This is a genomic window from Chryseobacterium luquanense (assembly GCF_026460945.1).
GTDB classification, from domain to species: domain Bacteria; phylum Bacteroidota; class Bacteroidia; order Flavobacteriales; family Weeksellaceae; genus Chryseobacterium; species Chryseobacterium luquanense.
This window is the reverse complement of sequence record NZ_JAOVZV010000005.1, coordinates 1-57,671: the sequence shown is the minus strand read 5'-3', so window position 1 is coordinate 57,671 and position 57,671 is coordinate 1. Positions and strand designations below refer to the sequence as shown.

The 57,671-nt window shown below is 34.2% G+C and carries 50 protein-coding genes, 1 pseudogene and 1 riboswitch (1 of these 52 running past the window's edge); of the genes and pseudogenes, 41 read left to right on the top strand and 10 right to left on the bottom strand.

The features are described 5' to 3' along the window. The 7 genes and pseudogenes from OEA66_RS20500 to OEA66_RS06855 form a co-directional block, all read left to right on the top strand. Nucleotides 1–192 (top strand): annotated as a pseudogene (locus tag OEA66_RS20500) (RHS repeat-associated core domain-containing protein); its annotated part reaches 6 nt to the left of the window's first position; the annotation flags it as partial. A 664-nt stretch (nt 193–856) separates the two neighbouring features. Then, nucleotides 857–1,264, top strand: coding sequence for a hypothetical protein (locus OEA66_RS06880; RefSeq protein WP_267280691.1), 408 nt, complete (start codon nt 857–859; stop codon nt 1,262–1,264). Between the two features lie 51 nt (nt 1,265–1,315). Then, nucleotides 1,316–2,281 carry an RHS repeat-associated core domain-containing protein gene (locus OEA66_RS06875; protein ID WP_267280690.1) on the top strand — a complete coding sequence of 322 codons (966 nt, stop codon included), beginning with the start codon at nt 1,316–1,318 and terminating at the stop codon, nt 2,279–2,281. After that, nucleotides 2,278–2,772: a hypothetical protein gene (locus OEA66_RS06870; RefSeq protein WP_267280689.1), complete on the top strand. Its 495-nt coding sequence runs from the start codon at nt 2,278–2,280 to the stop codon at nt 2,770–2,772. Before OEA66_RS06875 ends, OEA66_RS06870 begins: the two co-directional genes overlap by 4 nt. A 174-nt stretch (nt 2,773–2,946) precedes the next feature. After that, nucleotides 2,947–4,875 (top strand): RHS repeat-associated core domain-containing protein, encoded by a 1,929-nt coding sequence (locus OEA66_RS06865; protein ID WP_267280688.1) that lies wholly within the window; start codon nt 2,947–2,949, stop codon nt 4,873–4,875. 3 nt (nt 4,876–4,878) lie between these two features. After that, complete coding sequence (locus OEA66_RS06860; protein WP_267280687.1) at nt 4,879–5,409, top strand: hypothetical protein; 531 nt, start codon at nt 4,879–4,881, stop codon at nt 5,407–5,409. A gap of 201 nt (nt 5,410–5,610) precedes the next feature. Continuing rightward, entirely contained in the window at nt 5,611–7,368 is a 1,758-nt protein-coding gene (locus OEA66_RS06855) for a discoidin domain-containing protein (RefSeq protein WP_267280686.1), read from the top strand. A 218-nt stretch (nt 7,369–7,586) separates the two neighbouring features. Here OEA66_RS06855 and OEA66_RS06850 read toward each other — a convergent pair whose 3' ends face one another. Beyond that, a complete protein-coding gene (locus tag OEA66_RS06850; protein ID WP_267280685.1) occupies nt 7,587–9,887 on the bottom strand; it encodes a TonB-dependent receptor domain-containing protein in 2,301 nt (766 codons plus the stop codon). A gap of 464 nt (nt 9,888–10,351) precedes the next feature. Here OEA66_RS06850 and OEA66_RS06845 point away from each other — a divergent pair, with 464 nt between their 5' ends. Next, the gene (locus tag OEA66_RS06845; protein ID WP_267280684.1) at nt 10,352–10,624 is read left to right on the top strand and encodes a hypothetical protein; all 273 of its coding nucleotides are present in this window, start codon (nt 10,352–10,354) and stop codon (nt 10,622–10,624) included. Nucleotides 10,625–10,680: 56 nt separating this feature from the next. Here the strand turns inward: OEA66_RS06845 and OEA66_RS06840 are convergent, their stop codons facing one another. The 3 genes from OEA66_RS06840 to recJ all read right to left on the bottom strand — a co-directional run bounded on the left by OEA66_RS06840 (nt 10,681) and on the right by recJ (nt 13,449). Further along, entirely contained in the window at nt 10,681–11,019 is a 339-nt protein-coding gene (locus OEA66_RS06840; protein ID WP_267280683.1) for a DUF3817 domain-containing protein, read from the bottom strand. A gap of 36 nt (nt 11,020–11,055) precedes the next feature. After that, on the bottom strand, nt 11,056–11,640 hold the full coding sequence (gene nadD, locus OEA66_RS06835; RefSeq protein WP_267280682.1) for a nicotinate (nicotinamide) nucleotide adenylyltransferase: 585 nt from the start codon (nt 11,638–11,640) through the stop codon (nt 11,056–11,058). A gap of 90 nt (nt 11,641–11,730) precedes the next feature. Continuing rightward, nucleotides 11,731–13,449, bottom strand: a complete 1,719-nt coding sequence (gene recJ, locus OEA66_RS06830; RefSeq protein WP_267280681.1) for a single-stranded-DNA-specific exonuclease RecJ — start codon at nt 13,447–13,449, stop codon at nt 11,731–11,733. 214 nt (nt 13,450–13,663) lie between these two features. Between recJ and OEA66_RS06825 the strand changes: the two genes are divergently transcribed. The 3 genes from OEA66_RS06825 (at nt 13,664) to OEA66_RS06815 (ending at nt 16,131) form a co-directional block, all read left to right on the top strand. After that, a complete protein-coding gene (locus OEA66_RS06825) occupies nt 13,664–14,374 on the top strand; it encodes a ferritin-like domain-containing protein (RefSeq protein ID WP_267280680.1) in 711 nt (236 codons plus the stop codon). 23 nt (nt 14,375–14,397) lie between these two features. Continuing rightward, nucleotides 14,398–15,213 (top strand): ferritin-like domain-containing protein, encoded by an 816-nt coding sequence (locus tag OEA66_RS06820; RefSeq protein WP_267280679.1) that lies wholly within the window; start codon nt 14,398–14,400, stop codon nt 15,211–15,213. Nucleotides 15,214–15,315: 102 nt separating this feature from the next. Then, nucleotides 15,316–16,131 carry a M48 family metalloprotease gene (locus OEA66_RS06815; protein WP_267280678.1) on the top strand — a complete coding sequence of 272 codons (816 nt, stop codon included), beginning with the start codon at nt 15,316–15,318 and terminating at the stop codon, nt 16,129–16,131. An 82-nt stretch (nt 16,132–16,213) separates the two neighbouring features. On the opposite strand, the gene OEA66_RS06810 is transcribed toward OEA66_RS06815, so the two are convergent. Then, on the bottom strand, nt 16,214–17,836 hold the full coding sequence (locus OEA66_RS06810) for an ABC-F family ATP-binding cassette domain-containing protein (RefSeq protein WP_267266440.1): 1,623 nt from the start codon (nt 17,834–17,836) through the stop codon (nt 16,214–16,216). 118 nt (nt 17,837–17,954) lie between these two features. On the opposite strand from OEA66_RS06810, the gene smpB reads away from it, so the two are divergent. The 5 genes from smpB (at nt 17,955) to OEA66_RS06785 (ending at nt 22,752) form a co-directional block, all read left to right on the top strand. Next, a complete protein-coding gene (gene smpB / locus OEA66_RS06805) occupies nt 17,955–18,413 on the top strand; it encodes an SsrA-binding protein SmpB (protein ID WP_267266439.1) in 459 nt (152 codons plus the stop codon). Between the two features lie 77 nt (nt 18,414–18,490). Further along, complete coding sequence (locus OEA66_RS06800) at nt 18,491–19,975, top strand: OmpA family protein (RefSeq protein ID WP_267280677.1); 1,485 nt, start codon at nt 18,491–18,493, stop codon at nt 19,973–19,975. A 93-nt stretch (nt 19,976–20,068) separates the two neighbouring features. Next, a complete protein-coding gene (locus tag OEA66_RS06795) occupies nt 20,069–20,809 on the top strand; it encodes a YebC/PmpR family DNA-binding transcriptional regulator (RefSeq protein ID WP_267266437.1) in 741 nt (246 codons plus the stop codon). 145 nt (nt 20,810–20,954) lie between these two features. After that, nucleotides 20,955–21,779 carry a UDP-2,3-diacylglucosamine diphosphatase gene (locus OEA66_RS06790; protein ID WP_267280676.1) on the top strand — a complete coding sequence of 275 codons (825 nt, stop codon included), beginning with the start codon at nt 20,955–20,957 and terminating at the stop codon, nt 21,777–21,779. 1 nt (nt 21,780) lies between these two features. Continuing rightward, the gene (locus tag OEA66_RS06785; RefSeq protein ID WP_267280675.1) at nt 21,781–22,752 is read left to right on the top strand and encodes a glycosyltransferase family protein; all 972 of its coding nucleotides are present in this window, start codon (nt 21,781–21,783) and stop codon (nt 22,750–22,752) included. On the opposite strand, the gene OEA66_RS06780 is transcribed toward OEA66_RS06785, so the two are convergent. Further along, a complete protein-coding gene (locus OEA66_RS06780; RefSeq protein ID WP_267280674.1) occupies nt 22,741–23,031 on the bottom strand; it encodes a GNAT family N-acetyltransferase in 291 nt (96 codons plus the stop codon). The genes OEA66_RS06785 and OEA66_RS06780 overlap by 12 nt on opposite strands. 175 nt (nt 23,032–23,206) lie before the next feature. Between OEA66_RS06780 and OEA66_RS06775 the strand changes: the two genes are divergently transcribed. Beyond that, nucleotides 23,207–23,680 (top strand): hypothetical protein, encoded by a 474-nt coding sequence (locus OEA66_RS06775; RefSeq protein ID WP_267280673.1) that lies wholly within the window; start codon nt 23,207–23,209, stop codon nt 23,678–23,680. Nucleotides 23,681–23,747: 67 nt separating this feature from the next. On the opposite strand, the gene OEA66_RS06770 is transcribed toward OEA66_RS06775, so the two are convergent. Continuing rightward, nucleotides 23,748–24,497 (bottom strand): RDD family protein, encoded by a 750-nt coding sequence (locus OEA66_RS06770; RefSeq protein WP_267280672.1) that lies wholly within the window; start codon nt 24,495–24,497, stop codon nt 23,748–23,750. Nucleotides 24,498–24,524: 27 nt separating this feature from the next. Here OEA66_RS06770 and OEA66_RS06765 point away from each other — a divergent pair, with 27 nt between their 5' ends. From OEA66_RS06765 to OEA66_RS06730, 8 genes are all read left to right on the top strand, one after another. Beyond that, nucleotides 24,525–25,508, top strand: a complete 984-nt coding sequence (locus tag OEA66_RS06765; RefSeq protein ID WP_267280671.1) for a stage II sporulation protein M — start codon at nt 24,525–24,527, stop codon at nt 25,506–25,508. Further along, complete coding sequence (locus OEA66_RS06760; RefSeq protein ID WP_267280670.1) at nt 25,492–26,454, top strand: DUF4013 domain-containing protein; 963 nt, start codon at nt 25,492–25,494, stop codon at nt 26,452–26,454. The genes OEA66_RS06765 and OEA66_RS06760 overlap by 17 nt, the downstream gene beginning before the upstream one ends. Next, nucleotides 26,447–27,253, top strand: coding sequence for a DUF4129 domain-containing protein (locus OEA66_RS06755; RefSeq protein ID WP_267280669.1), 807 nt, complete (start codon nt 26,447–26,449; stop codon nt 27,251–27,253). The genes OEA66_RS06760 and OEA66_RS06755 overlap by 8 nt, the downstream gene beginning before the upstream one ends. A 15-nt stretch (nt 27,254–27,268) precedes the next feature. After that, a complete protein-coding gene (locus OEA66_RS06750; protein WP_267280668.1) occupies nt 27,269–28,426 on the top strand; it encodes a DUF4350 family protein in 1,158 nt (385 codons plus the stop codon). Between the two features lie 62 nt (nt 28,427–28,488). Further along, entirely contained in the window at nt 28,489–29,529 is a 1,041-nt protein-coding gene (locus OEA66_RS06745) for an AAA family ATPase (protein WP_267280667.1), read from the top strand. A gap of 41 nt (nt 29,530–29,570) precedes the next feature. Next, on the top strand, nt 29,571–30,893 hold the full coding sequence (locus OEA66_RS06740) for a DUF58 domain-containing protein (RefSeq protein WP_267280666.1): 1,323 nt from the start codon (nt 29,571–29,573) through the stop codon (nt 30,891–30,893). 9 nt (nt 30,894–30,902) lie between these two features. Beyond that, nucleotides 30,903–31,406 carry a YegJ family protein gene (locus OEA66_RS06735; protein WP_267280665.1) on the top strand — a complete coding sequence of 168 codons (504 nt, stop codon included), beginning with the start codon at nt 30,903–30,905 and terminating at the stop codon, nt 31,404–31,406. Nucleotides 31,407–31,424: 18 nt separating this feature from the next. Then, nucleotides 31,425–31,847, top strand: a complete 423-nt coding sequence (locus OEA66_RS06730; RefSeq protein ID WP_267280664.1) for an OsmC family protein — start codon at nt 31,425–31,427, stop codon at nt 31,845–31,847. A 91-nt stretch (nt 31,848–31,938) separates the two neighbouring features. Here OEA66_RS06730 and OEA66_RS06725 read toward each other — a convergent pair whose 3' ends face one another. Then, nucleotides 31,939–34,551 (bottom strand): MGH1-like glycoside hydrolase domain-containing protein, encoded by a 2,613-nt coding sequence (locus OEA66_RS06725; RefSeq protein ID WP_267280663.1) that lies wholly within the window; start codon nt 34,549–34,551, stop codon nt 31,939–31,941. Nucleotides 34,552–34,737: 186 nt separating this feature from the next. Next, nucleotides 34,738–34,850, top strand: a riboswitch (SAM riboswitch). Nucleotides 34,851–34,916: 66 nt separating this feature from the next. Here OEA66_RS06725 and OEA66_RS06720 point away from each other — a divergent pair. The 8 genes from OEA66_RS06720 (at nt 34,917) to metF (ending at nt 45,558) form a co-directional block, all read left to right on the top strand. After that, on the top strand, nt 34,917–35,855 hold the full coding sequence (locus tag OEA66_RS06720) for an alpha/beta fold hydrolase (RefSeq protein ID WP_267280662.1): 939 nt from the start codon (nt 34,917–34,919) through the stop codon (nt 35,853–35,855). Then, entirely contained in the window at nt 35,856–37,397 is a 1,542-nt protein-coding gene (locus OEA66_RS06715; RefSeq protein WP_267280661.1) for an ACT domain-containing protein, read from the top strand. Nucleotides 37,398–37,493: 96 nt separating this feature from the next. Further along, nucleotides 37,494–38,660, top strand: a complete 1,167-nt coding sequence (locus OEA66_RS06710) for an O-succinylhomoserine sulfhydrylase (protein ID WP_267280660.1) — start codon at nt 37,494–37,496, stop codon at nt 38,658–38,660. 157 nt (nt 38,661–38,817) lie between these two features. Continuing rightward, entirely contained in the window at nt 38,818–39,393 is a 576-nt protein-coding gene (gene tnpA, locus OEA66_RS06705; RefSeq protein WP_267280659.1) for an IS200/IS605 family transposase, read from the top strand. A 109-nt stretch (nt 39,394–39,502) separates the two neighbouring features. Beyond that, a complete protein-coding gene (locus OEA66_RS06700) occupies nt 39,503–40,513 on the top strand; it encodes a homocysteine S-methyltransferase family protein (protein WP_267280658.1) in 1,011 nt (336 codons plus the stop codon). Nucleotides 40,514–40,577: 64 nt separating this feature from the next. Continuing rightward, complete coding sequence (locus OEA66_RS06695; protein WP_267280657.1) at nt 40,578–41,669, top strand: fatty acid desaturase family protein; 1,092 nt, start codon at nt 40,578–40,580, stop codon at nt 41,667–41,669. Between the two features lie 220 nt (nt 41,670–41,889). After that, complete coding sequence (gene metH / locus OEA66_RS06690) at nt 41,890–44,556, top strand: methionine synthase (protein ID WP_267280656.1); 2,667 nt, start codon at nt 41,890–41,892, stop codon at nt 44,554–44,556. 45 nt (nt 44,557–44,601) lie between these two features. Further along, nucleotides 44,602–45,558, top strand: coding sequence for a methylenetetrahydrofolate reductase [NAD(P)H] (gene metF / locus OEA66_RS06685; protein WP_056076163.1), 957 nt, complete (start codon nt 44,602–44,604; stop codon nt 45,556–45,558). A gap of 49 nt (nt 45,559–45,607) precedes the next feature. On the opposite strand, the gene OEA66_RS06680 is transcribed toward metF, so the two are convergent. Together OEA66_RS06680 and OEA66_RS06675 are read right to left on the bottom strand one after the other, a co-directional pair. Further along, a complete protein-coding gene (locus OEA66_RS06680; protein WP_267280655.1) occupies nt 45,608–46,099 on the bottom strand; it encodes a hypothetical protein in 492 nt (163 codons plus the stop codon). A gap of 19 nt (nt 46,100–46,118) precedes the next feature. Then, nucleotides 46,119–47,270, bottom strand: a complete 1,152-nt coding sequence (locus tag OEA66_RS06675; protein WP_267280654.1) for a hypothetical protein — start codon at nt 47,268–47,270, stop codon at nt 46,119–46,121. Between the two features lie 100 nt (nt 47,271–47,370). Between OEA66_RS06675 and folE the strand changes: the two genes are divergently transcribed. From folE to OEA66_RS06635, 8 genes are all read left to right on the top strand, one after another. Continuing rightward, nucleotides 47,371–48,039, top strand: a complete 669-nt coding sequence (folE, locus tag OEA66_RS06670; RefSeq protein ID WP_047447041.1) for a GTP cyclohydrolase I FolE — start codon at nt 47,371–47,373, stop codon at nt 48,037–48,039. 123 nt (nt 48,040–48,162) lie between these two features. Beyond that, complete coding sequence (gene cysS / locus OEA66_RS06665) at nt 48,163–49,629, top strand: cysteine--tRNA ligase (RefSeq protein ID WP_267280653.1); 1,467 nt, start codon at nt 48,163–48,165, stop codon at nt 49,627–49,629. 174 nt (nt 49,630–49,803) lie between these two features. Then, nucleotides 49,804–51,129 carry a T9SS type A sorting domain-containing protein gene (locus OEA66_RS06660; protein WP_267280652.1) on the top strand — a complete coding sequence of 442 codons (1,326 nt, stop codon included), beginning with the start codon at nt 49,804–49,806 and terminating at the stop codon, nt 51,127–51,129. 129 nt (nt 51,130–51,258) lie between these two features. Then, complete coding sequence (locus OEA66_RS06655) at nt 51,259–52,422, top strand: T9SS type A sorting domain-containing protein (protein WP_267280651.1); 1,164 nt, start codon at nt 51,259–51,261, stop codon at nt 52,420–52,422. A gap of 126 nt (nt 52,423–52,548) precedes the next feature. After that, complete coding sequence (locus OEA66_RS06650; RefSeq protein WP_267280650.1) at nt 52,549–55,197, top strand: 4-alpha-glucanotransferase; 2,649 nt, start codon at nt 52,549–52,551, stop codon at nt 55,195–55,197. A gap of 140 nt (nt 55,198–55,337) precedes the next feature. Further along, nucleotides 55,338–56,348 (top strand): hypothetical protein, encoded by a 1,011-nt coding sequence (locus OEA66_RS06645; protein WP_267280649.1) that lies wholly within the window; start codon nt 55,338–55,340, stop codon nt 56,346–56,348. Nucleotides 56,349–56,527: 179 nt separating this feature from the next. After that, entirely contained in the window at nt 56,528–56,983 is a 456-nt protein-coding gene (locus tag OEA66_RS06640) for a DUF4890 domain-containing protein (protein WP_267280648.1), read from the top strand. A gap of 146 nt (nt 56,984–57,129) precedes the next feature. Further along, entirely contained in the window at nt 57,130–57,639 is a 510-nt protein-coding gene (locus tag OEA66_RS06635; protein WP_267280647.1) for a ferritin, read from the top strand. Nucleotides 57,640–57,671 lie beyond the last annotated feature (32 nt).

Here is a 57,671-nt window from a genome sequence, read left to right as displayed (position 1 = left end):
CAATACAAGTACAACGGCAAAGAACTTCAGGAGACGGGAATGTATGATTACGGTGCAAGATTCTATATGCCGGATATTGGGAGATGGGGTGTTGTAGATCCGCTGGCGGAGAAGATGACCCGTCATAGTCCTTTCAACTATGCGTTTAATAATCCAATAAGATTTATTGATCCGGATGGAAGACAGGGAAAAGATGTGACTATTACAGGAGGAGCTGCCACGATTGCATTAATGGAATTACAGAAATCGGTTTCTTCTGAACTAACTTTAAGCAAAGATAGTAACGGAAAAGTTTCTTATACCCAAAATAATCCAAAGTCAAGATTATCTTCTGATGCACAACAATTAGTTGATGCTATTGATAATCATTCTGTAAACGTAAATGTTAAGGCTGAAAATACAAATAGAACAGAAAAAAGGAATTTATATATTGGAGGCGCTTTTTCAGGAAATAAAACTAGATATCAATTTAGTAAAAATGGTTCTTTCGATGCGATTACAGAAACATTACAAGAAGTTAATCCTAGTGTTTTAGGCTTAATTAGTAATTATTTTAATAAGCCAGGAGCAGATATATTACATGAAGTTACCGAATCTTATAAGGGAGCTTTAATAAGTAGAATTTTAGGGAAAGACGTTGGAATACCAACACAGGAAGAAAGTGAAGATCCTTTTAGTATATATAATTTATCTCATTATGGCGCTACTCCACAATCTTCGCCTATAGAAAATTTCCAAATTAATTATTATGATAAAGATGGAAACCAGACAAACACTCTTGAAAGATCAGGAAGAGGAGAAGCTATATTCAGAAATGGCAATAAAATCCCTTTAATAATTCCAATTCAACCTTAATATGAAAAAAATATTAATTATAACCATCTTAATGTCAATTATATCTTGTAAACCAACTTCAAAAATGGTATCAGGAGTTGATTATAAAATAATAAAGATAGATTCTCTTGAAACTATTTATATAATTTATGCTGAAAAATCCGATGTATCTATTAGAAATTCAAAAATTATAAAAATTGCATCATCAAAGAAAAATAATAAGTGCAAAAGAAAAAACTTAATAAATATTGGTCAAATTTATAAATTAAATCTTGTCTCCTTATATCCTGAAAACTTTGTCTCACATCACAACTTAGGAGGTATTACTTATAATAGTATCTATGTCCCGTTTGATAAAGATTATAATGTTAAAAAAGATTTATTTATTACTGAAAATTTAGAGGGATTATGCTATAAAATCTCAAAATGAAAGTATTAAAATAAACAAGCCGTAAAGACAGATCATTTGGGAAATATGAGAATGAGCAACAAGAAAGAGGGGAATGAAATTGCAGTAACTGATAGCAACGATTACTATCCTTTCGGAATGAGCTTTATAAGAAATGCAGAGGAAGAGGCGTATTTTGGAACGGGAAGTTATAAGAATTACAAGTACAACGGAAAGGAACTCCAAGAGACGGGAATGTATGACTACGGCGCAAGATTCTATATGCCCGATATTGGAAGATGGGGTGTGGTGGATCCTCTTGCTGAAAAAATGACGAGACATAGTCCTTTCAACTATGCGTTTAATAATCCAATAAGATTTATTGATCCGGATGGAAGAGAAGCAACAGATATTTACAAAATGGATAAATTAGGTAATCTTACTTGGATGGCGGAATCTAAAACAGATGTAATTTATGCCGAGAAGAATTTTGATAATAACGGAAATCTCAAAGAAAATAATGACGGCGGTGTAGAAGTTGGAGAAAAAGGATATGTTGCAAAAAATTCGGGATCGAAAGACGTAAATATTAGAGAGGGTGACGAGATTATCACAAAAACTTATAATTATTTAAAATTTGGGAGTAAAAAAGAAAAAGCTCAAGAAGCATTTGATTATTTTGCCGAAAATACAAATGTAGAATTTAGTAGATCGTTATTTACAAATAATAAAAACCAGGGGTTTAATTTTGTTGGTACTATACATGAGAGCGATAAAGTTCCTGTGGTATCTTTAGGGGCTAATTTAGTAGAAAATGAGCACAATCACCTTGATCCTTCTACATTTAATCCAAGCGGATTTAATATAAACTATTCAGCAGAAACTGGGAAATTTAATTTTAGTAAAGGTTTACCAACTGGAGATATTAAGGCAGCACAAGCTTATCCAAATGCTAAATTTCTTTTATATGCTCCAAATTATAAAGGAGGTGCACTTAGAGTGCAATATGATGGACAAAGCATTATTTCAATAACTAACGAGGGTAAAAAAACAAAATGAAAAATACAATTTTAATTATTGCTCTGATTTTAATAAATTCTTGTAAAGCTCAACAAAAAACAATTAAATCATTAAGTGACAATAAGCTAACTGATAAAATTATCAATCAGTTTTCTAATAAAGCTAATGTAAAAATTGATAATTCTATTTTTGCTTTATACTTTCAAGAATATCCCAATATAACAGAGATACACAATGATAATGCGACAGATTATACTCATGATGGTATTACAATTACAATTTATAGGTTTGAAAGTGTAAATCAAATAAATGAATTTAGTAAGGATTATGAGGTGTATAAAAAATCAAATAAAATATTTTACATTTTTAATAAGAATAGTAATCCCAAAACATTAAGTTCTTTCAAAATAAATAAACAATCTCACTTTGATACGACAGTTATTGATGATGGTTATGATCCTAAATCATGGACTATTACTTTTAATCGTGACGGCGACTTAGAAAAATGCTCCCCTTATGATTGTAATTAAAACTGACGTTGATATTTTCCCCGCTCTGCGAAGTTTGTAACCTTCGTAGCAGATAAACATAAAACCTCGCAAAATGCGAGGTTTTATGTTTATAAAGCGGCTACATTTTTATTAAAGAAGTCTTTAAATTTAGATTTTGTGAGCATCCCATCAATAATACGGTAGATTGCGTTTTTGTCTTCCCCTGCTGATTTAGGAACTGATCTTTTTGGTTATAAAATAAATTACAACCAAGTAGAAGGCTTATCCATACCCCATTCAGACTTTCCATCACTTTTAGTTAAGCCAAAGTATAACGGAAATATTGCCGAAATTTCATGGAAAACTCTAACAGAAGAAAATGAACCACTCAAGAGATACGGCTATGTGTATGATAATCTAAACAGGCTTAATGCAGGTTTCTATCAAAAGGCAGGTGCCGAAAATGCGCAAGAATATTATGAAAGATTAGAATATGATCTTAACGGAAATATCACAAGGCTTCAGCGCTCAGAAGGACTTGCACCCGGAAGTAATACAGCAATGCGTATTGATAATCTGAAATACGACTATATGGGTAACAGACTTACAAAAGTTACCGAAGAGCAGATTGGAAACAGCAATGGTTATCCGTATTTAGCATCTCATAATACAATAGAATATGATAATAATCTATCAGATGGAAACGGTAACATGACCAAGCATTTAGACAAAGGCATTAATGCGATTATATATAATTATTTGAACTTACCTTCTCAAATTGCGAGAGGAAGTGGAAGAAGAACTAATATATCTTCATATACTTACAGAGCCGATGGTACTAAGCTTAAAAAAACAATATCCACCGGAAATGTTTTTTCAAACTCTGAAACTGATTATTTAGATGGCTTCCAATATGATAATAAAAATGGCTTCAGCGTACTAACACCTGTGTTAAAATTTGTACCAACTTCCGAAGGATATTTTGATTTTGAAAAGAATCAGTATATTTACAATTATGTTGATCATTTGGGAAATGTGAGAATAGGTTATTCGGATTCTAATGGAGATAATTTCATTCAGCCTAGAGATTTGAGTGTACAGCATTGCGAAGATATGGGAGACGGTAATATTGCATGCTTTAATGATTGGGTACCGGGAGAAGTGGTAGAAGTGAATAATTATTATCCTTTCGGATTAATGCATAATTATGCGGGGACTACATTAAATAATTATCAGTATAAGTACAACGGTAAAGAGTTGCAAGAGACGGGAATGTATGATTATGGTGCAAGGATGTATATGCCCGATATTGGAAGATGGGGTGTAATAGATCCACTAGCAGAAAAATACAGAAGATGGACTCCTTATAATTATGTAATGAATAATCCTATTAGATTTATTGATCCTGATGGAATGAGAGCAAGTACCGATGAATATAGCCAAAGAAAAGATATCATCAAAATCATGAATAACGGAAAAATAGAACGTACTCCAGATAATAATCCTTATGATACAATTACAAACGAAGATGGCTCTGCGTCAATAAAAATTGACCGAACAAATGTATCAGATAAAAATCCAACGGGTGATTCTCAAATTGGAGGTCAAAAAACTTTACCATTTGAAACTCCTGGTCATGATGGTGTGCCAGGAGGAACCGAATATTCTTATTTAAAGATAGATAATAATGATGTTGCCCAACAGTTTTTTGAATTTGCGGCAGAAAATACAGGAGTTGAATTTACTAGAGATGAGTTTTCTTTCTCAGATGGATTTTCTTCAAATATAATTGGAACTAATCATTCAGCAAATGAAAGTATTAGTTCATATTACGTAATACCACATTTGAATTTAGGAGGTAATTCGTTTCATATCATAAGTGAAACTTCTGGTATTAATTATGATCACTCACATCCTTTTGGGTCTAATATTGCTCCAAGTGGTTTTAGCGCAAGTTTTAGAGGAGCTGCAACTCCATCTTTTTATAAAATAGTTACAGGCTCAGGAGATTATTTAATGGGTGGACGAGAAAAATTTAATGCATTACATGTCTACTCATCATGGAAATATCCATCACCAGGTAAAGGTTATATAAAGTATGATGGAAATAATGCGACATTTGTTGGAGCAAACAAAAAATAAATTATGAATAAACTACGTACACCCTTTTTTCTTTTACTTTTTTTCTTAACAATATCATGTAAAAGTCAGAATTATAAGGAAACAAAAAATATTATTATTAATTCAGTTGAAAGCTACATAAAGTATAAAAATGAAAATGCTACGATTGATAATAAAAAGAACATTATAATAATTGGAGCAAACAGTGCTAATGATAAAGATAAAAATATAAGCGTAAGTTTTTATTTTATAAATCCCAATCTTTTAGTGAATTTTAATTATTCCAAGGTTTATTCAATGAATAAGTATAAAATAGCGATTGATAAATCATTAAATAAATCAGATATTCTAGAGTATGCATTTAAAGACTTTGAGATACCGTATGAAAATTTCAATTTAGCAAAATTGCCCTATTCTTATAATCATGATTATTGGAATCTGATAATAGACTCAAATAGTGAAATAATAGAAATTTTACCTGAGGAGAAATCTAAAGAAATTAAAAATATCTTGGAAAAGAAAGGAGTGAAAATATCTAAGAATTACATAGAATGATTCCCTTTGCTCCCGCTGCGCAAAGTCTGTGACTTTGAGCTGATAAACAAATAAACCCATCGCAATATGATGGGTTTTGTGTTTTTATAGAAGACCTAGTTTAAAATTTCGCGAATTGTAGTCAATTAATAACAAAGTCAATAGTCTACTAAAACCACTTCCAAAAATTAGGCTAAATTTGTAGCATTGAAAAACATTGTTATGATAAAAAAGTTATCTATAAGTCTGGGGATTTTGCTTTCAATAGTCTCTTTTTCTCAGCAAAAAACCTATTGCAATCCTATCAATATCGATTACGGTTACACACCTTTTGAAGTGTTTTCAAAACAGGGAAAACACCGTGCAACGGCAGATCCTGTGATTGTAAATTTTCAGAAAAAACTGTTTCTTTTTTCAACGAATCAAGAAGGATATTGGCACAGCGACAATATGCTCGATTGGAAATTTGTGAAAAGAAAATTCCTTAGAGACAATAAATACACCCACGATTTGAACGCTCCTGCGATTTGGGCTATGAAAGATACCTTATACGTTTACGGCTCAACCTGGGAATCTGATTTCCCGATTTGGAAATCTACCAATCCTAGTGTAGATGATTGGAAGATTGCAGTTGATACGCTGAAAGTTGGAGCTTGGGATCCTGCATTCCATTATGATGAAGATAAAAACAAACTGTATTTATATTGGGGATCAAGCAACGAATGGCCACTTTTAGGAACAGAAGTTAAAGTAAAAAACTTGCAGTCTGAAGGTTTTGTAAAACCAATTTTAAGACTAAAACCAGAAGATCACGGTTGGGAAAGATTTGGGGAATATAATGATAATGTTTTTCTGCAGCCTTTTGTGGAAGGAGCTTGGGTGACGAAGTATAAAGACAAATATTATATGCAGTATGGTGCTCCGGCAACAGAATTTAGTGGCTATTCTGATGGAGTGTATGTTTCAAAAAATCCTTTAGAAGGCTACGAATATCAACAGCACAATCCGTTTTCTTATAAGCCGGGAGGTTTTGCGAGAGGGGCGGGACACGGAGCAACATTCGAAGACAACTTTAAAAACTGGTGGCACGTTTCAACCATTTTTATTTCCACTAAAAATAATTTCGAAAGACGTTTGGGAATCTGGCCTGCTGGTTTTGATAAAGATGATGTGATGTATACCAACACGGCTTATGGCGATTATCCGACTTTACTACCGCAATTTGCGCAGGGAAAAGATTTCTCGAAAGGGCTTTTCACGGGTTGGATGTTGCTGAATTATAATAAACCGGTTCAGGTTTCTTCGACTTTAGGAGGTTATCATTCAAATAACGCAGTCGATGAAGATATTAAAACATATTGGAGTGCAAAAACTGGAAATTCGGGTGAATGGTTTCAGACAGATTTAGGAGAAGTTTCGACGATTAATGCCATTCAAATCAATTATGCCGATCAGGATGTTGAGTTTATGGGAAAAACAGAAGGCAAAATGCATCAGTATAAAATCTACGGATCCAATGACGGAAAAAAATGGAAAGTGATTGTCGATAAAAGCAAAAATACCAAAGACGTTCCTCATGATTACGTAGAACTTGAAAAACCAGCCTCAGCAAGATATTTAAAAATGGAAAACCTGAAAATGCCTACAGGGAAGTTTGCCTTAAGCGGTTTCAGAGTATTCGGAAAAGGAGCGGGAGCAAAACCTGCGAAAGTTCAGAACTTTGTTCCGTTGAGAGCTGATGCCAAAAAATATGGTGAAAGAAGAAGTATCTGGATGAAGTGGCAGCAGAACTCAGAAGCTGACGGTTACGTTATTTACTGGGGAAAATCTCCGGAAAAATTATACGGAAGCATCATGGTTTACGGTAAAAATGAGTATTTCTTTACCGGAGCAGATAGAGTAGATTCTTATTATTTCCAGATTGAAGCATTCAATGCGAATGGAATTTCTGAGAGAACGGAGGTTGTGAAATCTGAGTAAAATTTATACTGTAATTATGATAATTTCATCTCCTGTGTGGAATTACTTAACTTCTAAGCAAGAGTTGAGCAACTTCTAAGCAAGAGTTAAGCAAAACCTGCGCAGCTATTAAACTAAAGTTAAGCAGTTTTTTTTATACTAAAAGTGTAATACAAATCGAAACCCGCCAATTTCTCGGCGGGTTTCTGTACAAAATAAATGTATATGAAGATTGAATGTTAACGTGTTCTGCTTTTAATGGCATCTGATGCACCTTCAATGTCTCTTACTTTCTTCACTTTTTGGTTTCCGAAGTTGTAAGTGATGCTGAAAGTTCCGCCTCTTCTGAATTGGTCATTTCTTACATAGTTGTAGTTTCCGTTGGCTTGATAATCTTCAATTTCTACTATGTTAGTTCTAAGAACATCGGTAAGATTTAAAGCAAAGGTCCAGTCGTTCCAGTTTTTCTTTAAACTTACATCAAGGCTCGAAAGATTTTTAAGCATTCCCAATTCGATTTGCTGCTTGTCTACGAAGAAATAATTGATGCCTAAAAACCAGGTTTTCTTTTTATCTAAACGGATGGTGTTGTTGGTCTGGATTAAAATACTTGTAGAGCTTATTTTGTTCTCATAAGTCGGGAAAACATCTCCGGAAGTGGGGTCTACACTGAGACTTCCGTTATTTACATTTCTCTGAACACCAATATTGAAGTTAGTTGTGAGGTATTGATTAAAAAAAGTCTTTTGCATTCCCAACATTGCAGACATCTCCTGTTTGTCCCCGAAATTGGTACGGATGTATCTCAGTTGTTTGTGAGCATCTTTTATCGGAAGATTGGTTAGGGGGTCAATCACAATATTTCCTTCCGCATCTCTTCTGTCTTTCAAAATATCTCTCTGCAAAGGAACCTGCGTAATAACATCTTTAAGTAATGAGTGGTTTAAAATCAGGAAATAAGAGTTTTTAAACATGTATGTTAATTCCTGGTTGTAAGATGAAGATGCTTTTACAAAAGGGTTGTTTTGAGTATAATTGTCTTCTGTAAGGATATTTCTCACAGGATTTAGTTCCCAAAAACTTGGTCTTCTCATTCTGCTGGAGAATGCATAGGATATATTGTTTTTATCATTGATGGCATAATTCAAACTTACATAAGGTAACAGGTTGTTGTAATCCCTTTCAATTTTTCTGTATTCCGGAGCAGCATTATCAGATGTTCCCAAACTATTGGTGATCTCATATCTGGTTCCTATTTTCCCTGAAAATTTATCTGAAAACTTTTTCTCTGCCGTTAAATAAAATCCATAAATATTTTCATCATAAATGAAATGATTAGGATTATTTTCTTCTGCTTCTAAAGGAGGTGCAGGGTTTTCTCTGTATGTATCGTTCTTGGTATCGTTGTCTGTTTTTGTTTTATTAAAATTTCCACCAATAGAAAGAGTGAAATCATTTTTAAACTTCTTGATGTAATCTACCATTCCCGAAAAATTGTTGATTTTTTGAGGGAGGTTTTGAATTATAGTTTGTCCTAAGCTTAAATCATTTCCAAAAGCATCTGCAAAATAAGTCTTGTTGTCTGTAAACTGGAATCTTTTATAATTAAGATAAGCCGCATTTACATTCAATTTACTCCCTAAAGAGTCGGTTTTCAATTCATAATTCAGGTTTAAAGAATTGTTGTAAGAACGCGCATCTTCGTTATTTCTTGAATTGGTGTAATTGATATTGTACTGATTTGTTTTTGGATCTAAAGAACGGATGGTATTAAACAAATTTACCGTAGAATTATAGCTTTTATTGGCATTTGTATTCCAAGATAATCCTAGATTACTTTTTTCGGTTAATTGATAATCGAAATTTACATAACCGCCGATGTATTGGTTAGGATCGTCGATATTTCCCGTCGATTCATTGGATGAAGAACTATTACCGTTTCTCAAAATATAATGTTGAGCCTGAATATTTTCTCCACCGTAAAGATTTGCACTGATTCCCAGCTTGTCTTTTCTATAGTTTGCAGAAAAACTTGCTGAGGTTCCGTTGTATTTGTTCTGCGAATTCGACATTCTCATATTTCCGTTCAGACCGTCGCTCATTTTCTTTTTCAAAACGATATTAATAATTCCGTCAGAAGATTCTACCTGAAATTCACTTCCAGGAACAGTAATGACTTCAATTTTCTGAATATTTTCTGCAGGAGTATTTTTTAAAAACTGAGCCAGAGATTCGACATCCATATTAGATTTTCTGCCGTTGATGAAAATGAGCGCATTGTTTTTTCCTGCTATTTTTAAAGTTTTATCATCCGTTGTAGATAAAAGAGGAGTTTGTCTTAAAAGATCAAAAGTTGTATTTCCTTTAGTTACGGGCGAAGCTGCAACATCATATACAAAACGGTCGCTTTGTTTTTTGAAGACTTGTTTTTTCATAACAACTTCTTCAATTTTTTGAGTTTTTATTGAATCTGTTTTTTTCTCTTGGGCAAATGCAAATCCGCTGAAGAAAAGTGCTGCAATGAATATTTGAGTTTTCATAATTGTATATTTTTAGTTTAGATGCTTGTATCTGTTATTAATTTACATTGCAAAGATATATAATAAAAATAGTATCATGCAATACAAAGTAGTAAAAATGTTTTAGTTTTAATTTTAACTATCTGATTATTAGTGTTTAAAATGTTTTTTGAAATTTATTTTTTCATCTTTACATTTAATAAGACAACTGAAATAACAGTTTTGTTACACTAATTTTAAAAAAATAATTTACATACCCGTTTTTGATTAAATGAACCTAAACTTTTAATTATTAGTATTTCATCCTACAAATATGTAGACAAGTGGTGGAATTAATTACAGGAGCAAGCCCGGTTACTCATCTTGGGAATATTACTGTTTGTACTTCTGCAACTGAATTTGTAAATTATCAGATCGTTTCGTAGCCAACTGTAAACTGTGTTTTATGATTTAGTACATTACTAGAAGCAAATAACCTAAGTGTTATGCATATTCAATCGCCGGCTGGATCTTACTTCCGACTTTTTGCTCCAGGAATAAATTCTGTAGGAATATATACCTCAGGTTTTACAGTTTTTAAAGTACTAAATACTCCAATTAATGCGACAGGAAATAATTTAACTCTACAGATAAGTCAATTTGGATCAGTAGATAATTATATAGATTTTACCATAAACGGTACTTATTCAGAGATAGTTAATAGGGGTCCGGTAACAAGAACACTATCCGTAACAGGACATGTGAAAAGAGATTTTTAAAGTATTTAAAACAAAATTATAACAGAAAAGGACTTGAAAAAGTCCTTTTTTTATTTTTATTCTCTATCGAAACGGGCAAGTTTTTTATCAATCCAAATGGTAGCAAAAGGAAAGAATGCAGAAATTAATGCGAAGACGGTATCCTCATCATCCCAAGTATAAATTTTTCTTACTGAAGGTAAAAATAAAAGATAAAGTGTGAAAAATAATCCGTGGATGCTTCCAATAGTACTGATGTAGACGATCGGTAAAATACCTTCAGGGTCAACCCGAATCCAAATCATTGCAGTGAAAAGAAAAAACCATGAAATCGCTTCTGCTAAGCAGATTTGCTTAAACCATTTGATAACTTTTTCCTGATCATATTTTGCGAAAAAATTTTCTAAAAACTCCATGATATTCAATTTTGCCTAACTTCTAACTTCTAACTTCTACTTGTAAAAACTACTTCCATCCAAATACTCAAAAACTTCTGGTGGAAGCATCGGTCGTACATTTTTCCCCTGCTTAATCATGTTGCGAATTTCTGTTGCAGACAATTCAATTACAGGAGCTTTTATCAAGGAAATATTTTCATGTTTTAGATATTCTGAATCTTTTTTATCATCATTAAAAACTCTTGGATACACAATAATGTGATGATTTTCAACCAAAAGTTCTGCATTTTTCCATTTGTGTAAACTCCCCAGATTATCTTCGCCCATAATTAAACTAAAAGAATAGTCTGGATGTTTTTCTTTGAGATAAGTCAATGTGTCAATCGTATAACTCGGTGTTGGAAGTGAAAATTCAATGTTTGAAGCTCGCATTTCAGGATAACTCTTTATTGCCAATTCTACCATGTCAAGTCTATTGTGGTCGTTTAGTAATGATTTTTTTTCTTTGAAAGGATTTTGCGGACTTACCACAAACCACAATTCATCCATATCTGAATTTTCAAGAATATAATTCGCCAGAATTAAATGGCCAATGTGAATGGGATTAAACGATCCGAAAAATAAGCCGATTTTTTTCATTCAATCAATTATCAATTTTGCTATGCAAGTCAACTAACGACGCTTGTCAAGTTTTTAATTATTTACCTTTCAATTTAGAAGGAAAATTCACTATTCACTTTCGTGAAATTTTACATCTTTAATATTCAGGCAATGTGTCACATTTCCTTTCCAGTGATTTTCTTCAAGCGTAAAAGCGATGTCGAAATTTTTCGTTCTGAAATCATCAGCAAATTGTCCCAATTTAAAACCAACGCATTCGATATTTCTACCTGTAGATTCCTGTTTGATATAAAATTTAAGGTGATTATTATCTTTACCCATTGTTTTTAAATAACCTGAAATTTTCTGGTTTCTTAAAACTAGATTAGGCTTCATATTTTGTGGCCCGAATGGAGCCAGTTTTCTATGAAAATTAATAAAATCTCTGTTGATTTCATCAATGTGAACATCACAATCAACAGTTATAGAGGGTTCTTTTTGGTGATCCTGTATTTTTTCTGCAACGATTTTTTCAAATTTGATTTTAAAATCTTCAAATTTAGATTTTTCCATTGAAAGTCCTGCAGCAGCGTGATGACCACCAAACTTCAGAAAATATTCCGAACAAAGATCAAGAGCTTCATGCACATCAAAATCTGATACCGATCTTGCGGAAGCTACCATTTCTCCATTATTTCCATCGGTAAAAACCAAAGTGGGTTTGTGATACGTTTCAATTAATCTTGATGCAACAATTCCGATAACGCCTTTGTTCCATTCAGGATGATAAACAATGGTGGAAAATTTTGTTTCCTGTTGAGATTCTATAATCTGATTTAATGCTGAAACGGTAGAATTCATATCGAGTTCCCGTCTTTCATCATTAAGATTCATGATGTCGCTTACAATTTGATGAGCGTGTTTCAAATTATCTGAAACCATCAATTCTACAGCAGCTTTTCCTTGAGAAATTCTACCAGCAGCATTTATTTTAGGCGCAATTTCAAAAACAATATTCGAAATTTCAAAATGAGAAAGTTTATCTTCCGGAATCAAAAGTCTCAGTCCCATATTTCGGGTCTTTCTGAGCATTTTAAGTCCCATTTTTGCTAAAACTCTGTTTTCTCCGGTCATTGAAACTATGTCTGCAGCAATTGATATTGCTAAAAGATCTGTCAGTTCAAAAAGTTCCTGTTCCGGTATTTTATAAATGGTATTAAGACCTTGGCAAAGTTTAAAACCAACGCCACAACCTGAAAGTTCTTTAAAGGGATATCGGCAATCGTTTCTTTTCGGATCTAAAACTGCAGTCGCATCGGGGATTTCGTCTCCCGGTAAATGGTGATCGCAGATAATAAACTCGATGTTTTTACTTTTGGCATAATTAATCATGTCAATCGCTTTGATTCCGCAATCTAATGCGATAATCAGCGAAAAACCATTTTCTTTAGCAAAATCGATACCTTCAGTTGAAATTCCGTAACCTTCAGAATTTCGGTCTGGAATATAATAATCTAAATATTTTTTCTGAACGATTTTGCTCAAGTAAAGATACATTAATGCAACGGCAGTTGTTCCGTCAACATCATAATCTCCGTAAACCATTATTTTTTCTCCATTTTCGATAGCTGTTGCAATGCGCTCTACCGCTTTTTGCATATCTGCCATCAGAAAAGGATTGTGAATATCGGTCATATTGGGCTTGAAAAATTCTCTTGCCTTCTGATAATTGTCAATGCCTCTGAGAACTAGTAGTTTGGATTCAAAAGTTCCAAAACCAAGCGACGAACTCAATCCATCTACAATTTCTTCATCAGGTTCGGTTTTATAAATCCATTTTTGGCTCATTTCACAAAAATAGGCAAAATTTATTTTAAAAGCTATTGAAAATTATGGGCAAATTCAAATTCATTTTAGATGAAATTTTGAAATATTTTTAATCAAATATGGTATATGTGATTAAATTTTTAGTAAAATTTAAAAATAATTGCAATTTATTAAAACCAAGTGTTGTTTGTTCTCGTAGATGATTTTAATACTAAACCTATTTAAAAATTATATTATGAAAAAAACAATTCAAGTTTCCAGCCAGGGAGCCACTCTGGATACCAGTAGAAGAAACTTCCTAAAACTAAGCGGTATTGGTCTTGCCGTAGCTGGTCTTACTTTGGTAGGATGTAACGATGATGATATGGATTACATGGAAAATCCCGGAATATTCGATTTGGGCAAAGGAGATGTAGGTATTCTTAATTATGCATATGCTTTGGAGCAGTTAGAAGCTGATTTTTATACGAAAGTTGTTAATAGCTTCTACAGCGGAATTTCAAATGCTGAAAAAGAAATCTTAACAGATCTTTATCACCATGAAGTTATTCACCGCGATTTTTTTAAAGCTGCAATTTCAGCTGCGACACAAAATGTTTTACCGACTTTAGAATTTCAATATCCAAATGTGAATTTTAATGACAGAACCTCCGTTTTAGCTACTGCAAAAGCTTTGGAAGATACAGGTGTTGCTGCATATAATGCTGCAGGAAAGTATATTACAAATCCTACCTACTTAGTTGTTGCGGGTAAAATTGTTTCTGTTGAAGCAAGACATGCTGCTGCAATCAGAGATTTAATTAATCCCGGAACGGCTGCATTCTCAGGAGATGATGTAATCAATGCAAACGGGCTTGATGTAGCTAAAGAGCCGAAAGATGTTGTAATGGCAGCTGGAGGATTTATAAAAACACCTTTCACTTGGAAAGAACAGGGCATTAACTAATTATCACATCAAAACCTATTATTATGAACATTCTAAAATTATTAGATAAACTTTCTGACGATTCTTTTTTTACAAGACAAACGTCTAGATCAGAAACATTTTCAGATATTTCAGCATTCGGAAAAAAAGCGGCAGTTGCTGCATTACCCTTAGGATTAGCCGGATTAATGTCAACTGATGCAAAAGCTGAAATATTGACTGAAAATGATCCTATAACTGCTAAGAAAAGTGCTTTAACAGATGCTTTACAATTAGCTTTAACCCTTGAATATCTTGAAGATGAATATTATAGAATAGGTCTTAATGCAGGAACATTGATTCCTACGGCAGACCGTACTGTTTTTACGCAGATTTCTAAACATGAAGCAGCTCATGTTGCATTTTTAAAAGCAACCTTAACTTCTTTAGGTGAAGCACCGAAAGCGAAGCCAACTTTCGATTTTACAGCGGGAGGAAACTTCACACCTTTTACTAATTATCAACAGTTTCTTATTTTAGCTCAGGCTTTTGAAGATACGGGAGTAAGAGCGTATAAAGGACAAGCGGGAAATGTAATGTCAAATAAAGCAGTTCTTCAGGCAGCTTTACAGATTCATTCCGTTGAAGCGAGGCATGCTTCTCAAGTAAGAAGAATGCGCTCAAACAAAGGCTGGATTGAATTAGCAAATGGAGGAAATATGCCCGCTGCAACAAATCCTGTTTATGCAGGTGAAGATGTTACAATGCAAGCAGGCTTTAATACTGCTACAAAATTCGGCGCAGCGGCTGGTTCTGCAGCTTATGACGAAATTTTGAGTGGTACAGATGCGGCTGCGATTGCCGGTTTGTTTATTGTTTAAGCATAAATTCTCATATATATTTAAATCCTTTTTCGGTATATTTCCGGGAGAGGATTTTTATTTTATAAAAAGTACTATCTTCACAGCACAAATTTTTATAGTATGAAAAAAATCTTAATTTCTGCACTTTTGATAAGTGCTGTAACGGGCGTTCAAGCTCAAAAAATCAATCTGGGAAAAGCTGCAGGTGTAGTTTCTAAAGGCGCTTCAGCTTTAACATTTTCTAATGCAGATGCAATTAAATTATCTAAAGAATCGGTGGATTATATGGATAAAAATAATCCGATTGCAGGCCCGAAAGATCCTTACACGGTTCGTTTAAACAAACTTTTTGCAAAACACAAATCTCAGGATGGTTTAAACTTAAATTATAAAGTTTACAAAGTGACCGACATCAATGCATTTGCTTGTGCCGATGGAAGTGTACGTGTTTTTTCTTCTTTAATGGATATCATGACAGATGATGAATTATTAGCGGTAATCGGTCATGAAATCGGTCACGTTAAAAACGAGGATACTAAAGATGGAATAAAGTCTGCTTATCTGAAAGCTGCAGCAATGGATGCGGCTTCATCAGCTTCTTCAACTGTAGCAAATCTAAGCGAAACCCAAGTTGGAAAAATGGCAAATGCTTTCCTTGACGCTTCTCACAGCAAAAAACAGGAAAATCAAGCTGACGATTATTCTTATGATTTTATGAAATCTAATAAATACAATGTTGTAGGAGCTTATACGGCATTCAAGAAATTGGCTTTACTTTCTGAAGGAGGTTCACCTCAGTCTAAATTCCAAAAAATGTTTAATTCTCATCCGGACAGTAATAAAAGGGCAGAAGCTATTAAGAAAAAAGCTGAAAAAGACGGTCTTTGGAAAGATCCGGGAACGGTTTCTTTACCAACGGCAAAACTTACAAAATAATTTAGTTTAAATATTTAAATAAAAACTCCTCAAGATTAATTCTGAGGAGTTTTCTTTTGTATAAATTGAATGTTCTTAAAAATTAAGCGTACATTTTTTCTCTTAATTCTTTGATCTTTTTGTCAGCAAGATATTCGTCGTAAGTCATTTCTCTGTCGATGATTCCGTTTGGAGTCAATTCGATGATTCTGTTACAGACAGTAGAAAGCATTTCGTGGTCATGAGATGACAATAAAAGATTTCCTTTGAAGTTCGACAATGAGTTGTTTAAAGTTGTGATACTTTCAAGGTCTAAGTGGTTCGTCGGTTCATCCAATAAAAGAACGTTTGCTTTCTGAAGCATCATTCTGCTGAACATACATCTCATTTTTTCACCCCCGGAAAGTACTTTACAAGATTTCAAAGCTTCATCTCCTGAGAAAAGCATTCTGCCTAAGAATCCTCTCATGAATTCTTCGTGACGCTCTTCATCATTTTTGGTAAATTGTCTCAACCAATCCACTAAACTGATGTCTTCCTGGAAGAATTTAGTGTTATCTAAAGGCATTTGAGATTGGTTTGTAGTAACTCCCCAAGCAACAGTACCTTTATCTGCTTCATTATTACCTGCTAATATTTCGAAAAATTCTGTTATTGCTAAAGTGTTTTTAGATAAAATAGCAACTTTATCATTCTTTTTCAGATTTAGATCGATATTCGAGAACAATAATTCGCCGTCTTTAGTTTTTTCAAGACCTTTTACATCTAGAATCTGATCTCCCACTTCTCTTTCCATTTCGAAAATAATCGCCGGATATCTTCTTGAAGATGGTTTAATATCATCAATGTTTAACTTGTCGATCATTTTCTTTCTCGCAGTTGCCTGTTTAGCTTTTGCAACGTTTGAACTAAATCTAGCGATGAAATCCTGAAGTTCTTTCTTCTTTTCTTCCGCTTTTTTGTTAGCTTGAGCTCTTTGTCTCGTTGCTAATTGAGAAGCTTGATACCAGAAAGAGTAGTTACCTGTATAAAGATTTAATTTAGCATAATCTAAATCTCCGATGTGCGTACAAACCGTATCTAAGAAGTGACGGTCGTGAGATACTACAATTACTGTATTTTCATAATCAGCCAGGAAATCTTCTAACCAAGAAATTGTTTCAATATCAAGGTCATTCGTAGGTTCATCTAAGATCAATACGTCAGGATTTCCGAAAAGTGCCTGAGCTAAAAGAACCTTTACTTTGTCCTTATTCTCTAGTTCGCTCATCAATTGGTAATGCATGTCATCTTTTACTCTTACGTTTGAAAGCATGGTTTGTGCATCAGATTCAGAGTTCCATCCACCCATTTCATCATAGATTACGCCCAATTCTCCGGCTTTAATACCGTCTTCGTCAGAGAAATCTTCTTTCGCATAAAGCGCATCCATTTCCTCTTTTATCTCGAATAATCTTTTGTTACCTCTTAAAACAGTCTCAAGAACAGTAAATTCATCATAAGCAAAGTGATCCTGCTCAAGAACTGACATTCTTTTTCCAGGTTCTAAAGATACGTGTCCTGTTGTTGGATCTTGCTTTCCTGTTAATATTTTAAGGAATGTAGACTTTCCTGCACCATTTGCTCCGATAATTCCGTAGCAGTTTCCTTTCGCAAACATAATGTTTACTTCGTCAAAAAGAACTCTTTTCCCGAATTGTAAAGATAAGTTAGATACTGTTAACATATAGTTTTGTAAATTTGGCGCAAAATTACGAAAAGAATTTGGGTAAATTATAATAATGTAATACTCAAGTTTTTATATGAAAGCAAATTTTGTATATTTATTAACAAAATTAATAATAATGAAGATTGAAAAAACAGTAAGGATATTAAATAAAAGAGCTCGGTTTGAATATGAAATTCTTGAGGAAGTAGAAGCTGGAATGGTATTGATGGGAACAGAAATTAAAGCACTGCGTTCTTCTAAAGCATCTATCACAGAGTCTTTTTGCCAGTTTATTGATGGCGAATTATATATCATTAATATGATGATTGATGAATATAAACTAGGAACTTTTTATAACCATAAAACAAAAAGGGAACGGAAGTTGCTGTTGCACAAAAGAGAATTGTTAAAATTTGAAAAAAAACTTAAGGATGCAGGCAATACAATCATTCCGCTTAAGCTTTATATAAATGATGGAGGAAAAGCTAAAATAATTATCGCCTTAGGAAGAGGTAAAAAACTCTTTGATAAAAGGGAGAGCATAAAAGATAGAGAAAATAAGCGAAACCTCGATAGAATATTAAAGAAAAGTTAAAAATCATCCTGAAAACTTTGTTTATAAAGAAAAATTATATTTATTTTGCAATATCAATTATTTAATCATTTAATTCTATGAAAAATCTAAAATTAGGAATTTCAGTATTGGCGCTTACGGTTGCTTCTACTGTTTTCGCTCAGACTACCAACAATCCGTGGATGATCGGGGTTGGTGCTCATGCGGAAAACCATACAGCACAGCGTGGTAATTTTACCAATACGTTTTCTGCTACTAATTTGACGAAAAATATGTTCAATGTGAACAATTTTTCTATTACACCACCACTTTCTAAATTAACAGTTGCAAGAAACATCGGTAAAGGTTTAGTTATCGACTGGCAAACTAGTGTAGGAAATGTTGAAAACAAAAGACTTAACATGGGTAAAGAATTCATGTTGATGACAGGTTTAGGTTTCCAAGCTAAAGCGGCTGGACTTATCTGGAATGAAGAGTCTTGGTTTGATCCATACTTGAGAGTTGGTGCTAACTATTTAAGACATGACTATACAAGTCTTTCTTTCCCAAGACAAACTTTCATCAACGGTAATCCTGCTGAAATGACTGCTAATGGAGATAACGGTATGGAAATGGGTAAAGCTAACCACTTCACAGTTTCTACAGGTGCAGGTGTTAACTTCTGGTTGACTAAGAACTTCGGTTTAGGTGTTCAGGGTGATTACGTTTCAACTCCTGGAGATAACGCAAACTATGCTAACTTTTGGCAAGCTTCTGCTTCATTGAACTTCAGATTCGGAAACAGAGACAGAGATAAGGATGGTATCTTAGATAAAGACGATTTATGTCCAGATACACCAGGTTTACCAGAATTCCAAGGATGTCCTGATACAGACGGTGATGGAGTTCCAGATAAAGACGATCAGTGTCCAGAAGTTGCTGGTCCGGTTGAAAACAATGGTTGTCCTTGGCCAGATACAGATGGTGACGGTGTAATCGACAAAGATGACGCTTGTCCATCAGTTGCAGGTCCTGCAGAAAACAACGGTTGTCCTTGGCCAGATACAGACGGTGACGGAATCTTAGATAAAGATGATGCATGTCCTACAGTTCCTGGAGTTCCAGAATTTAACGGATGTCCTCCTCCAGTAGTTGAAGAGCCAATTGAAGTGATTGTTACAAGAGAATTTAAAGATCTTTTATTTGACTTCAACAAAGCTACAATCAGAAAAGAATCTAATGGTAAATTAGATACAGCTGCAAAAATCATTAAAGATGCTCCAGCTCAAAACTTTGTGATTGTTGGTTCTACAGATAAAAAAGGTAGTGAAGCTTATAACTTAAACTTGTCTAGACAAAGAGCAGCTGCTGTAGTTTCTGCTTTGGAAGCTAGAGGTGTTAACCCTTCAGTATTGAAATCTATCGGTATCGGTGAACAAGACGCTCAAGTTCCAGAAACTGCTACTGACGCTGAAAGACAAGCAGACAGAAAAGTAATCGTAAGAGCTATCTCTGGATCAGAGTGGGAAACTTACAAGAAATCTGACTTACCAGTTAAAAAAGCTCCAGCTAAGAAAAAAGCTCCAGCTAAAAAGAAAAAATAATTAATTTTTCTAAATAATAAATACCCTCAGTTTTCTGGGGGTATTTTTTTTGTTGTTGATTTTGAGTATTTTTGTCAAAATTTAAATTATAAAATGGGAAGAGCATTTGAATATAGAAAAGCCTCCAAAATGGCTCGTTGGGATAAAATGGCCAAGACTTTTTCTAAAATTGGTAAAGACATTGCTTTAGCAGTAAAAGCTGGAGGAACTGATCCTGAAGCCAATCCTGCATTGAGAAGATGTATCCAGAATGCAAAGGGTGCAAATATGCCTAAGGATAATGTTGAAAGAGCAATCAAAAAGGCAGGTGGTGCAGATGCGGAAAATTATGAAGAAATCACTTATGAAGGTTACGGACAAGGTGGTGTTGCATTTTTCGTAGAATGTACTACAAACAATCCTACAAGAACGGTTGCAAACGTAAGAGCAATTTTCAATAAGTTTGATGGTAATCTTGGAAAGAATGGCGAATTAGCTTTTATATTCGACAGAAAAGGAATTTTTACAATCGATTTAGCCAAAGTTACGATGGATTGGGATGATTTCGAAATGGAAATGATCGACGGGGGCGCAGAAGATGTAGAAAAAGATGACGAAGAAGTAATGATCACAACTGCTTTTGAAGATTTCGGTTCTTTATCACACAAATTAGATGAACTTAAAATCGAAGCTAAAAGTGCAGAATTACAAAGAATTCCGAATAATATAAAAGAAGTCAATGCAGAGCAATTTAAAGTAAATATGAAAATGCTTGATCGTTTTGAGGAAGATGATGATGTGCAAAACGTATATCATAACATGGAAATTACAGACGAATTATTAGAATCGTTATAAAAGATAATATAGCATTCATACACAGTTCATTTTCAATTAGTTTCTTTGCAAAAGAATCAACTGTGCAATCGCCATCCTTGGTAATACAAAAATACTAATTGATATGGCGATCACATTTGATCATTTAGTAAGATAATATCTGCAAATGAAAAGAGACGTTGAACTGGTTGTTATTTCGGATGTACACTTGGGAACTTACGGATGTAAGGCTAAAGAACTTCTTAGATATCTAAATTCTATTCAACCGAAAACATTAGTTTTAAATGGCGATATCATCGATATTTGGCAGTTTAAAAAGTCTTACTTCCCTAAGCCTCATTTAAAAGTAATTAAAAAGATTATTTCTTTTGCTACGAAAAACACAAATGTCTACTATATTACTGGTAATCACGATGAAATGTTCAGAAAGTTTACCGACTTCGAATTGGGTAAACTGAAAGTCTGCGACAAACTTTGCCTTGAAATTAATCACAAAAAAACATGGATTTTCCATGGAGATGTTTTTGATGCATCCGTTCAGCATTCAAAATGGATTGCAAAATTGGGAGGAAAAGGTTATGACCTTCTCATTGTCATTAATAATGCTGTGAATTGGTTTTTAGAAAAAATGGGTAGAGAAAAATATTCATTTTCAAAAAAAATCAAGAATAACGTAAAAAAGGCGGTAAAGTATATTGGTGATTTTGAATTAACGGCGTCTGAACTGGCAATTGATAACGGCTATGATTATGTAATTTGTGGTCACATTCATCAACCTCAAATGCGTGAAGTAGTAAACAAAAAAGGTTCATGTACTTATTTGAATTCAGGAGATTGGATTGAAAATTTATCAGCTTTAGAGTTTAATCAAAATGAATGGACGATTTTTCACTATGAAGATCACAAGCATTTACTTAAAGATGATGAAACTGAAGAAATTCAGGATATCAACAGTTCAGATCTTTTGAAAATTGTAACCCAATTTACTTAGTATGAAAGTTTTGTATGCATTTCAGGGAACAGGAAATGGTCATGTTGCAAGAGCGCAGGTAATCATCCCTATTCTTAAAAAATATGTTTCTGTTGATACTTTAATCAGTGGTCATCAATCTCAGTTGAAGGCTGATTTTCCAATTAACTTTCAACATAAAGGTGTTTCATTGCTTTACAATAAAACAGGCGGAATTTCCTATAAAAAAATTCTTTTTGAAAATTCTTTTCTCGAAGCTTTTAAAACCATTAAAAATATTGATTTAAGCAAATACGATTTAATCATCAATGATTATGAGCCTTTAACAGGTTGGGCTTGTAAAACAAAAAATTTAAATATGATCGAGCTGAGTCATCAAGCCTCAATGAGTTTTAAAGAAACACCAAAACCTGATAAAAAAGACTTTTTCGGAGAATTGATTTTAAAGTATTATGTTCCAAGTGAAAGAAAAATAGGTTTTCATTTTGATAACTATCATCCACAAATAAAAAAACCGGTTATCAGAAGAAAAATCAGAAATTTAAATCCCGATAAAAAAGGATTTTATGTGGTTTATCTTCCAAGTTTTTCAGATGAAAATATTATTAAAGTTTTAAAAGAAATTCCTGTAGAGTGGAAAGTTTTTTCAAAATACAGCAAACTTCAGGTGAAAGTTAAAAATGTTGAGATTTTCCCAATTGATGAGTTTCAATATTTAAAATCTTTCGAAAACTGTGATGGGATTTTATGCAATGCTGGCTTTGAAACTCCGGCTGAAGCACTTTTTATGGATAAAAAGCTATTCGTGATTCCTATTCACAATCAGTATGAACAGGAATGTAATGCGTGTGCTTTAGAGAAAATGGGAATTCCAAATTCTAAAATTTTAGACTCAGAAGAAATTAAAAACTGGGTTGCTTCAGATCTTCATTTTCAGGTTGATTATCCAGATAATATTGAAGATATTCTTCTGAATGAAGTTTTAGTTCTGTAAAAAAATATCTGCCACATCATTCATTCTTCTCATTACAGCTCTTGCATAAGAACAATGGGGATATACTTTCCACTTATTTTCTCTTGAAAATTTAATAGCTTCTTCTACAAGAAACTTTCCCATTCCGCGACCTTCAAACTCGGGATGAACCAATACGAAAGAAATAATCAATTTACTGTCATCAGGGAAAATCGTGTAAGTCAATCTCCCCACTTCTTTTATTTCGTTGTTGAGTGTAATAACTCCTCCGTTTCCTGATTTATTGTTTTCGAATTTCATAATTTACATTTTAATTAAAATTAAAAATACAAAAATTGAACCGCACAAGTTTTGATCTGCATTAATAAATGGATTAACATTAATTATCAATTCATTTTAGGCAATAATAAATTTTAAAAACAGAATCTTTTAAAAGAAAATACCAAATATTCCGTTTAATTCTTAAATTTGGCTTATGCGAAAGAATTTTTATCTTATCATTGTATCGTTATGTCTTGTGAGTTGCTATACTTATCAAGTTAAAAAGCCTGCAGATCCTACAGCAACCGATAATAAGCAAGATTCTAAAAGAAGTGCAGAGCTTGCAAAGGCATCTCAGGGAGAAATGGATAGTGAAAAAGCCGAATCTCAAAAATCAAATTCACAAGTAATTCCCGCTCCAATTAATGTGCAGGAGAAACTTGCTCCGAACAAAAATTTTAAAATTGATGTTGACGGTAAAAGTTATAAAATTATAGTTGACCGATGGGAAAGTGACAGTCTTGTTGCGCATTCGGTTCGTAACCCTAAAGTAATTTTCAAATTCCATAAGAATCAAATTAATAGCGAAAAAATTGCTGAAAAACAATTTTCAAAACCGATCGCTGATATTATAACTATTGCTGCTTATGCAGGAATTGGTGTTGGAATTTGGTCGCTTTTGAAATAATTTCTTTTAATTTTCTAATATTTAAATTAAAAACAACAATTCACTTACAAAGCATAATTGGCAATAATTAGCTGTCTTTTCCCGTATAATAATTATAATCTTTGATAACAACACCGATAAACTGTCTTTCGGTCATTTTTGTGGGGTCAACTTCCAGCTTGAGAATGCTTTTTATTTTTTCTGAAAGCTTTGTAATAATTTGTCGGTCATCAATTTTTAAAGCTTTTAAATAATTGTCTTTAATAATTCTCATGTCATTATCACTCAACCCAATCACTTGTGGAAAAGTTGGAATGTAATCATGATTGATGTTTTCAAGAATCGTATGAGAAATATTGATGTTGTTTTTCAATGAAATTACAGCTGTTCCGGAAGCGATATCACCCAAACGCTGATTATTTTTAGAAACAATCATCGAAATTAAACCAACAATTCCTACAAAAGTTGTGTCGATTAATCTAAAAACCCAGCGAATCAGATAATCCCCAAAACTCGCTTGGTAACCGTCGATTTTTACCACACGTATTTTCATTACTTTTTTTCCGGGAGTCTGCCCTTCCATCAAGCTTTCCAAAACTAACGGATAAAGCGAAACGGGCAATGTGAGAACAATGTAAATTGCGTTTTGAGACCAGGAATCTAAACCATCTAAAATATATCCTAAATTGAAAATATTAAAAAATAAATAGAACGTCGCAACAACATATGCCGCCTTGATAAGAAAATCTATAATGTACGCTACTATTCGTTCTCCGATACTTGCAGTGATAAAATTAATATTTACATTTTGGGAGGTATTTATCGCAATTTGAGACATAATTTTTATTATTTTAGCCTTACAATTATGAGAGAAGTTTATTTCATTAAACAAAATAAAGAAAAATGGTTGGGAATTGAGCAGGTTGTTCAAGGGAAAATTAAAAAAAATCCTGATGACCTGTCTTCGTTGTATATCAACCTTGTCAATGATCTTTCTTTTGCCCAGACTTACTACCCGAAAAGTAATACTACGGTTTATCTTAATCATCTTTCGTCTCAGATTTTCCAGAAAATTTATAAAACTAAAAGAGTTGAAGAAAACAGACTGATTTATTTCTTCAAAACAGAAGTTCCTTTGATTGTTTATGAAAACAAAAGATATTTAGTCTACTCTTTTTTGTTCTTTATATTTTTTATGCTGATTGGCGTACTTTCAGCGATTTATGATAACGAATTTGCCAATCTCATTCTGAGTGAAGGTTATGTAAATATGACCATCGAAAACATCAAAAACGGAAATGCAGTTGGCGTTTATCAGGATGGCTCCACTTGGGGAAGTACAATCGGAATTACCGTCAACAATATCATCGTGGGTGCAAAACTTTACATTTACGGAATCACTTGCGGAATCGGAACGTTGTATCTTTTGATGCATAACTCAATTATGGTGGGAACATTTCAGTATTTTTTCTATCAACATGGAGCTTTAGGAGATAGTGCAAGAGGAATCTGGCTTCATGGAGCATTTGAAATTTTCAGTATGGTTGTGGAAGGAATGTGCGGTTTGATTTTGGGAACTTCTATTCTTTTTCCAAAAACGCTGTCAAGATTTAATTCTTTTAAAAACGGATTTAAAAATTCGTTCAAAATATTTTTAAGTACAATTCCCTTTACAATCTGTGCCGGAATTCTTGAAGGTTATGTTACGAGACATGCATTAGAAATGCCTTTAATATTAAATCTTATCATTATTTTTGGATGTTTGGGAATCATCGGCTTTTATTATTTTGTGTACCCAAGAATTGTTAACCGAAGAATAAAAAACCTTATCAATGATGCAGTTTTATAAAAAAAGAGATTTCGGAGCTCTTATTACAGATAGTTTTACATTTTTCAAACTGTATGGTAAAAACTATTTCAAAAATTACATTCTGCTGAATGGTCTTTTGCTGATTCTCATGGTGACGATTTTTATTTTCGGCTACAGAGAACTATTTATGCAGATTTTCGGGTCAAATATGAGCGGAGAAAGTTATTATTTCGAGTCTTATTTTGAGGATAATATCGGAATGTTCATCGTCATCGGAGTAATCACATTTTTGCTTTTCATGACAATGATGATTGTCAATTATCTTTTCCCTGTTTTTTATCTTAAAAGATTAGCTCAAGGTGAAACCAAAATAAAAACCGACGATATTTTTGTTGATTTTAAGAAAAATGCAGGAAGAATTGGTAAACTTTTGTTGGGATTGATTTTCATAGTGACACCAATAGCAATCATCATTATTGGAATTTCTTACGCATTAATGCTTGTTATTATTGGCTTTTTTCTTTTGCTGCTCATATTTCCGGTCGTGATCAATGTGATTAATTTTCTGATGTATGATTATTTTAACAGCAAAAGTGGTTTTTTTGAAAGTTTAAGCTATTCCATTCGTTCACAATTTTCTTATGCAAATAATAGAGAAGGTTCACCTTTCTGGAAATATTGGGGTGCAACAATAGTTATACTTATTATTTTGTATGTCATTACGACTGTTTTTACGATGATCCCGATGATATTTTTCATGCTGAAAATTACCACAATGTCACCCGATGGAAATTTTGAACAAAATCCTTTTGCCGGAAGTTTCGGTATCTTAATTTTTGTGATGTATGGGGTTTCAACGTTGATTTCATTTTTCCTTTCGAATATATTGTACATCAATTCAGGGTTAATGTATTACGACAGCAGAAGAGATTTTCACCAAAAAGTTGAGTTGGAAGAAATTGAAACAATCGGTATCAATGAATAAATTGTTATTGTTTTTACTGATTTTTCTGAATTTTGGGTTTGCAAAAGCTCAAGAATATGATGATGAATATTCTGATGATTATACAGAGGTTGCTACTGCAGATACTGTTTTTACAAGTCATTACAAAAATATGTACGTTGCAGATTCTATTTTAAAGACCAATCCGCAAACTGAAAATACGGTTTTTCCAAAGAAATTTAAAGAAAATCTTCCTTCAAGATATAAAGGAAACGAATTTGATTATACCACTTCAAAGCCCAGAGAATCATTTTTTGAAAAACTTCAGCGAAAACTGATTCAATTGATCAGAAGTATTTTTGGTGATACAAGCTTAGAAACTTCTTCACAGATTACAGGGCTAATCATTCGGCTTTTTGCGATTATTTTGGTAGGCTTTTTATTATATTTTATCGTTAAATTTTTGATTAAAAATAATGGGAGTTTATTTTTTGGAAATCAAAATAAAAAAATAGAAATTAACGACGAAGAGCTTCAAGAAAATATTCACGAAATCAATTTTCCACAAAGTATTGCCAAATTTGAAAATGACGGAGATTACCGTTCTGCTGTTCGTTATCAGTTTTTATTTATCCTTAAAAAATTAAGTGATAAAAAACTCATTCTTTGGAATCCCGAAAAAACAAATAAAGACTACGTTTCAGAATTACAACTCAACCATTTGAAAAACGACTTTTACAATCTTTCTTATATTTTCGATTACGTTTGGTACGGTGAATTCAGTATCGATGAGCAGAGTTACAATAAATTTAAAAATCAATTTCAAGGATTTAAGCCTTAAATAAAACTTCTTACAATGAATAAAACTTTCAAAATATATGCTGTTATCTTCATCATTATCATGGTGATTTGGGCATTGCTTGAAGTGAGTAAAAAGGAGGTTACAGACTGGCGAAAAAACTTTGATGTGAATGAAAAATCGCCTTTCGGTTTGTTTGTCTTTAATAAAGAAGTAAAAGATTTATTCAAAAATAATTTTACCAAAATTGATATTACTCCATATCATTATTACTCGGAAAAAAACAAAAAGCCACACAATATTCTCGTTGTAGAAAGCGAAGTAGATCAGGAATCGTGGAACAAAATTTTGGATGAGGTTTCCAAAGGTTCCGATGCGATGATTATTGCAACCCGGATTCCGAAAAATATCTCAGATTCGATTGGTTTTTACAATTCAAAAATATCTTTTGAAGAACATAATGTTTTAAAACTGACCGACAAAAAATATCAAAATGATTTTATTGAATTAGATAAATTTCCGTCTGGTAGAGGTTTTTCTTACATCAAGCCCAAAGTTCAGGTTTTAGGAAAAACGATTGAAGAGAATAATGAAGATCAGGCAAATTTCATCAAAGCACCTTTTGGAAAAGGAAATATTTATGTGCATTGCGAGCCGCTTTTTCTTACCAATTATTATCTTCTGAAATCTGGAAATGTAAAATATGCTCAAAGTGTCTTTTCATATTTGGGAGATAAAGAAACAATATGGTTTGTAGAGAGTAATACCAAAGAATCGAGTTCTTTATTAAGATTTATTCTTGCAAATCCGGCTTTGAAATATGCTTGGTGGGTATTTTTAGGCGGAATAATTTTGTTTATTTTCTTTAATGTAAAACGAAAACAAAGAATCGTCCCCATCATAGAACCTTTAAAAAATACATCTGCTGATTTTGTAAAAAGTATTGGAAATCTTTACCTACAGGAAGGAGATTTTCACGATATGATGGCAAAGAAAGCTCAATATTTCTTAAATAAAGTAAGACTTGATCTTTTAATTGATACTCAAAATTTGGATGAAGAATTTTCAAAAAAGCTTCAACTAAAAACTGGTAAATCTGCTGAATTGGTAAATGAAGCAATCTCATTAATTAAAAAAGCACAAGATCCTTACGCCGGTGTCATGAAAGAAGACTTGGGAAGAATGAATAAACTTTTGGATGAGATAATGAAATAAACATGGAAATGAGAAAGGCTTCACAGCAGCGAAATTACTTTTCAAAATAAAAACGAATTAGTATGGAAAATAACATAGAACAGAATTTAGAAAATCAAAATTCTATCAACTTAAATAAAGAGCAAAAAGATCAGAGCCAATTTGAATCAAGAATTGATATGATAGATCTTCGTGAACATTTAAATAAAGTAAAAACAGAAATTGCAAAAGTTATTGTCGGTCAGGAAAACATGGTCGAACATCTTTTGGCTGCTTTGCTTTCGAATGGTCATGTTTTGATTGAAGGAGTTCCTGGAGTTGCGAAAACAATTACGGCTAAATTATTGGCAAAAACGATTGATGTAGATTTCAGCAGAATTCAGTTTACACCAGATTTGATGCCTTCAGATATTTTGGGAACCTCTGTTTTCAGCATGAAAAATTCTGAATTTGAATTTAAAAAAGGCCCGATTTTCTCAAGTTTTATTCTTATTGATGAGATCAACCGTTCTCCGGCAAAAACGCAGGCTGCTTTGTTTGAGGTAATGGAAGAAAAACAGATTACAATCGACGGTACTCGTTATGAAATGGATGAACCTTTTTTGGTAATTGCTACTCAAAATCCAATCGAACACGAAGGAACGTATAGACTTCCTGAAGCTCAGCTCGATAGATTTTTGTTTAAAATAAATGTTGGTTATCCTACGCTTGAGCAGGAAGTTGCAATCATTAAAAATCAGCATAACAATAGACTTGAAGATAAAACTGAAGCTGTAAATAAAATAATTTCTGCTAAACAGCTTAATGATTATCAAAAATTGGTAAAAGAAATCATCGTTGAATCTCAACTGATTGAATACATTGCTAAAATTATTATCAACACCAGAGAAAACCAATTTTTATATTTAGGAGCTTCACCGAGAGCGAGTTTAGCATTATTGACGGCTTCGAAAGCTTTCGCAGCATTGAGAGGAAGAGATTTCGTAACTCCTGAAGATATTAAAGAAGCGAGTTATGCAGTTTTAAGGCACAGAGTAATCGTTTCGCCGGAAAGAGAAATGGAGGGTTTAACGGCAGATGAAATTATAAGACAGATTTTAGAGGGAATAGAAATTCCTAGGTAATGTTATAAATGATTTGATTTAAATCAAAAGAAATTGCAATCTTGAAAAAACTTTACATCAACACACGCTTTTTTTTCGCACTCATCGGTGTGGGAATGCTTTATGTTTTGGCATTTTTCTTTCCTTTTTTTATGTTTTTAGGACATGGTTTTTTGTTATTGATTTTCCTTACAGTATTTGTTGATTATTTACTTGTTTTCAGGCCCAAAGATGCCGTTTTGGCACAGAGAATTTTACCGGAAAAACTATCAAATGGCGATGAAAATGCAGTGAAAGTTGATATTAAAAACAATTACAGTTTTAAAATTAATGTAAAAATTATTGATGAAATACCATTTCAGTTTCAAAAGAGAGATTTTTTGATTAAGAAAGAAATTTCGTCCGGAAAAAATACTTTATTTCAATATTTTCTAGAACCGAAAGAGCGTGGAGAGTACAATTTCGGAGCTTTAAATGTTTACGCTTCTTCACCAATAGGTTTCGTTTCGAAAAGATTTATTTTTCAGAAAGACACTTCGTTAGCTTCTTATCCGTCGTTTATTCATTTGAGAAAGTACGAATTGATGGCACTTCAGAACGAATTTCTTTTAGGAGGAATCAAAAAAATCAGAAAGTTGGGACACACAATGGAGTTTGAGCAAATCAAAGAATATGTTCCCGGAGATGACGTTCGAACGATCAACTGGAAAGCAACTTCAAAAACGAATCGCCTAATGGTGAATCAGTTTCAGGATGAAAAATCGCAACGTATTTTTATGCTGATTGATAAAGGTAGAACTATGAAAATGCCTTTCAACGGTTTGAGTCTTCTCGATTATTCAATCAATGCGACGATGGCTTTGTCTCATATTATTTTGAAAAAAGGAGACCGCGCCGGAATGATGACTTTTTCGAAAAAAGCAGAAAATAAAGTGGCTGCCGAAAATAAATCAGGACAGTTAAGAAAGATTTCTGAAGCTTTATATAATATTAAAACCGATTTTTTTGAAAGTGATTTTAATAGATTGTATCAGGATGTGAAATATTCTATCAATCAGCGAAGTCTGGTTTTGCTTTTCACTAATTTTGAAACGTTGGATGGATTAAATCGTCAGATGAAATATCTTCGAGGAATTGCCAAAAATCATTTGTTAGTCGTTGTCTTCTTTAAAAATACTGAAATTCAAAACCTTATTCATACGAATCCTGAAAGTATGCAGGAAATTTATGACGAAATTATCGCCGAGAAATTTGAGTTTGAAAAGAAACTGATCATTCAGGAATTAAGGAAATACGGGATTTATTCAGTGTATACATTGCCTGAGAATTTAAATGTAGATGTTATTAATAAATATCTTGAAATAAAAGCAAGAGGAATTTTATAAAATAAACCAATGAAAAAAATATTAATTATTACGGCAATTTCATTATTTGCCGTAAGTTGTGAAAATAATAAACGAGAAAAAGTTCAGCGAGAAGGCGAACCAGATGTTATATTTGTGGAAAATCAGGATAATGAGATGAATGCGGCTATTGAAAATGCTAAAAAAACTTTCAAAACAGGTTTTCATCAAGCTCTTTTAAGCAAAAATCCGAACTTTTCTAATTTCGTTATAAAACAGAGATTCGATACTCCGGATGGAGGAGGGGAACATATGTGGATTGGTGATATTGTTTTTGATAAAGGAAAATATCGTGGTATTGTACAAAACGAGCCGATGCAACCCCTTGATGTAAAACTTGGAGATGAGGTTGTAGTCAATATTGAAAATCTTTCAGATTGGATGTACTATGATAAAAATCTTGTGAAAGGAGCTTATACCGTAAAAGTTTTAAGAAAAACAATGACCGATGAAGAAAAGAAACAAATGGATTCTCAAGGCTTGATTTATGAATAAATTTACAAATAATTAAAAATGAAAATAACTTTAAACAGAATAAACGACGATTTTTTATTTGAATGTACCAATTCGCAGGGAAACTCAATTTTATTGGATAATACTTCTCAACAGGGAGCAAAAGGTGTTTCACCAATGGAAAGTGTTTTGATGGCTGTAGCAGGTTGTAGCGGAATCGACGTGGTTTCAATTCTTAAAAAACAAAGACAGGAAATTACCGATTTTAAAGCTGAAGTTGAAGGTGAAAGAATTCCTGTGGATGATGCAAAACCATTCAAATCAATTATGGTAAAGTTTTTTCTGGAAGGAAATATCGATCCTAAAAAAGCTTTGAAAGCATCAGAATTATCTTTTGAAAAATATTGTTCAGTTTCTAAAACTTTAGAACCAACTGTAGAAATTGGTTACGAAGTTTTTGTAAACGGAGAGAAAGTTGAGTAATAGAGTGGGAGAGTTTTAGGGTTTGAGAGTTGTTGAAAATTTTACTTATTCATAACTCTCAAACACTATTCACTCAAACACTCCAACCCAATTATGCCAATCTTGGCTTCATCAATTTTGCCACCGTTGCCGTCCAACCTGTTTGATGCGATGCACCAACTCCTCTTCCGTTATCTCCGTGGAAATATTCAAAGAAAGTAATGTAATCTTTGAAGTTGGGGTCGTAATTAAATTTATAATTTCCACCATTGAAAGCACGTTGTCCACTTTCATCTTTCAGGAAAATAGAGCACAGTCTTCCGCTGATATTTTGAGCAACTTCATCTAAATTTTTCTTTTCACCACTTCCTGTTGGGAATTCTACTTTTAAGCTGTTTCCATAATAAAAATGAAAACGCTGAAGACTTTCCACAATTAAAAAGTTTATAGGAAACCAAATCGGACCTCTCCAGTTACTGTTTCCGCCAAACATTCTGCTGTCACTTTCTGCAGGAGTATAATAAACCACATTTTTATTGCCATGAACAGTAAACACAAACGGATTCTCCTCATAAACTTTTGACATTGCGCGGATCCCGTAAGAACTCAGAAATTCTTTTTCGTCAAGCATTCTGTTCAAAACTTTTGTCAGTCTTGTTTTCCTTAAAATACTCATTAAATGTTTTCTGCCACTTCCTTCTTCATCCCAATGTGAAACTAAAGAAGTTAATTCTGGTTTATTTTTTAAAACCCATTCCATTCTTTCACGGAAATTCGGCATTTTATCAAGCAAATGATGATCGATAATTTCAACCGCAAACATAGGAATTAACCCTACAATACTTCTCAGTCTCAAAGAAACACTTTCTCCATTTGCTAATTGCAAAACATCGTAGAAAAATCCGTCTTCTTCATTCCACAGTCCTTCTTTGCCTTCACCCATGTTTTCCATCGCTTCTGCAATATAGAGGTAATGCTCAAAAAATTTGATCGCCATATCTTCATACACCTGATAATATTGAGCTAATTCCATAGAGATTCGCATCATATTCAGTGCATACATTGCCATCCAGCTTGTTCCATCGGCTTGCTCCAGATGTTCGCCATCTTTCAGTTCCATATTTCGGTCAAAAGCACCGATATTATCTAAACCTAAAAAACCGCCACCAAAAATATTTTTACCGTTTTTATCTTTTCGGTTGACCCACCAAGTAAAATTTAGTAATAATTTTTGGAAAACTTTTTCAAGAAATAAAAGATCAGGTTTCCCGTTGGTTTTTTCATCAATTTTAAAAACCCTGAAACAGGACCAGGCATGAACTGGCGGATTTACATCGCTTAAATTCCATTCGTAAGCCGGCATTTGTCCGTTCGGATGCATGTACCATTCTTTGGTCAGCAAAAGCAATTGGTTTTTAGCAAAATCTGCATCAATAATCGCAAACGGAACGCAATGGAATGCCAAATCCCAAGTAGCATACCAAGGATATTCCCATTTATCGGGCATCGAAATAATGTCTTTATTGTGAAGATGCTCCCATTCCGTATTTCGAACGTAATTGTTGAAATCTCGTGGAGCTTCATGATTAGGATCACCCTTTAACCATTTTCCAACGTTGTAATGATAGAATTGTTTGTTCCATAAAAGTCCTGCAAAAGCCTGTCTCTGAACATTTTTTTCATCATCATTAAATATATCCTGCTGTACTTCAGCATAAAATACATTTGCCTCATTAATTCTTGCATTAAAAATATCATCAAACTGATAAAATGCATCATCCATGTCATAAGGCGATAATCTGAATTCAAAAACTTCAGATTTTCCCGCATCTATAATTTCGTCAATTACAAAAGCAGCTTTCGTTCCTTCATTTTCAGGATTGATGGTGTTTTTTTGATGAACAATATAGTCGTTGATTCCGTCTTTGTAGTAAGCGTTTTCGACTATTGGAGTTCCATGAAGCTTAGGATTATTTGTTTCATTCTCACAGAAAACTCTTTTCGCATTTTTATTTTTTGAGTAAAACTTTTTTATAGGAATACTGTCGTGATTGACATTGATGCAACCTTCTTTTCCTGCTTCAACCTGACCTTTATACTCATTATAACCCCATTTCCAGTTGTTTCTGTACCAAGTTGTTGGCAAAATAACAATTGGAGCAGCTTTATTGCTCCTGTTACACACGGTTACTCTTACCAAGATATCATGAGCATCAGATTTACAGTATTCTATAAAAATATCAAAATATTCATCTTTATCAAAAATTCCTGTATCAAACAATTCATATTCAGGTTCTTTTTTTGAACGTCTTGCATTTTCAGCAACGATGTCGTCATAAGGAAATTCCTTGATAGGATATTTATACAGCATTTTCATGTAGCTGTGAGTCGGTGTATTGTCAAGATAATAGAAAATTTCTTTTATATCTTCTCCATGATTTCCCTGCGGATTGCTCAGCCCGAAAAGCCTTTCTTTTACTCGTTTATCTTTTTTATTCCAAAATGAAATGGCAAAACAGAAAATTTGTTTGGGATCTGAAATTCCGGCAATACCTTCTTCACCCCATCTGTAAGTGTGACTTTCTGCAATATCATGATTGGCAAAATGCCATGCATTTCCGTTGTTACTGTAGTCTTCACGCACATTTCCCCACTGCCTGTTGCTGACATAAGGCCCCCAGTTTTTCCAGTCTTTATCTTGTAATCTTTGCTTTTCAATGTTCATTGCCAATCATTTTCATTGCTAAGTTAATTTTTTTGAGAAATAATTCCAATTTTTTTAATCTGAATAATTCTTAACAATCCAATAAAAACCTCACTAATATTAAGTTTCATGATGTTTATTAAATATTTTTAATTTTTAAAAAGAAATGTATTATCTTTGCACCATTCGATCATTCACATATTGAAAATGTTATCAAGAAAGGTTGAGGGACAGACCCTGTGAAACCTTAGCAACCCTTTGCGCAAGCGAAGAAGGTGCTACGTTCTACCAAAAGTTTTTATTTTTTGGACAGATAACTTACTGAAGTTCTTTTCAGCCATTTCTCATGGCATTTTCAAATTGTATTATCAAAAAGTATAATAGAATTGAAAACAGAACTGCAACATATTAATTTTCCGTATCAAACCGATTCCCAAAAGGAATACAATATCTCATTAAGCTACCAGCTTTTTGGGCAAGACCTGTTTTCTGCACCCATCATTCTAATCAATCATGCTTTAACCGGAAATTCAAACGTGGCCGGAGAAAAAGGTTGGTGGAAACAGTTGATTGGTGAAGATCAGGTAATTGATACCAATAAATATACAGTGCTCTGTTTCAATATTCCCGGAAACGGATATGATGATTTTTTAATTAATGACTGGTCAGATTTCACGCCTTCAGACATAGCCAATATTTTTCTTGAAGGTCTTGAAATTTTACATATTAAAAACGTTTACGCTATTATCGGAGGCTCTTTGGGAGGTGGAATTGGCTGGGAAATGTTGGCTAAAAATCCAGATCTGGCAGAGCTTTTTATTCCAATTGCCTGTGATTCTAAAACCCATGATTGGTTACACGCCCAATGTCTGGTTCAGAAATTTTTGTTAAACGGAAATGATGAGCCACTGCAGAAAGCAAGAATTCATGCGATGCTGTGCTACAGAACACCTCAATCTTTAAACGACAGATTTCAAAATACATTCAATCTTGAAAAACAAAAGTTAGAATCGGAAGACTGGCTGGATTATCATGGGAAATCTCTTGCCGAAAGATTTAGTTTAAAATCTTATCAGTTGATGAACCATTTGCTGATGAACATTAATGCAAACGATAAAGATTTAGGTAAAATCAAAGCACGAATGCACATGATCTCTGTAGATACCGATCTTTTTTTTCCGGCTTCTGAAATCCGGATGTGTTTTAATAAACTGAAAGCTGAAAAAGACGATGTTTTCTACCACGAGATCAAATCAATTCACGGGCACGACGCCTTTTTAATGGAATACGAACAGTTAAATTATATCATAAAAAATATTTTGTAGATGAAAGCGAATGCAAACGAAATAAAATTTTTTAAAAACAGATCAATCATCAAATTTGAAGGAGCAGATTTTTTAGGCGAAATCGGGATTGACGGAAGGGTTTTTAAGGCGCTTACTCTGGCGCGAATCAGTGTAGGAGTAATTTCTCAGCAGGCCGTTGAGAACGGATTGTCAATTCTTGTACACGAAGATGATTCTGAAAAAGCAGTAACCTGTCTGATTGAGGAGTTTGCTCCCGAAAGAAAATCAGGAAAAGTTTCTCAGATTTACAGCATCAACAATGTGTCTGTCATTGGTTTTGTGGCGGATGATTTAAATAAAATACTTTCAGAACTGGCGAGAAACAATGTTTTCCCGTTGCTTTTGAATCAAAATTCAAGCGAGAAGCGCATCAATATTGTGGTGACTTCTTCTCAGGATGAGAAAACTAAAAACATCATTGAATCGGAAATTTTCAAGAAACCAAAGACGGTTCACCTGGCCATTATCGGTCACGGAAATGTTGGGAAAACGTTAATCGAGCAGGTCTTACATTCTTCCGAAGAAATTAAAAGAAGGAAAAACATTCACCTGAAAGTCGTGGCAGTGGCCAATTCCAGAAAAATTGCTTTCAATAAAAAAGGATTTGATAACACATGGAGCGATGAGGTTTTTGCATCTGAAAAATCTTCAAATGTTGAGGAATTAATTAATTTCTCAAAAGAAAATCAGCTTGAAAACCTGATTGTAGTAGATAACACAGCAAGTGTAGACTTCGTCAAAAACTATCAGGCTTTGGCTGAAAATGGATTTGATTTAGTTTCATCTAACAAAATTTTCAATACCCTTCCGATTGAAGAATATCGTAAACTAAGATATACGTTGAACAAAAATAACAAGCGTTATCTTTACGAAACCAATGTGGGTGCAGGTTTACCGTTAATTGATACGATCAAACTTTTACACCTTTCAGGAGAAAATATCACCAGAATCAAAGGAGTTTTCTCTGGTACATTGAGTTATGTTTTCAATAATTTTTCTTTGCGTGATGATAAATTTTCGACCATCGTAAATGAAGCTTTAGAAAAAGGCTTCACAGAACCGGATCCGAGAGAAGATTTATCAGGAAATGACGTTGCCAGAAAACTGTTGATTTTGGCGAGAGAATTAGATTTAATTAATGAATTCAGTGACATTAATATTCAAAATTTAGTTCCTGAAGCACTGCTTTCAGTTTCAAAACAGGAATTCCTTTCAAGATTAGAAGAATTAGACGAGGAATACGACAAAATCAAGAAAAATCAGGAGCCAAATTATGTTTTAAGATATGTTGGTGATCTGCATGGAGATTTACAAAAAGAAAAAGGTGAGCTGGATGTAAAATTAATTTCTGTTCCTGCAACTTCAGCTTTAGGACAACTGAAAGGTTCAGACTCAATTTTTGAAATCTACACCGAAAGTTATGGTGAAAACCCAATCGTCATCATGGGAGCCGGAGCCGGAGCGAAAGTGACTGCCCGCGGCGTTTTTGGTGATATTTTAAGATTGAGTGAAACGAAGTAGGTTTTGTAAAAAGTATAAAGTAGAAATGTAAAAAGTCCCAACGGGACGATTTAATTAAGGATAGGATGCAATCCTATCAATCAAATTCATATAAAAATGGAAAACGAAAATTTTGAAACCCTCGCAATAAGAACTCAAACCGAAAGAACTCAGTTTGACGAACATTCTACGCCTCTGTATCTTACTTCAAGCTTTATTTTTGAGGATGCGGAAGATATGAGAGCGAGTTTCGCTGAGGAGAAATCAAAAAATCTGTACAGCAGGTTTTCAAATCCGAACGTTACAGAATTTACAGATAAAATTGTAAAAATGGAAGGCGCAGAAGCAGGGTACGCATTTGCCACCGGAATGGCTGCAATTTACTCTACCTTTGCAACATTGCTGAATGCGGGAGATCATATCGTGAGCTGTCAGTCGGTTTTCGGATCTACGCATACATTGTTCACAAAGTATTTCCCGAAATGGAATATTGAAACCACTTATTTTAAAGCAGAAGATTCTGAAAATGTAGAAAAGTATATCAGACCCAATACAAAAATTCTGTATCTGGAAACGCCGACCAATCCTGCGATAGAAATTTTAGACTTAGAATATTTTGGTCAGATTGCTAAAAAACACAATCTGATTTTTATTGTAGACAACTGTTTTGCGACGCCTTACCTTCAGCAGCCAATAAAATACGGAGCTGATCTGGTTGTTCATTCAGCGACAAAATTGATTGACGGTCAGGGTCGTGTTTTGGGTGGAGTAGCGGTAGGAAGAGAAGATTTAATCAGAGAAATTTATCTTTTTGCCAGAAATACAGGGCCTGCGATGTCGCCATTCAACGCCTGGGTTTTATCAAAAAGCCTGGAAACGCTGGCGATTCGTGTAGAAAGACATTGCGCAAACGCTTTGAAGGTCGCAGAGTTTTTAGAAAATCATCCAAATGTTGACTTGGTGAAATATCCATTTTTAAAATCGCATCCGAGTTATGAAATTGCCCAAAAACAAATGAAGCTGGGCGGAAACGTGGTTGCTTTCGAAATCAAAGGTGGCATTGAAGGTGGCAGAAACTTTTTAGATAAAATAAAAATGTGCTCGCTGTCTGCCAATCTGGGCGATACCCGAACGATCGTGACACATCCGGCATCTACAACGCACTCGAAACTGTCTGATGACGAAAGAAATGAAGTGGGAATCACCGCAGGATTGGTACGCTGCTCGGTAGGTCTGGAAAATGTGAATGATGTTATTGCAGATTTGAAGCAGGCGTTGGGGTAAGATTGCTTAGTTTGTCGTGAAAGGGCAGAATCAACAGCCGGTGGTGGAGTCGTATGAATAGAGATGTAAAAGTAATATGTTTTGAAGGTCTACATCACTATTTTTGTAACAAATTCCAGTTCATCACAAATGAAAATTGTATTTATGAAGATGAGAATTGGAAGTTTGGATTAGCCCTGAAAGGGCAAAAGCAACAGCCTGTGGTGAAGCCACAGGAATAAGAATATATTATTACAAAGCCCTGAAAGGGCGTCATCACTTTAAGATAAATAAAAAAAATATGTCACAATCTTTAAGCAAAATTTATGTCCATATTATTTTTAGTGTCAAAAATAGAGAACCTTTAATTCAAGACACAATTAAAGAAGAACTTTTTAATTATCTGGGCGGTATTTGTAAAAACTTAGAGTGTAACCCAATTCAGGTTGGAGGTTACAGAGATCATGTTCATATACTCTGCATTCTTTCAAAAAAAGTAACACTGGTGAAATTATTAGAAGATATTAAATCTTCATCTTCAAAATGGATAAAAACAAAAGGTGAAATGTTTTCTAATTTTTACTGGCAGAGCGGGTACGGAGCATTTTCTGTAAATCCAACAGAAATTGAAGTAGTAAAAAATTATATTATAAATCAGCAAGATCATCACAAAACAAAAAGTTTTCAGGATGAGTACCGAGCTTTTTTAAAAAAATATGATGTTCAATATAATGAAGAATATGTTTGGGATTAGTGATGTCGCCCTTTCAGGGCTTATTGAATCTCAATAATTTACACATTGGGCTACACCCAATGCTAATGATAAAGCCCTTTCAGGGCTTTGCAAAATAAATAAATAAAAAATGAAAAATTCAGCACAACTATACAAAGCCCTTTCCGAGAGAATCCTGATTCTCGACGGTGCAATGGGAACAATGCTTCAGCGGTACAAATTTGAAGAAGAAGATTACCGCGGTGAACGTTTTAAAGACTGGGAACATCCCGTGAAAGGGAACAACGACTTGCTTTCTTTGACGCAGCCTCACGCAATTGAGGAAGTTCACAGAAAATATCTGGACGCCGGCGCCGATATTCTGGAAACCAACACATTTTCCGGAACAACCATCGCAATGGCAGATTATCACATGGAAGATCTGGTGTACGAACTCAACTACGAATCTGCAAAAATTGCCAGAAAAGTTTGTGATGAGTTTACGGCTAAAAATCCTGATAAACCAAGATTTGTGGCTGGCTCTATCGGACCGACCAACAGAACAGCAAGCTTAAGTCCGGATGTGAACGATCCGGGTTACCGTGCGATCACTTTTGAAGACTTGAGACTGGCATACAAACAACAATCAGAGGCATTGCTGGACGGTGGTTCAGATATTCTTTTAGTAGAAACAATTTTCGACACACTGAATGCAAAAGCAGCATTATTTGCCATCGACGAAATTCAGGAAGAAAGAGGAATTCAAATTCCAATCATGGTTTCTGGAACGATTACAGATGCCTCTGGAAGAACGTTGAGCGGACAAACCGCTGAAGCATTTTTGATCTCAGTTTCGCATTTGAATTTACTGAGTGTTGGATTCAACTGTGCATTGGGAGCCAATCAGTTAACGCCTTATTTGGAAACGCTGGCGCACAATTCAGAATTCCACGTTTCGGCTTATCCCAATGCGGGTCTTCCGAATGCTTTCGGGCAGTACGATGAATCTCCGGATCAGATGGCTGCTCAGATTAAAGAATATGTAGAAAAAGGACTGATCAATATCATCGGTGGATGCTGTGGTACAACGCCGGAACACATCAAAGCCATTGCTGACTTGGTGGACAAATACGAGCCGAGAAAAGTGAAGGATTTTGTATGATTTTTGATTGTTGAAAATTTAGAACGAGTATAAAAACTTTTTTTAAATCCAAATCAACGATCTTATGGAAAAGCCATTTTACCTTAAAAATTCCGACGATACCAAACTGTTTAATGAATTAAGAAAAAGAGTGAATCAGCGCGTAGAAACACTTCCTCAAAACAGAGATGTTTACATTCAGATCAAAGCCATTATTTTGCCTTTGGTCTATTTTGGTTTGTATGTGTTTGCGCTTTTCAATGCAGATAGGCCTTGGGTTTATATTTCCAGTTTTGTTTTGATGGGGATTTCTCTGGTTTTAATTTATTTAAATTTAATTCACGAAGCGGCGCACAACAATATCTTCAGAAATAAAAAACTCAACAGTCTCGTTTTGCAGATTTTCGATCTCGTTGGAGCCAATTCCTACATCTGGAAGAAGCGGCACATCGCAGCGCATCACGCCTACCCGAACGTTGATGGTTGGGATACCGACATCGAGCAGAGCGGACTCTTACTGATCGTGCCATGGATTAAGGCTAAAGGAATTCAGAAATTCCAACATTTCTTTTTCTTTTTGGTGTATCCTTTATATTTGTTCAACTGGATGTTTATCAGAGACTTCAGAGATTTTTTTGATAAGGAAAGAGTGATTTTAAAAACACAGGGAAAAATTCCGGTTTCGGAAAAAATCAAAATGATCAGTTTCAAATTATTTTACTTTTTCTATCAGATTGCCGTGCCGGTTTTATTTTTTAAAGTTTCAGTAGGTTTGGCTTTGGGTGCCTGGTTTTTACAGGTGATTGCAGCGAGTGTTTTTGCGCTTTTTGTTCTGTTGCCGCTGCATCCGCTGCCAGACAATGCTTTTCCTAAACTGGATGAAAAAAACGGACTCCCTTTCAGCTGGATCCGTCATCAGCTTGAGGTGACCAATGATTTAAAAGAAAACAACTGGTTTGTGAGAAATGTGTTGGGAAATTTCAACTTTCACGTTGCCCATCATCTTTTCCCGAACTACAGCTATATGTATTATAATGAAATCACAGAGGAGATTGAACAGTTCGCCAAAGAAAATAATCTGGGCTACAAACGATTTCCAATTTTTACCGCTTTGGGCAAACATGTCGATTTGCTGAAGCAAAATGCAAACAACGCCTATTTTATTTTAGAAGAATAAATGGGTTAAAATAAAAAAAGCTGAATGTTGAGTACAGTTGATCATAAAGAACTAAGTGTGCTCTTACAAGGTTAAGGTTTTGTAAAACTCAAAACAGTAAGTATTTAAAAAAAACTTAGTGTTCAAAATGATGATAAAAATTTAAATTAAAAACAAATCAATTTAGAGATTCCAAACATTGGTAACTGTTAAACTGATCAATTGTTAGATTAAAAAAAACATGAAATATTTAAGATTATCAGGGCTTGAGCCACTGATTATTACTCCGGAATCAAATTTTATCAACGTTGGTGAAAGAACCAATGTTGCCGGATCTAAAAAGTTTTTAAGATTAATAAAAGAAGAGAAATTTTCTGAAGCCTTAAATATCGCAAGAGATCAGGTGGATGGCGGTGCTCAGATCCTTGACGTGAATTTTGACGACGGTTTGATTGACGGAAAAGCTTCCATGATTAAATTCCTGAACCTCATTGGTTCCGAACCTGATATTTCGAAAATCCCGATCATGGTCGATTCTTCCAAATGGGAAATTCTGGAAGCTGGTTTACAGGTTGTTCAGGGGAAATGTGTGGTGAATTCGATCAGTTTAAAGGAAGGAAAGGAGGAGTTTGTAAAACACGCCAAAGCCATCAAAAGATATGGCGCCGCGGTAATCGTCATGGCCTTCGATGAGGTCGGACAGGCTGATAATTACGAAAGAAGACTTGAAATTACCAAACGTTCCTACGATATTTTGGTGGATGAGGTTAAATTTCCTGCTGAAGATATTATTTTCGATTTAAATATATTCCCTGTTGCAACCGGAATGGATGAACACCGTCGCAACGCAATCGATTTCATTGAAGCAACCCGTTGGGTAAGACAAAATCTTCCTTACGCCTCGGTGAGTGGAGGGGTTTCCAACGTTTCGTTCTCGTTCCGTGGAAATGATACGGTGCGCGAGGCGATGCACTCGGTTTTCCTTTATCATGCGATTCAGGCTGGGATGAACATCGGTATCGTAAATCCGGCCATGCTTGAGGTTTATGATGAAATTAATAAGGAACTTTTAGAACTCGTTGAAGATGTAATTCTCGACAAAAGAGAAGATGCTACCGAACGGCTTTTAGATTATTCTGAACGGAATAAATCGGTTAAAAAAGAAAAAGTAGAAGAACTCGAATGGCGTACTCATCCTTTGCAGGACAGAATTACCCATTCTTTGGTTAAAGGTATCGACCGTTTCATCGAAGAAGATGTTGAGGAAGCCAGATTACAGTCTAAAAGGCCACTCCACGTGATCGAAGTCAATCTGATGACCGGAATGGGCGTTGTTGGAGATTTATTCGGAAGCGGAAAAATGTTTCTCCCACAGGTGGTTAAGTCAGCGAGGGTAATGAAGAAAGCTGTAGCTTATCTGCAGCCATTCATTGAAGCCGAAAAAGATGTGGCTCAGAAACCTAACGGAAAAATTTTGATGGCAACCGTTAAAGGCGATGTTCACGATATCGGAAAAAATATTGTGAGTGTGGTTTTGGGTTGTAATAATTATGATATTGTCGATTTGGGCGTAATGGTTCCAGCCGAGAAAATTATTCAGGCAGCCATTGATCACAATGTAGATGTTATTGGTTTGAGTGGATTGATCACGCCAAGTTTGGATGAAATGGTCTACATCGCCTCAGAACTGGAAAGACAGAATTTAAATTTCCCTCTCTTAATCGGTGGTGCAACAACTTCGAAAGCGCACACTGCAGTAAAAATTGATTTAAAATATAAAAACGCCGTCGTTCACGTGAATGACGCTTCCAGAGCGGTAAACGTGGTGAGTTCTTTGCTTGGAGACCGGAATAAAGAATATGTGGATGATCTGAAAAGTGATTATTCAGATTTCAGAGAAAAATTCCTGAACAGACAGGTTGATAAAAACTATGTTTCCATTGAAGATGCCCGAAAAGATAAGTTTAAAATCGATTGGGAAAATGAAGAAATTTTCACACCCAATAACTTAGGAATTCAGGTTTTTGAAAATCAGGATTTGGAAGAATTAATTCCTTTCATCGACTGGTCACCGTTTTTCAGAAGCTGGGATCTCCACGGAAAGTATCCGAATATTTTTGATGATGAGATTGTAGGCGAGCAGGCAAAAGAATTATTTGCAGACGGACAGAAAATCCTGAAGAAAATTGTGGACGAAAAACTGTTGGTTGCCAAAGCAATCTTCGGAATTTTCAAAGCCAATTCAACCGAAACGGATGATATTTTAATTTATGATGAAAATGATCAGGAAAAAGTCAAATTTTTAACGCTGAGACAGCAGGTTCAGAAATCAAAAGGTAAAGATTATATCGCGCTGAGTGATTTTATTGCACCTAAAAGTTCAGGAAAGACTGATTACATGGGCGCTTTCTGCGTGTGTACAGGTTTTGGAACTGATGAACTGTCTGATCAGTACGAAAAAAACAACGACGATTACAACGCCATCATGGTTAAAGCCATTGCAGACCGTTTTGCAGAAGCTTACGCAGAATTTTTGCATAAAAAAGTGCGTACAGAATATTGGGGTTACGCTAATCAGGAAAATTTAAGCAACGAAGAATTAATTGCCGAAAAATACAAAGGAATTCGTCCTGCGCCGGGTTATCCCGCCTGTCCGGATCATTTGGAGAAACATGCGATTTGGGATCTTTTAAATGTAGAAGAAGAAATCGGTGTTTATCTTACTGAAAGTTTGGCAATGTTCCCTACAGCAGCGGTTTCCGGATATTATTTTGGAAGTCCCCACGCCAAATATTTTGGTTTAGGAAAAATTTCAGAAGATCAGTTGAAAGAATATTCTGTAAGGAAAGGAATTTCTTTACAGGAAGCAAGAAAATGGCTGAATCCTAATTTGGCAGACGGAATTTAGAACTTATATTCTTTTTCAAAAAAAATTAAACTACTACTATAATAAATGAAAATCACAGACCACATAAAAAACGCCAACGGCAAAACTCTATTTTCCTTAGAGGTAGTTCCGCCTCAAAAGGGAATCGGGATTGAAGATTTATATAAAAATATCGACCCGTTAATGGAATTTAAACCTCCATTTATTGACGTCACGACTTCACGAGAAGAATATATTTACATCGACAAAGGAAACGGTTTGATGGAGCGCAGAATCACGAGAATGCGTCCCGGAACTTTGGGAATTTGTGCGGCAATTCAGCATAAATATAATGTAGATACCGTTCCACACCTGCTTTGCGGAGGTTTTACAAAAGAAGAAACAGAATATCTTTTGGTTGACTGTATGTACTTGGGAATCGACAATATCATGGCACTTCGTGGCGATGCGATGAAAGGTCATCAATATTTTGAAGCTACTCCAGGCGGTCATTCAAGTGCTATGGATTTGGTAAATCAGATCAACAATTTGGGAAGAGGAAAGTATCTTCACGATGATCAGGCCTGCGATGAACACAACAAATTCTGCATCGGAGTTGCCGGTTATCCCGAAAAACATATGGAAGCCCCATCAATGAATTACGATCTGAAATGGCTCAAGCAAAAAGTGGATGCCGGCGCAGATTATATTGTGACCCAAATGTTTTTTGACAATAAAAAGTACATCGAATTTGTGACTAAAGCGCGTGAAATGGGAATTACCGTTCCCATCATTCCTGGAATTAAACCGATTGCTACTAAAAAACATTTAAAATTACTGCCGCAGGTTTTCAAAATTGATTTGCCTGAAGATTTGATCAATGCCGTGGAAAGTGCGAAAAATAATGAGGCCGTAAAACAAATCGGCGTGGAATGGGCCATCAGCCAATGCAAGGAATTGCTTGATTTTGGCGTTCCTGTACTGCATTTTTACTCGATGGGTAAAAGTGATAATATTAAAAAAGTGGCTGGAGAGCTGTTTTAAATAGTTAGTAAAAGTGAAAAAGATAAGGCTTCAGAGATTTTCTGAGGCCTTATTGTTTATATTCTGTCTGATATTGAATTAATTGATCAAAAACACTTTTCGTCGTCGGTTTTGAGGAATTGGTATTAAAAATAAACATTCCGCTGTCGATATTAAAAAAGTATTTTTTTGTATCATCACTCACCGAGAACCATTTCAACAGTCCATTCACCAGATTGATATCTTCCCATCTTATTGACGATTCATCCAAATTGAATGTGTGCGGATTCTGATTTAAAGTGTCTCTGAAAATGATTTTTCTATCTTCAATGTAAATCATTCCGCTTCCCTGAAACGCTTTCAGTTTAAAGAACTCATTTTGCGTATTTCCCATATTGTACCTTACAAAAGCATGATATTCTGGAGTGCCAATTTCATCCAGAAGAATTTTCTGTTTTTTCTTTCTGCTTTGTGCCGCTAAGTATGCAATCAGGAAAATAATTGCAGGAATAGACAACAGAAAAATGAAAAATAAAATAATGACAAAAACTAATGGTTCCATGATTTGATTTTTTTAAATTTTAAACTGTCGGATGCTTTTCAAACTCTTTTGTGCGGTCAAATAAATATCGGTAGGTTGCCAGTTTTCTTGTTACTTCAGTCTCCAAATGTTTTGCCAGCCCCAGCATTTTTGGGTTAAAATCTCCAATCCACTGCATTTCAAAATCCTCAAATTTTGTTGCCACGCGGAAATGGTTGGCAGCCTCTACGATAAGGTAACCTTCAACGCCTTTATTTTGCCACTCCGGAAGAACTCCAAAAATTAAACCAACGAACTTGGAATTATGTTTAAAAGTTTTGTAATAAAGAAACTTCAGCTTATCTAAAAATCCAAATTTCCCATCTAGATATTTAAACCATTGATTCAGATCCGGAATATTGATCCACATCGCAATCGGATTTCCACTTTCATAAGCGAACCACGCAATATGTTCATTCATTACAGGCTTCATCGTGTTAAAAAGTTTTTTGACGTCATTCAGAGACATCTGCTTTCCGCCACCGTGGCTTTCCCATGATTTGTTGTAAATTGTATAAAAATCTTCAGTAAACCTATCCATGTTAGCTTTCGTTACGCGTTTGGACGAAAAATTTTCGTTTTTAGAATGCTTGGCGTGCATAATATTGAAAATCCTTGAAGTAGGAGCATGGGCTTTTCTGCTGAAACAAAGCTGGTTATAGTATATCTGAAAACCATAATTCTCAAATAGATCTTTGTAATAGGGGAAATTATAGTTCATCCCATACAGAGGTTCAGAAAAACCTTCAATAAGCACACCCCAAAATTTATTGCGTTCCCCGAAATTTATTGAACCATCCATCGCTTCCATACCTCTCTGCTGAAGCCAGTTTTTACAGTGTTCAAATATGAAATTGGCAGTCTCCTGATCATTAATGCAGTCAAAAAATCCTATCCCGCCGGTGGGTTGTTTTTCGATGTATTGTTTATTGATAAAAACAGCAACTTTTCCAACTGTCTTATGATCTTTTTTAAACAGAAATCTTTTGCTTTCACCAGTTGTAAAACACTTGTTTTTGCTGTTGTCAAAAACGCTTTCAATGTCTTTGTCCAAAGGCCGGATATACGCTTTGTCATCTTTATAAAGTCTCGCTGGAAACTCCAGAAATTCCTTTTTTTGTGCGCTACTCAGTACTTCTTCTGCAATGATCATAATTTTTCAGGCTAATATAAGGTGAAAGGTAATTCAAATTTGGGGCAAATTAAAATATAGAATTAATTTTATCCGTATTTTTGTTGCAAAATAAATAAAAATGGTTGATTTTACCGATAACGATGATGATATTTTCACAGGGAAAGAGCATACGCCGATTCGTGAAGATGCCTTTGAGAAATCGCCACAGGAAAAAATAGAAAAAATTACACAACTCTTCGGAGAAATCATGGAAACACTTGGTCTTGATATGACCGATGATTCATTAAAAGATTCTCCTAAAAGGGTTGCCAAAATGTATGTCAACGAAATTTTCGGAGGATTACTTCCTGAAAACAAACCCGGAATTTCTACATTTTCAAACAAATACAAATACCGCCAGATGTTGGTGGAAAAAGACATCACAGTTTACTCATTCTGCGAACATCACTTCCTGCCAATAATCGGAAGAGCACACGTCGCGTATATTTCGAGTGGTGATGTAATCGGACTTTCGAAAATTAACAGAATTGTTGATTACTATGCGAAAAGACCTCAGGTTCAGGAGAGACTGACGATGCAGATTGTTGATGCTTTGAAAGATGCTTTGGGAACTCAGAATGTTGCCTGCATTATCGATGCAAAACACCTTTGTGTAAATTGCAGAGGAATAAAAGATACTGCAAGTTCAACCATTACTGCTGAATTAAGTGGAATTTTCAGAACCAATCCGATTACCAGACAGGAGTTTCTGCATTATGTAGGAAGCCACGCGAAACTGGATTATTAGAAGTATAGAAATGATAAAATTTAGAAGAGTTTCAAGCCAGATTTTCATCACAACCATTATTTGTTGTGGCTAATTTGTAATGAATTAATTTCAAATTTCAAACCTCAAATTTCAAATCAAATAATGCAACTAAAAATATACAATTCGCTCACAGCGGAAAAAGAAATATTCACACCAATCCACGAAAATAATGTCGGTATGTACGTTTGTGGACCGACGGTTTACAGCAATGTGCATTTGGGAAATGTGCGTACCTTCCTTTCTTTCGATTTTATTTACCGAAGCTTAATGCATTTGGGCTATAAAGTTCGATACGTAAGAAATATTACTGATGCTGGACATTTAACTGATGATGGAGACGTCAACAACGACCGTTTCGTGAAGCAGACCCGTCTGGAAAAATTGGAACCAATGGAAATCGTGCAGAAATATACAGTCGATTTTCACAAAGTTCTTGAAATGTTTAATCTTCTTCCTCCGAACATTGAGCCGACAGCAACCGGTCACATCGTTGAACAGATCGAACTGACTCAAAAATTAATTGAAAAAGGTTTTGCTTACGAAAGCAACGGTTCGGTTTACTTTGATGTTTTAGAATACAACAAAAGAGGTCTGAATTACGGTGAACTTTCAAAACGAAATATAGAAGAACTTTTTGCCAACACCAGAGATCTTGATGGACAGGGCGAAAAGAAAAACCCACAGGATTTTGCCTTGTGGAAAAAAGCTTCTCCTGCTCACATCATGCGTTGGAATTCTCCCTGGGGAGAAGGTTTTCCTGGATGGCACCTTGAATGTACTGCAATGAGTACGAAATATCTGGGCGACAAATTCGATATCCACGGAGGTGGAATGGATTTAAAATTCCCACACCACGAGTGTGAAATCGCACAGGGCAAAGCCTGCAATGACGTGGAGCCTGTAAATTACTGGATGCACGCCAACATGCTGACCATGAATTCTCAGCGTATGAGCAAGTCTACCGGAAATTATATTTTACCTAAACAGTTGGTTTCAGGTGAAAACGATTTCTTCGAAAAACCTTTTCATCCTACAATCGTTCGTTTCTGCTTTCTTCAGGCGCACTACAGAAGTGTTTTGGATATCTCCAATGATGCGATGCTGGCCAGCGAGAAAGGTTTCAGTAGGTTAATGGAAGCATTGAAAATTGTTTCAAGTTTTGATTTTCAGGTTTCAGATTCATCGTCATTTGATTTGAAAGGTTGGAAACAAAAATGTTATGATGCACTGACAGATGATTTCAATTCACCGATTTTGATTTCACATATTTTTGAAGCGGTTAGTTTTATTTTTAAATTAAAAGAAAATAAAGAAACCATTTCAGCAGAGGATTTGGAAGATTTAAAATCAACTTTAAATACGTTTGTTTTTGATGTTTTAGGTTTACAGAATATCGAAGAAAATAACAACGAAAAATTAGACCAGACATTACAGGTTTTAATTGAATTGAGAAATCAAGCAAGAAAATCTAAAAACTTTGACCTTTCTGACCAGATTAGAGATAAGCTTTTAGCAGAAGGCATTGAACTGAAAGATGGTAGAGAAGGTACAACGTACTCTATATCATAAAGTTTTACTTCTTAAAATTCACATCCCTTTCAAAATTTATCATTTGAAAGGGATTTTTTTGTTAACTTTGAGAAGCATCAATTAAAATATTATATTATGGTAAAAAAACTATTTTCTTTAATTCTTTTTTGCTTTTCGTATCTATTGTTGTTTTCTCAATTTAGTTGGCAGAAAATGAATACTGTATATCCTTCAGGTGTAAATAATATTTCTATTAATTACAGTATTGTTAATGACCAAGTGATTTGGGCAAATTTTTGGAATGATATGGGAAGGGTGGCTTACTCAAAAAGTACAGATGGCGGAAATACATGGAACGCAGTACCAACAGTATTTCAATATAATGATTCCAATTTTCGAGTTACAGATTTTTTTGCAGTTTCGGAAAATGTCGCTTTTTTGGCGGCATCTTATCAGAATAATATCGGAAGAGGACGTTTATACAAAACGGTAAATGGTGGTACTACTTGGAATGCTGTAAAAGATTTTTCTACATTATTATCGTATGTTCATTTTTGGGATGCAAATGTCGGAATTGCAGTTTGTTATCCAGACAACAGTACTACTGGTTCTAAAAAGATAGAAATATTTAAAACTACAGACGGTGGAGTTACATGGGTTGCGAAAGGAGGAGGTTTGCTTACAGATTCACGGCCTAATCAAATTCCTAGATATATAAAAGATGATTTGGGAAATTCGTTTTGGTTTGGTTCTAGCGATGGTGAAATGATAAAAACGAATGATCAAGGTACAACTTGGTCGGTAACACAGTCACCTTACGACTCGTCTCATTATGAATTTGGGACTAAAAGTTTAGGACATTTTGCGATGATTGACACGAATACTGCCTATTTTACTGATTTTAATACAGGGAAACTCTATAAAACTACTGATGGTTTTGTAACTGAACAATACGTTAGTGATCCTGGATTTGGTCGGCAAACCTATTTAGAAAAAATACCTAATACCGATATTTTAATTGCTGTTTCGGGAAGTTTCAACCCAGGAACTTCAAGAGGTTCAAAGTATAGCACCGATGGCGGTCTTACATGGGTTCTCATTAATAATATAGGCAGAATGTTTGTAAAATCTAAAGGAATTGATATGACTTTTGCATTCGGTTGGGACGGTTTAGGTGGAGATAGTGATTACTGGAGAATTGTAAAACTAAATGGAAGACCAATTGATCCTCAAAACCCTCAAAATCCTCAGAATCCAGGATCCCCCGGAAGTCCAGGAACTCCCGGAAGCCCTCAAATAGGGTCAGGAAGTGAATCTGATATTTTTGGTATTTATCCTATTCCTACAGGTGATTTTTTAAATATTAAATCTAAAGTATTGTTAGATTCTTTCTTAATTTGGGATTTTTCAGGAAGATTAATTTGGCAAGGAAAAAGTGATAATAATAAAATAAATGTATCTTGGCTTAGCAAAGGTGTTTATCAGGTTTCTGTGTTGCACCAAGGAATTTATCACTATAGAAAATTTATTAAAGAATAAATATTTTAAAATTGTAAAACGATAAAATCAAAACTCTCATTACTTTAAGTATTGAGAGTTTTTTTATTTCTTATTCAGGAAAATTATTTAACTTAGTAATAACAAAAACGTTACAAATAAAATTTACATATGAAAAAACATTTATTCCCTATTATCTTATTATTACTTGGAAATACAATCAACGCACAGCAAGATTTCTTTGCATTGACAGGAAAAGATTCTCCAAGAATTGAGTTTAGCGACTTCCGTGCAATGAATTCGGACGGAACTTCTGGGCAAAGTATTTTCGGCGTTTCTTCGGAAGCAACAGTGATTTCTCAGGAAAGAAAAACTATGGTTACCGAAGATAAAAATACTTATAATCATGCTCAGTCGATGACTTTGGCGGCTTTAGCATTAGATTCTTCCGGAAATAATTTGGTGTATATGCCGATGTTTTCGTCTAATATTTATGTTTTAAATCAAAAAACTAAGGAAATTACTTTAGTTGAAAATTCGATTGCCAGAGTTACATCTTGTGATATCAATTCGCATATTACTAGAATGACAACCGGTTATGACGGAAATATTTATGCAATTAACAACGCAGGAACGCAATTCCTACAAATCAGCAAGAAAAATAATCAATATATTGTTAATGATCTTGGAACGATTAAAGATGATCCTTCAAACGGTAAAAATTCGTTTACCGAAATGTCTAGTGGTTTTGGAGGTGATATGATTGCCGATGCAGACAATAATTTCTTCGTTTTTTCAACTTCAGGAAATGTGTTTAAAGTTTCAACAAAAGAATTAAACGCAAAATTTGTAGGAAAAATCACAGGTCTACCTGAAACATATTCTGTAAACGGAGCGGCTGTAAATTCAAAAGGAAAAGTAGTGATTGCGAGTGCAAAAGGTGCTGCTTTATATGAATTAAATCTTGAAAATTTAGAAGCTAAACAGCTTCCGGGAGAACAAAATCTTCATATCTACGATTTGGCAAGCAAGTATTTTGCAAACGAAAGAGTTGCAGCAGTAGCTACTTTAGCAAATATCGATGTTTATCCCACAAAAGTTGATGAACAAACTATCACTGTGAATGTGAATGATAAAGCTGTAAAAGGAAATATTAAAGTGAATATTTTTGATGCTTCCGGAAAATCTGTAATGACAACTAATTTATCTGTAAAAGACGGAAATCTTAATCAGCAGATTCAGCTTAGAAATCTTGTGACAGGAGCTTACATCGTAAATATTGCAGAAGAATCTGGTAAGATTTTACTTTCTAAGAAAATTTTGGTTACTAAGTAAATTTATATTTTAATAATATTTAAAGACCTTTTCTCAGTTTTGAGAAGAGGTTTTTTAATGAATATTTGATGTTGCAACAACTTGTTTTTCAATTTTTAAACGTATTTTTAAGAAAAATATACATAGATGAAATTATATTTTAATATAGAATATCATGCGAAGCCCGGCGAAAACTTAGAATTGATCATTGATGAAAAAGATTCTTCCATTCGAAATCACATGATGTTTCATACCGAAAATGACTTATGGAAATGCGAAGTAGATTTTTTTTCAAAATCAATTGCTTATCAATATCGACTTAAAGACGAACGAGGAAATGTCTTGCATGAAGAATTTGTTCAGCATCATTTAAGTTTTCCTCACAATTATAAAGAGTTTTTAATTTTTGATGAATGGAACAGTAAAAACTTTCCTGAAAATTATTTAAATAATAAAATTCTTAAAAATAAACTTAATCAATTTGTTCCGCAAAAAACTTCGGTTTTAAAAAAACATACTCATTTATTCAGAATTGAGGCGCCAGTTTATAATCCGGATTGGGAAATTATCTTAATTGGAAATGTCGCTTCATTAGGAAACTGGAGCTATGAAAATTCAATTCATTTATCTCAGACAGATTTCGGAATTTGGGAAGCTTCAGTTGAGATTTCAGAAATTCAGTTGATTCAATATAAATATGCGATTTTTGATAAAAAACAGCAGAAAATAATTGATGTTGAAAGTGGTGAAAACAGATTGACTGATCCAAATCCACAAAATGATGTTTTGCAAATTGTTTCAGATCATTATTTTAGATTTAAATCTTATCAAATGTATCACGATGCAGGAGTTGCGGTTCCTGTTTTCTCTTTACGAACCGAAAATGGTTTTGGCGTAGGTGAATTTTCAGATTTGAAAAAACTGGCAGATTGGGCAAATGAAATTTCATTAGGAATTATTCAGATTTTACCAATAAATGATACAACTGCAAACTATTCCTGGACAGATTCTTATCCTTATGCGGCGGTTTCTGTGTACGCTTTGCATCCGCAATATATCTCTATTGAAAATCTGGATTTTAAATTACCGAAAGATTTAGTTGGCGAATATGAAGCTGAAAAGAATGAATTAAATTCGTTGGAATTGGTTGATTATGAAAAGATGATTTCTTCAAAATGGAAATATCTGAAAGCTATTTTCAATGTAGAAAAAGAGAAAATTTACAAAGACAGAAGTTTTAAAAAATTTATAAAAGATAATGAAGAATGGCTTCTTCCATATTCAGCTTTCTGTGTTTTGAGAGATAAATATAAAACCCCGAACTTCAACAATTGGAAAACCCATAAAAAATACATTGCAGGAAAAATAACTCCGTTTTTCTCGGCTAAAAATAAAGATTATGATGCTTCAATGCTTCATGCATGGGTGCAATTTCAACTTGATAAGCAATTGAAAGACGTGATAGAATATATTCATGGTTTAGGAATTTCTTTGAAAGGAGATTTACCAATCGGAATTTATAGATATTCTGTAGAAGCTTGGACAGAACCGGAATTATTCGGTATGGATTTTCAAGCAGGAGCTCCACCAGATCAGTTTACGGAAATCGGACAAAACTGGGAATTCCCAACTTACGATTGGGAAGCAATGAAGAATGACAATTATAAATGGTGGAAAAACCGATTCAAAGCATTGGAGAAATATTTTGATGCAATGAGAATTGATCATATTCTTGGGTTTTTCAGAATCTGGAGAATGCCTGTTTCTGCAACTCAGGGCATTTTGGGGTATTTTTATCCTGCAGTTCCGGTAGTTTTAGAAGAATTTAAAGCGAGACATATCCCTTTTGATTTTGAAAGATATTGTACGCCTTTTATCAATGATGAGATTTTGTGGAAATATTTTGGTGAAGAAAGTTTCAAAGCATTAGAATATATCAATAAATATTCAGACGGAAAATATCAGTTTAAAGAAGAATTTAATACGCAGAGAAAAATTTCAGATTATTTTAAAGAATCAAATAATGATTTATCCGAGAAATTAATTTCACTATGCGCCAATGTTTTGTTTTTAACGGAAGAAAAAAATGGCGATGCCGTTTATCATCCAAGATTCAATGTTTTTAAAACTGAGTCTTACCAATATCTTTCTGACTGGGAAAAAAGGTCGATTTACGAACTTTATCAGGACTATTTCTTCAAAAGACAAGATTATTTATGGAAAGAAAAGGCAATGGAAAAACTTCCTGTGATTTTGAATGCTACAGATATGTTAATTTGCGGTGAAGATTTAGGTTTAGTTCCCGATTGTGTTCCCGAAGTGATGGATGAACTAGCAATCATTGCTTTGAAGGTTCAGCGAATGCCTTCCGGAAATATTCAGTTTTACAATCCTAAAAAAGCGGGGTATTTGAATGTGGTTACAGCATCTTCACACGACAGTTCGACACTTCGTCAATGGTGGAAAGAAAATCAAGTGTTAACGCAAACTTATTTTAATCAACAATTAAATCAACAGGGAAAAGCTCCAGAAGATTTGAATCCATATTTAGCGGAAATTATTATGAAGCAACATCTTTACAACGATGCTATGTTGGCAATTTTCCCGATTCAGGAATTCTTTGCTCTTGACGAAAATTTGATTAATTATAAAATGGATAATGAGCGAATTAACAATCCTGCAGTATTTCCGCATTATTGGCGATACAGAATGCATTTAAATTTAGAAAATTTAATGGAAAGTTCAGAATTTAACCAGAAAATTTCAAATTGGGTTAACGACAGTGGGCGTAATTGATGAAAATTATTTAATTGAAAATCAATTGTTTAAAAATATTTTAATAAGAAGTTTTGTCTGAGGATTTAACTTCTTTTTTTTATTCATATCAAAAAGATAAGAATGAGAATTCTTATATTAACCAATTAATGATTAAAAAAATGAAAAAAATATTTATAGGATTTGCACTTGGATTAGCAACTTTAACTTTTGCTCAGCAATATCCAAATAATGGAGGCTATAATGATGGATATTACGGTAACAACGACGGATATTACAGTGATGAGGATGACAGGAATTATTTCCCTGATGATTATTACTACAATTATCCACAAGATTATTACCCTGCAGATTATTACCAAAGTTATTACAACGATTACAGACAGAGTATCATTAATATCAACTGGAACGGATTTTTTGCTCAGCATAGATTAAACCGTTGGCAAATTGATCAGATTTTATATCTGAATAATTTATACTCAAATTTTGCAACTTGGAATAATTTCTACCGTTACAATCCGGATAGATGGTATTATGACAGATTTTATGCAATGGAAAGAATCTTAGGACCAAGAGTTTTTGTGGTTTTCCAGAATAATTATTATCATGGAGCGAGTCCGGTTGTATATTTCCAAAATTACAGAAGAACGCATTATGTTCCAAGATTTAGAGTAACTCCGAGATATAGAAATGTAAACATTAATGTTTATAAAGTTGAAAGAAGCGGTTTCCGTGGAAATGATAACCCAACTTTAAATGTGGTGAGAAATTCAGGATTCAGAAATAATAACTCTGGAGGAGCAAGAAATGAAAGTGGAGTAAGAGGTGGAAATAATGGTGGATTCAGAAATTCTGATAATGGTGTAAGAAACAACAACGGAGATAATGGAGTGAGAGGAAACTCAGGAAATGGTGGTTTCAGATCTGAAAGTCCAAGAGTTGAGAGCAGTTCTCCGAGAAATAATGGTAATGGCGGATTCAGATCAGAAACTCCAAGAACGGTTTCTCCAAGATCAGAAAGCAGTTCGCCTCGAAATAACGGAAATGGAGGCTTCAGATCTCAACCGAGAAACGAAAGTTCTAGTCCGAGACAAAATAGTTCTCCAAGACAGGAAAGCAGAGGAGGTGAAGGAAGGAGTTCTGGCTTTAGAGGTAATTTAGTGAGTAATTAGTTTTCATATATTATATTTGAGTGGTGTTGAGAGTGGATTTTTTATCTACTCTCTTTTTTATTTTAGAAATTATTAGATATTTAATATTAAAATTTAACAATATTTGTGAATTTCGTTTTTAACTTCTTCTGAAATTTAGTATCAAAAAGATATAACAAACAATTAATTAATTTAAGCACATGAAAAAATTAGTATTAGCCGCAGCGTTTATAGTAACTGGAAGTTTTGCAATGGCACAGCAAGTAAATCCTCAGGATAAAAAAATCAACAGAGAGGAAATGCATAAAAAAATGGAGTTGAAGCAGCAGGAAAGAATGGATGAAATGCAGAAAGAGTTAAATCTGAACGAAGCTCAGGTTACAAAAATAAAAGGTCTGCATGAAAAACGGAAAGCTGAAATGAAAGCTAACTTTGAAAAAAACAAAGGGGAAAGACAGGCGAAAATGGAGAAAATGAAAGCCAAAAGACAACAAATGGATGCAGAAATGAAAACTATTTTATCTCCGGAACAATACAATAAATGGCAGGCTTCAAGAAAAGCAAAAATGGAAGAGAGAAAAGCTGCAATGAAAGAAAGAGGTTTTAAAGGTGAAAGAAAAATGATGGCGAAACCTCAGTCTGGAACTTCAATCTAAGCTGATGTAGGAGTTTATAATTTTGATTTTTAATGTTAGAGGACAGAAGCAATTCTGTCCTTTTTTATATTCAATCTAAATCTAAATTTTGTGAAAACTTTCCAATTCGCCTTATAATCCGTAAATTTGAGTATAAATTTTTTATTATGGTAAGTGAAAAAATCGCACAGTTAATAAACGAACAAATCGCACACGAGCAATATGCGGCTCAATATTATCTTTCTATGTCTGCTTGGTTTTCGGCAAAAGATTTAGACGGAATTGCCAATTACTTCAGAGTTCAGAGTAAAGAAGAATTGATGCACGCCGACAAAATGTTTGATTACTTAAATGATGTAGGAGGTCAAATTATTATCGGAGAAATTGCTCAGCCACCTCATGTATTTGAGAGCGCAGTAGATATTTTCGAAAAAGCCTTGGAGCATGAAAAGAAAGTAACAAAAAGTATCTTCAACATCGTGAAAAACGCAAATGACGAAGGTGATTTTGCAACGACTTCGTTCTTGCAGTGGTTTATCAATGAGCAAGTAGAAGAAGAGGCAAGCGCATCTCAGTATGTGACAAAAATAAAAATGGTTTGTGATAATCCTTCTGCATTATATCTTTTTGATCAGGAATTGGCGAAAAGAGTTTTTGTAGCAGATCCTACAGCGTAATTTATTTTTTAAATAACATGATAAAGTTTCGG

Coding starts and splice junctions, on each gene's coding strand:
- recJ (WP_267280681.1), bottom strand. CDS start 13,449: ATGAGCCAAAAATGGATTTATAAAACCGAACCTGATGAAGAAATTGTA.
- cysS (WP_267280653.1), top strand. CDS start 48,163: ATGCAACTAAAAATATACAATTCGCTCACAGCGGAAAAAGAAATATTC.
- OEA66_RS06875 (WP_267280690.1), top strand. CDS start 1,316: ATGAGCAACAAGAAAGAGGGGAATGAAATTGCAGTAACTGATAGCAAC.
- OEA66_RS06855 (WP_267280686.1), top strand. CDS start 5,611: ATGATAAAAAAGTTATCTATAAGTCTGGGGATTTTGCTTTCAATAGTC.
- OEA66_RS06780 (WP_267280674.1), bottom strand. CDS start 23,031: ATGAAATTCGAAAACAATAAATCAGGAAACGGAGGAGTTATTACACTC.
- folE (WP_047447041.1), top strand. CDS start 47,371: ATGGTTGATTTTACCGATAACGATGATGATATTTTCACAGGGAAAGAG.
- OEA66_RS06695 (WP_267280657.1), top strand. CDS start 40,578: ATGGAAAAGCCATTTTACCTTAAAAATTCCGACGATACCAAACTGTTT.
- OEA66_RS06760 (WP_267280670.1), top strand. CDS start 25,492: ATGATGCAGTTTTATAAAAAAAGAGATTTCGGAGCTCTTATTACAGAT.
- OEA66_RS06880 (WP_267280691.1), top strand. CDS start 857: ATGAAAAAAATATTAATTATAACCATCTTAATGTCAATTATATCTTGT.
- OEA66_RS06800 (WP_267280677.1), top strand. CDS start 18,491: ATGAAAAATCTAAAATTAGGAATTTCAGTATTGGCGCTTACGGTTGCT.
- OEA66_RS06845 (WP_267280684.1), top strand. CDS start 10,352: ATGCATATTCAATCGCCGGCTGGATCTTACTTCCGACTTTTTGCTCCA.
- OEA66_RS06755 (WP_267280669.1), top strand. CDS start 26,447: ATGAATAAATTGTTATTGTTTTTACTGATTTTTCTGAATTTTGGGTTT.
- OEA66_RS06715 (WP_267280661.1), top strand. CDS start 35,856: ATGAAAGCGAATGCAAACGAAATAAAATTTTTTAAAAACAGATCAATC.
- OEA66_RS06870 (WP_267280689.1), top strand. CDS start 2,278: ATGAAAAATACAATTTTAATTATTGCTCTGATTTTAATAAATTCTTGT.
- OEA66_RS06650 (WP_267280650.1), top strand. CDS start 52,549: ATGAAATTATATTTTAATATAGAATATCATGCGAAGCCCGGCGAAAAC.
- OEA66_RS06660 (WP_267280652.1), top strand. CDS start 49,804: ATGAATACTGTATATCCTTCAGGTGTAAATAATATTTCTATTAATTAC.
- OEA66_RS06745 (WP_267280667.1), top strand. CDS start 28,489: ATGGAAAATAACATAGAACAGAATTTAGAAAATCAAAATTCTATCAAC.
- OEA66_RS06730 (WP_267280664.1), top strand. CDS start 31,425: ATGAAAATAACTTTAAACAGAATAAACGACGATTTTTTATTTGAATGT.
- OEA66_RS06825 (WP_267280680.1), top strand. CDS start 13,664: ATGAAAAAAACAATTCAAGTTTCCAGCCAGGGAGCCACTCTGGATACC.
- OEA66_RS06840 (WP_267280683.1), bottom strand. CDS start 11,019: ATGGAGTTTTTAGAAAATTTTTTCGCAAAATATGATCAGGAAAAAGTT.
- OEA66_RS06635 (WP_267280647.1), top strand. CDS start 57,130: ATGGTAAGTGAAAAAATCGCACAGTTAATAAACGAACAAATCGCACAC.
- OEA66_RS06725 (WP_267280663.1), bottom strand. CDS start 34,551: ATGAACATTGAAAAGCAAAGATTACAAGATAAAGACTGGAAAAACTGG.
- OEA66_RS06700 (WP_267280658.1), top strand. CDS start 39,503: ATGAAAAATTCAGCACAACTATACAAAGCCCTTTCCGAGAGAATCCTG.
- metF (WP_056076163.1), top strand. CDS start 44,602: ATGAAAATCACAGACCACATAAAAAACGCCAACGGCAAAACTCTATTT.
- OEA66_RS06710 (WP_267280660.1), top strand. CDS start 37,494: ATGGAAAACGAAAATTTTGAAACCCTCGCAATAAGAACTCAAACCGAA.
- OEA66_RS06640 (WP_267280648.1), top strand. CDS start 56,528: ATGAAAAAATTAGTATTAGCCGCAGCGTTTATAGTAACTGGAAGTTTT.
- OEA66_RS06820 (WP_267280679.1), top strand. CDS start 14,398: ATGAACATTCTAAAATTATTAGATAAACTTTCTGACGATTCTTTTTTT.
- OEA66_RS06655 (WP_267280651.1), top strand. CDS start 51,259: ATGAAAAAACATTTATTCCCTATTATCTTATTATTACTTGGAAATACA.
- OEA66_RS06790 (WP_267280676.1), top strand. CDS start 20,955: ATGAAAAGAGACGTTGAACTGGTTGTTATTTCGGATGTACACTTGGGA.
- OEA66_RS06645 (WP_267280649.1), top strand. CDS start 55,338: ATGAAAAAAATATTTATAGGATTTGCACTTGGATTAGCAACTTTAACT.
- OEA66_RS06680 (WP_267280655.1), bottom strand. CDS start 46,099: ATGGAACCATTAGTTTTTGTCATTATTTTATTTTTCATTTTTCTGTTG.
- OEA66_RS06750 (WP_267280668.1), top strand. CDS start 27,269: ATGAATAAAACTTTCAAAATATATGCTGTTATCTTCATCATTATCATG.
- OEA66_RS06810 (WP_267266440.1), bottom strand. CDS start 17,836: ATGTTAACAGTATCTAACTTATCTTTACAATTCGGGAAAAGAGTTCTT.
- OEA66_RS06765 (WP_267280671.1), top strand. CDS start 24,525: ATGAGAGAAGTTTATTTCATTAAACAAAATAAAGAAAAATGGTTGGGA.
- OEA66_RS06785 (WP_267280675.1), top strand. CDS start 21,781: ATGAAAGTTTTGTATGCATTTCAGGGAACAGGAAATGGTCATGTTGCA.
- OEA66_RS06795 (WP_267266437.1), top strand. CDS start 20,069: ATGGGAAGAGCATTTGAATATAGAAAAGCCTCCAAAATGGCTCGTTGG.
- OEA66_RS06735 (WP_267280665.1), top strand. CDS start 30,903: ATGAAAAAAATATTAATTATTACGGCAATTTCATTATTTGCCGTAAGT.
- nadD (WP_267280682.1), bottom strand. CDS start 11,640: ATGAAAAAAATCGGCTTATTTTTCGGATCGTTTAATCCCATTCACATT.
- OEA66_RS06675 (WP_267280654.1), bottom strand. CDS start 47,270: ATGATCATTGCAGAAGAAGTACTGAGTAGCGCACAAAAAAAGGAATTT.
- OEA66_RS06770 (WP_267280672.1), bottom strand. CDS start 24,497: ATGTCTCAAATTGCGATAAATACCTCCCAAAATGTAAATATTAATTTT.
- OEA66_RS06775 (WP_267280673.1), top strand. CDS start 23,207: ATGCGAAAGAATTTTTATCTTATCATTGTATCGTTATGTCTTGTGAGT.
- OEA66_RS06850 (WP_267280685.1), bottom strand. CDS start 9,887: ATGAAAACTCAAATATTCATTGCAGCACTTTTCTTCAGCGGATTTGCA.
- metH (WP_267280656.1), top strand. CDS start 41,890: ATGAAATATTTAAGATTATCAGGGCTTGAGCCACTGATTATTACTCCG.
- OEA66_RS06815 (WP_267280678.1), top strand. CDS start 15,316: ATGAAAAAAATCTTAATTTCTGCACTTTTGATAAGTGCTGTAACGGGC.
- OEA66_RS06860 (WP_267280687.1), top strand. CDS start 4,879: ATGAATAAACTACGTACACCCTTTTTTCTTTTACTTTTTTTCTTAACA.
- smpB (WP_267266439.1), top strand. CDS start 17,955: ATGAAGATTGAAAAAACAGTAAGGATATTAAATAAAAGAGCTCGGTTT.